Source organism: Mesorhizobium sp. L2C066B000 (assembly GCF_000502335.1).
Lineage (GTDB): Bacteria > Pseudomonadota > Alphaproteobacteria > Rhizobiales > Rhizobiaceae > Mesorhizobium.
The window spans coordinates 1-53,469 of the sequence record NZ_AYWZ01000017.1 but is presented as its reverse complement, the minus strand read 5'-3'; the positions used below and the strand labels follow the sequence as shown (position 1 = coordinate 53,469).

The 53,469-nt window shown below is 63.0% G+C and carries 70 protein-coding genes and 1 tRNA gene (1 of these 71 only partly in view); 52 read left to right on the top strand and 19 right to left on the bottom strand.

The window, feature by feature from the left end; genetic code table 11:
* The 3 genes in view from X733_RS140485 to X733_RS140495 are tightly spaced (at most 29 nt apart) and all read right to left on the bottom strand, a layout consistent with a single transcriptional unit that may run on beyond the window.
* Positions 1 to 401: the 5' portion of an ATP-dependent Clp protease proteolytic subunit gene (locus X733_RS140485; RefSeq protein WP_023819864.1), read on the bottom strand. The gene continues 208 nt to the left of window position 1, outside the view; 401 of the gene's 609 nt are visible here — the first part of the coding sequence; it begins with the start codon at positions 399 to 401; the stop codon falls past the left edge of the window.
* A gap of 29 nt (positions 402 to 430) precedes the next feature.
* The gene (locus X733_RS140490) at positions 431 to 898 is read right to left on the bottom strand and encodes an SRPBCC domain-containing protein (protein WP_023819863.1); all 468 of its coding nucleotides are present in this window, start codon (positions 896 to 898) and stop codon (positions 431 to 433) included.
* The gene (locus X733_RS140495) at positions 895 to 1,209 is read right to left on the bottom strand and encodes a metalloregulator ArsR/SmtB family transcription factor (protein ID WP_023706188.1); all 315 of its coding nucleotides are present in this window, start codon (positions 1,207 to 1,209) and stop codon (positions 895 to 897) included. Before X733_RS140495 ends, X733_RS140490 begins: the two co-directional genes overlap by 4 nt.
* A 133-nt stretch (positions 1,210 to 1,342) precedes the next feature.
* On the opposite strand from X733_RS140495, the gene X733_RS140500 reads away from it, so the two are divergent.
* From X733_RS140500 to X733_RS140515, 4 genes are all read left to right on the top strand, one after another.
* Entirely contained in the window at positions 1,343 to 1,744 is a 402-nt protein-coding gene (locus tag X733_RS140500) for a hypothetical protein (protein WP_023706189.1), read from the top strand.
* 210 nt (positions 1,745 to 1,954) lie between these two features.
* A complete protein-coding gene (gene ssb, locus X733_RS140505; RefSeq protein ID WP_023670946.1) occupies positions 1,955 to 2,488 on the top strand; it encodes a single-stranded DNA-binding protein in 534 nt (177 codons plus the stop codon).
* A 37-nt stretch (positions 2,489 to 2,525) separates the two neighbouring features.
* The gene (locus tag X733_RS140510) at positions 2,526 to 2,924 is read left to right on the top strand and encodes a DUF2306 domain-containing protein (protein WP_023819862.1); all 399 of its coding nucleotides are present in this window, start codon (positions 2,526 to 2,528) and stop codon (positions 2,922 to 2,924) included.
* Between the two features lie 23 nt (positions 2,925 to 2,947).
* Positions 2,948 to 3,373: an OsmC family protein gene (locus X733_RS140515; protein ID WP_023706191.1), complete on the top strand. Its 426-nt coding sequence runs from the start codon at positions 2,948 to 2,950 to the stop codon at positions 3,371 to 3,373.
* Positions 3,374 to 3,453: 80 nt separating this feature from the next.
* Here the strand turns inward: X733_RS140515 and X733_RS140520 are convergent, their stop codons facing one another.
* The 3 genes from X733_RS140520 to X733_RS140530 all read right to left on the bottom strand — a co-directional run bounded on the left by X733_RS140520 (position 3,454) and on the right by X733_RS140530 (position 5,138).
* Positions 3,454 to 4,083: a MarC family protein gene (locus X733_RS140520; RefSeq protein ID WP_023670949.1), complete on the bottom strand. Its 630-nt coding sequence runs from the start codon at positions 4,081 to 4,083 to the stop codon at positions 3,454 to 3,456.
* Positions 4,084 to 4,189: 106 nt separating this feature from the next.
* Positions 4,190 to 4,567, bottom strand: coding sequence for a VOC family protein (locus tag X733_RS140525; protein ID WP_023706192.1), 378 nt, complete (start codon positions 4,565 to 4,567; stop codon positions 4,190 to 4,192).
* 34 nt (positions 4,568 to 4,601) lie between these two features.
* Entirely contained in the window at positions 4,602 to 5,138 is a 537-nt protein-coding gene (locus X733_RS140530; RefSeq protein ID WP_023706193.1) for a hypothetical protein, read from the bottom strand.
* A gap of 87 nt (positions 5,139 to 5,225) precedes the next feature.
* Between X733_RS140530 and X733_RS140535 the strand changes: the two genes are divergently transcribed.
* Positions 5,226 to 6,077, top strand: coding sequence for an AraC family transcriptional regulator (locus X733_RS140535; RefSeq protein ID WP_023739981.1), 852 nt, complete (start codon positions 5,226 to 5,228; stop codon positions 6,075 to 6,077).
* 222 nt (positions 6,078 to 6,299) lie between these two features.
* Positions 6,300 to 9,089 carry a DNA gyrase subunit A gene (gene gyrA / locus X733_RS140540; protein WP_023696506.1) on the top strand — a complete coding sequence of 930 codons (2,790 nt, stop codon included), beginning with the start codon at positions 6,300 to 6,302 and terminating at the stop codon, positions 9,087 to 9,089.
* Positions 9,090 to 9,145: 56 nt separating this feature from the next.
* On the opposite strand, the gene X733_RS1000000168645 is transcribed toward gyrA, so the two are convergent.
* Positions 9,146 to 9,292 (bottom strand): hypothetical protein, encoded by a 147-nt coding sequence (locus X733_RS1000000168645; protein ID WP_023670953.1) that lies wholly within the window; start codon positions 9,290 to 9,292, stop codon positions 9,146 to 9,148.
* Positions 9,293 to 9,486: 194 nt separating this feature from the next.
* On the opposite strand from X733_RS1000000168645, the gene coaD reads away from it, so the two are divergent.
* The 7 genes from coaD to tgt all read left to right on the top strand — a co-directional run bounded on the left by coaD (position 9,487) and on the right by tgt (position 14,139).
* Positions 9,487 to 9,987 carry a pantetheine-phosphate adenylyltransferase gene (coaD, locus tag X733_RS140545; protein WP_023670954.1) on the top strand — a complete coding sequence of 167 codons (501 nt, stop codon included), beginning with the start codon at positions 9,487 to 9,489 and terminating at the stop codon, positions 9,985 to 9,987.
* A gap of 169 nt (positions 9,988 to 10,156) precedes the next feature.
* Positions 10,157 to 10,651 (top strand): peptidylprolyl isomerase, encoded by a 495-nt coding sequence (locus X733_RS140550; RefSeq protein WP_245259922.1) that lies wholly within the window; start codon positions 10,157 to 10,159, stop codon positions 10,649 to 10,651.
* A gap of 43 nt (positions 10,652 to 10,694) precedes the next feature.
* Positions 10,695 to 11,207, top strand: a complete 513-nt coding sequence (locus tag X733_RS140555) for a peptidylprolyl isomerase (RefSeq protein ID WP_023693397.1) — start codon at positions 10,695 to 10,697, stop codon at positions 11,205 to 11,207.
* A gap of 12 nt (positions 11,208 to 11,219) precedes the next feature.
* The gene (locus X733_RS140560) at positions 11,220 to 11,669 is read left to right on the top strand and encodes a DMT family transporter (RefSeq protein ID WP_023693398.1); all 450 of its coding nucleotides are present in this window, start codon (positions 11,220 to 11,222) and stop codon (positions 11,667 to 11,669) included.
* The gene (gene queA / locus X733_RS140565; protein ID WP_023700784.1) at positions 11,669 to 12,757 is read left to right on the top strand and encodes a tRNA preQ1(34) S-adenosylmethionine ribosyltransferase-isomerase QueA; all 1,089 of its coding nucleotides are present in this window, start codon (positions 11,669 to 11,671) and stop codon (positions 12,755 to 12,757) included. The genes X733_RS140560 and queA overlap by 1 nt, the downstream gene beginning before the upstream one ends.
* Complete coding sequence (locus X733_RS140570) at positions 12,747 to 13,016, top strand: hypothetical protein (RefSeq protein WP_023684641.1); 270 nt, start codon at positions 12,747 to 12,749, stop codon at positions 13,014 to 13,016. The genes queA and X733_RS140570 overlap by 11 nt, the downstream gene beginning before the upstream one ends.
* On the top strand, positions 13,009 to 14,139 hold the full coding sequence (gene tgt, locus X733_RS140575; protein WP_023706199.1) for a tRNA guanosine(34) transglycosylase Tgt: 1,131 nt from the start codon (positions 13,009 to 13,011) through the stop codon (positions 14,137 to 14,139). The genes X733_RS140570 and tgt overlap by 8 nt, the downstream gene beginning before the upstream one ends.
* Positions 14,140 to 14,145: 6 nt before the next feature.
* On the opposite strand, the gene X733_RS140580 is transcribed toward tgt, so the two are convergent.
* Positions 14,146 to 14,568, bottom strand: a complete 423-nt coding sequence (locus X733_RS140580; RefSeq protein WP_023684643.1) for a DUF4864 domain-containing protein — start codon at positions 14,566 to 14,568, stop codon at positions 14,146 to 14,148.
* 193 nt (positions 14,569 to 14,761) lie between these two features.
* Between X733_RS140580 and X733_RS140585 the strand changes: the two genes are divergently transcribed.
* From X733_RS140585 to glpK, 16 genes are all read left to right on the top strand, one after another.
* A complete protein-coding gene (locus X733_RS140585; protein WP_023700783.1) occupies positions 14,762 to 15,373 on the top strand; it encodes a DsbA family protein in 612 nt (203 codons plus the stop codon).
* A gap of 68 nt (positions 15,374 to 15,441) precedes the next feature.
* Positions 15,442 to 15,678, top strand: coding sequence for an Lrp/AsnC family transcriptional regulator (locus tag X733_RS140590; RefSeq protein ID WP_023670963.1), 237 nt, complete (start codon positions 15,442 to 15,444; stop codon positions 15,676 to 15,678).
* 273 nt (positions 15,679 to 15,951) lie between these two features.
* Positions 15,952 to 17,364, top strand: coding sequence for a circularly permuted type 2 ATP-grasp protein (locus tag X733_RS140595; protein ID WP_023819861.1), 1,413 nt, complete (start codon positions 15,952 to 15,954; stop codon positions 17,362 to 17,364).
* A gap of 131 nt (positions 17,365 to 17,495) precedes the next feature.
* Entirely contained in the window at positions 17,496 to 18,437 is a 942-nt protein-coding gene (locus X733_RS140600) for an alpha-E domain-containing protein (RefSeq protein ID WP_023693403.1), read from the top strand.
* A gap of 85 nt (positions 18,438 to 18,522) precedes the next feature.
* Positions 18,523 to 19,317 (top strand): transglutaminase family protein, encoded by a 795-nt coding sequence (locus X733_RS140605; RefSeq protein ID WP_023819860.1) that lies wholly within the window; start codon positions 18,523 to 18,525, stop codon positions 19,315 to 19,317.
* A 32-nt stretch (positions 19,318 to 19,349) separates the two neighbouring features.
* Positions 19,350 to 20,081, top strand: coding sequence for a peptidase (locus X733_RS140610; protein ID WP_023684646.1), 732 nt, complete (start codon positions 19,350 to 19,352; stop codon positions 20,079 to 20,081).
* An 89-nt stretch (positions 20,082 to 20,170) separates the two neighbouring features.
* Entirely contained in the window at positions 20,171 to 21,586 is a 1,416-nt protein-coding gene (locus tag X733_RS140615) for a pyridoxal-dependent decarboxylase (protein ID WP_023819859.1), read from the top strand.
* Between the two features lie 225 nt (positions 21,587 to 21,811).
* Complete coding sequence (locus X733_RS140620; protein WP_023819858.1) at positions 21,812 to 22,579, top strand: DeoR/GlpR family DNA-binding transcription regulator; 768 nt, start codon at positions 21,812 to 21,814, stop codon at positions 22,577 to 22,579.
* A gap of 117 nt (positions 22,580 to 22,696) precedes the next feature.
* Positions 22,697 to 24,217 (top strand): glycerol-3-phosphate dehydrogenase, encoded by a 1,521-nt coding sequence (glpD, locus tag X733_RS140625; RefSeq protein WP_023819857.1) that lies wholly within the window; start codon positions 22,697 to 22,699, stop codon positions 24,215 to 24,217.
* 38 nt (positions 24,218 to 24,255) lie between these two features.
* The gene (locus X733_RS140630; protein WP_023684650.1) at positions 24,256 to 25,335 is read left to right on the top strand and encodes an ABC transporter ATP-binding protein; all 1,080 of its coding nucleotides are present in this window, start codon (positions 24,256 to 24,258) and stop codon (positions 25,333 to 25,335) included.
* Between the two features lie 11 nt (positions 25,336 to 25,346).
* Entirely contained in the window at positions 25,347 to 26,438 is a 1,092-nt protein-coding gene (locus tag X733_RS140635) for an ABC transporter ATP-binding protein (RefSeq protein ID WP_023730147.1), read from the top strand.
* On the top strand, positions 26,439 to 27,305 hold the full coding sequence (locus X733_RS140640) for a sugar ABC transporter permease (RefSeq protein ID WP_023670975.1): 867 nt from the start codon (positions 26,439 to 26,441) through the stop codon (positions 27,303 to 27,305). It begins immediately after the preceding gene.
* 1 nt (position 27,306) lies between these two features.
* Complete coding sequence (locus X733_RS140645) at positions 27,307 to 28,221, top strand: carbohydrate ABC transporter permease (protein WP_023742485.1); 915 nt, start codon at positions 27,307 to 27,309, stop codon at positions 28,219 to 28,221.
* Between the two features lie 67 nt (positions 28,222 to 28,288).
* Positions 28,289 to 28,576, top strand: coding sequence for a DUF2160 domain-containing protein (locus X733_RS140650; protein WP_023693410.1), 288 nt, complete (start codon positions 28,289 to 28,291; stop codon positions 28,574 to 28,576).
* A gap of 77 nt (positions 28,577 to 28,653) precedes the next feature.
* A complete protein-coding gene (locus X733_RS140655) occupies positions 28,654 to 30,381 on the top strand; it encodes an ABC transporter substrate-binding protein (protein ID WP_023670978.1) in 1,728 nt (575 codons plus the stop codon).
* 89 nt (positions 30,382 to 30,470) lie between these two features.
* A complete protein-coding gene (gene glpK, locus X733_RS140660) occupies positions 30,471 to 31,964 on the top strand; it encodes a glycerol kinase GlpK (RefSeq protein ID WP_023819856.1) in 1,494 nt (497 codons plus the stop codon).
* A 90-nt stretch (positions 31,965 to 32,054) separates the two neighbouring features.
* On the opposite strand, the gene X733_RS140665 is transcribed toward glpK, so the two are convergent.
* Entirely contained in the window at positions 32,055 to 32,555 is a 501-nt protein-coding gene (locus tag X733_RS140665; protein ID WP_023819855.1) for a BA14K family protein, read from the bottom strand.
* Positions 32,556 to 32,877: 322 nt separating this feature from the next.
* On the opposite strand from X733_RS140665, the gene X733_RS140670 reads away from it, so the two are divergent.
* Positions 32,878 to 32,953: transfer RNA gene (locus X733_RS140670), tRNA-Lys, on the top strand.
* A gap of 127 nt (positions 32,954 to 33,080) precedes the next feature.
* Here X733_RS140670 and X733_RS140675 read toward each other — a convergent pair.
* Positions 33,081 to 33,287: a hypothetical protein gene (locus tag X733_RS140675; protein WP_023739971.1), complete on the bottom strand. Its 207-nt coding sequence runs from the start codon at positions 33,285 to 33,287 to the stop codon at positions 33,081 to 33,083.
* A gap of 220 nt (positions 33,288 to 33,507) precedes the next feature.
* Here X733_RS140675 and X733_RS140680 point away from each other — a divergent pair, with 220 nt between their 5' ends.
* Entirely contained in the window at positions 33,508 to 33,717 is a 210-nt protein-coding gene (locus X733_RS140680) for an Arc family DNA-binding protein (protein WP_023819854.1), read from the top strand.
* Here the strand turns inward: X733_RS140680 and X733_RS04285 are convergent.
* The 8 genes from X733_RS04285 to X733_RS140710 form a co-directional block, all read right to left on the bottom strand.
* On the bottom strand, positions 33,714 to 33,959 hold the full coding sequence (locus X733_RS04285; protein ID WP_032911455.1) for a hypothetical protein: 246 nt from the start codon (positions 33,957 to 33,959) through the stop codon (positions 33,714 to 33,716). The genes X733_RS140680 and X733_RS04285 overlap by 4 nt on opposite strands.
* Before the next feature lie 37 nt (positions 33,960 to 33,996).
* Positions 33,997 to 34,272, bottom strand: coding sequence for a hypothetical protein (locus X733_RS140685; protein ID WP_245274510.1), 276 nt, complete (start codon positions 34,270 to 34,272; stop codon positions 33,997 to 33,999).
* 69 nt (positions 34,273 to 34,341) lie between these two features.
* Positions 34,342 to 34,530 carry a hypothetical protein gene (locus X733_RS140690; protein ID WP_031193955.1) on the bottom strand — a complete coding sequence of 63 codons (189 nt, stop codon included), beginning with the start codon at positions 34,528 to 34,530 and terminating at the stop codon, positions 34,342 to 34,344.
* Positions 34,527 to 35,864 carry a hypothetical protein gene (locus tag X733_RS140695; RefSeq protein ID WP_023819850.1) on the bottom strand — a complete coding sequence of 446 codons (1,338 nt, stop codon included), beginning with the start codon at positions 35,862 to 35,864 and terminating at the stop codon, positions 34,527 to 34,529. The genes X733_RS140690 and X733_RS140695 overlap by 4 nt, the downstream gene beginning before the upstream one ends.
* Positions 35,865 to 35,914: 50 nt before the next feature.
* A complete protein-coding gene (locus X733_RS1000000171005; protein WP_245274509.1) occupies positions 35,915 to 36,121 on the bottom strand; it encodes a theronine dehydrogenase in 207 nt (68 codons plus the stop codon).
* A gap of 487 nt (positions 36,122 to 36,608) precedes the next feature.
* On the bottom strand, positions 36,609 to 36,761 hold the full coding sequence (locus X733_RS1000000169820; protein ID WP_023819848.1) for a hypothetical protein: 153 nt from the start codon (positions 36,759 to 36,761) through the stop codon (positions 36,609 to 36,611).
* A complete protein-coding gene (locus X733_RS140705) occupies positions 36,758 to 37,042 on the bottom strand; it encodes a hypothetical protein (protein ID WP_023819847.1) in 285 nt (94 codons plus the stop codon). The genes X733_RS1000000169820 and X733_RS140705 overlap by 4 nt, the downstream gene beginning before the upstream one ends.
* Positions 37,039 to 37,317 (bottom strand): hypothetical protein, encoded by a 279-nt coding sequence (locus X733_RS140710; protein ID WP_023819846.1) that lies wholly within the window; start codon positions 37,315 to 37,317, stop codon positions 37,039 to 37,041. The genes X733_RS140705 and X733_RS140710 overlap by 4 nt, the downstream gene beginning before the upstream one ends.
* A 137-nt stretch (positions 37,318 to 37,454) precedes the next feature.
* Between X733_RS140710 and X733_RS140715 the strand changes: the two genes are divergently transcribed.
* A complete protein-coding gene (locus tag X733_RS140715) occupies positions 37,455 to 37,658 on the top strand; it encodes a hypothetical protein (protein ID WP_155924273.1) in 204 nt (67 codons plus the stop codon).
* Positions 37,659 to 37,789: 131 nt separating this feature from the next.
* Here the strand turns inward: X733_RS140715 and X733_RS140720 are convergent, their stop codons facing one another.
* Complete coding sequence (locus X733_RS140720) at positions 37,790 to 38,515, bottom strand: helix-turn-helix domain-containing protein (RefSeq protein ID WP_155924272.1); 726 nt, start codon at positions 38,513 to 38,515, stop codon at positions 37,790 to 37,792.
* On the opposite strand from X733_RS140720, the gene X733_RS140725 reads away from it, so the two are divergent.
* From X733_RS140725 to X733_RS140800, 20 genes are all read left to right on the top strand, one after another.
* Positions 38,515 to 38,721: a hypothetical protein gene (locus X733_RS140725; RefSeq protein WP_023739960.1), complete on the top strand. Its 207-nt coding sequence runs from the start codon at positions 38,515 to 38,517 to the stop codon at positions 38,719 to 38,721. The genes X733_RS140720 and X733_RS140725 overlap by 1 nt on opposite strands.
* Entirely contained in the window at positions 38,714 to 38,920 is a 207-nt protein-coding gene (locus X733_RS140730) for a hypothetical protein (protein WP_023819843.1), read from the top strand. The genes X733_RS140725 and X733_RS140730 overlap by 8 nt, the downstream gene beginning before the upstream one ends.
* A complete protein-coding gene (locus tag X733_RS140735; RefSeq protein WP_023819842.1) occupies positions 38,920 to 39,300 on the top strand; it encodes a hypothetical protein in 381 nt (126 codons plus the stop codon). Before X733_RS140730 ends, X733_RS140735 begins: the two co-directional genes overlap by 1 nt.
* On the top strand, positions 39,245 to 39,760 hold the full coding sequence (locus X733_RS140740) for a hypothetical protein (RefSeq protein WP_196813773.1): 516 nt from the start codon (positions 39,245 to 39,247) through the stop codon (positions 39,758 to 39,760). The genes X733_RS140735 and X733_RS140740 overlap by 56 nt, the downstream gene beginning before the upstream one ends.
* Complete coding sequence (locus tag X733_RS140745; protein ID WP_023819841.1) at positions 39,757 to 40,029, top strand: DUF2312 domain-containing protein; 273 nt, start codon at positions 39,757 to 39,759, stop codon at positions 40,027 to 40,029. Before X733_RS140740 ends, X733_RS140745 begins: the two co-directional genes overlap by 4 nt.
* The gene (locus tag X733_RS140750) at positions 40,029 to 40,292 is read left to right on the top strand and encodes a hypothetical protein (protein WP_023819840.1); all 264 of its coding nucleotides are present in this window, start codon (positions 40,029 to 40,031) and stop codon (positions 40,290 to 40,292) included. Before X733_RS140745 ends, X733_RS140750 begins: the two co-directional genes overlap by 1 nt.
* On the top strand, positions 40,289 to 41,128 hold the full coding sequence (locus X733_RS0135610; protein ID WP_023819839.1) for a hypothetical protein: 840 nt from the start codon (positions 40,289 to 40,291) through the stop codon (positions 41,126 to 41,128). The genes X733_RS140750 and X733_RS0135610 overlap by 4 nt, the downstream gene beginning before the upstream one ends.
* A complete protein-coding gene (locus tag X733_RS1000000169815; protein WP_023819838.1) occupies positions 41,125 to 41,280 on the top strand; it encodes a hypothetical protein in 156 nt (51 codons plus the stop codon). Before X733_RS0135610 ends, X733_RS1000000169815 begins: the two co-directional genes overlap by 4 nt.
* Positions 41,281 to 41,314: 34 nt before the next feature.
* Complete coding sequence (locus tag X733_RS140755) at positions 41,315 to 41,995, top strand: DNA cytosine methyltransferase (RefSeq protein ID WP_023819837.1); 681 nt, start codon at positions 41,315 to 41,317, stop codon at positions 41,993 to 41,995.
* Complete coding sequence (locus X733_RS140760; RefSeq protein ID WP_023819836.1) at positions 41,992 to 43,158, top strand: toprim domain-containing protein; 1,167 nt, start codon at positions 41,992 to 41,994, stop codon at positions 43,156 to 43,158. Before X733_RS140755 ends, X733_RS140760 begins: the two co-directional genes overlap by 4 nt.
* Entirely contained in the window at positions 43,158 to 43,484 is a 327-nt protein-coding gene (locus X733_RS01000000166605; protein ID WP_032911456.1) for a Gp49 family protein, read from the top strand. Before X733_RS140760 ends, X733_RS01000000166605 begins: the two co-directional genes overlap by 1 nt.
* A 4-nt stretch (positions 43,485 to 43,488) precedes the next feature.
* Positions 43,489 to 44,475, top strand: a complete 987-nt coding sequence (locus X733_RS140765) for a hypothetical protein (RefSeq protein WP_023819835.1) — start codon at positions 43,489 to 43,491, stop codon at positions 44,473 to 44,475.
* 97 nt (positions 44,476 to 44,572) lie between these two features.
* Entirely contained in the window at positions 44,573 to 46,444 is a 1,872-nt protein-coding gene (locus X733_RS140770; protein WP_023748704.1) for a hypothetical protein, read from the top strand.
* Entirely contained in the window at positions 46,444 to 47,331 is an 888-nt protein-coding gene (locus X733_RS140775) for a DNA adenine methylase (RefSeq protein WP_023819834.1), read from the top strand. The genes X733_RS140770 and X733_RS140775 overlap by 1 nt, the downstream gene beginning before the upstream one ends.
* Positions 47,332 to 47,999: 668 nt before the next feature.
* Positions 48,000 to 48,695 carry a hypothetical protein gene (locus X733_RS140780; RefSeq protein WP_023819833.1) on the top strand — a complete coding sequence of 232 codons (696 nt, stop codon included), beginning with the start codon at positions 48,000 to 48,002 and terminating at the stop codon, positions 48,693 to 48,695.
* 301 nt (positions 48,696 to 48,996) lie between these two features.
* On the top strand, positions 48,997 to 50,610 hold the full coding sequence (locus X733_RS140785; RefSeq protein WP_023819832.1) for a hypothetical protein: 1,614 nt from the start codon (positions 48,997 to 48,999) through the stop codon (positions 50,608 to 50,610).
* Positions 50,607 to 51,248: a hypothetical protein gene (locus tag X733_RS140790; RefSeq protein WP_023819831.1), complete on the top strand. Its 642-nt coding sequence runs from the start codon at positions 50,607 to 50,609 to the stop codon at positions 51,246 to 51,248. Before X733_RS140785 ends, X733_RS140790 begins: the two co-directional genes overlap by 4 nt.
* Positions 51,238 to 51,363, top strand: a complete 126-nt coding sequence (locus tag X733_RS1000000171350; protein WP_023739941.1) for a hypothetical protein — start codon at positions 51,238 to 51,240, stop codon at positions 51,361 to 51,363. The genes X733_RS140790 and X733_RS1000000171350 overlap by 11 nt, the downstream gene beginning before the upstream one ends.
* Complete coding sequence (locus X733_RS140795; RefSeq protein ID WP_023819829.1) at positions 51,363 to 52,967, top strand: portal protein; 1,605 nt, start codon at positions 51,363 to 51,365, stop codon at positions 52,965 to 52,967. The genes X733_RS1000000171350 and X733_RS140795 overlap by 1 nt, the downstream gene beginning before the upstream one ends.
* Positions 52,964 to 53,335 (top strand): hypothetical protein, encoded by a 372-nt coding sequence (locus tag X733_RS140800; RefSeq protein WP_023739939.1) that lies wholly within the window; start codon positions 52,964 to 52,966, stop codon positions 53,333 to 53,335. The genes X733_RS140795 and X733_RS140800 overlap by 4 nt, the downstream gene beginning before the upstream one ends.
* Positions 53,336 to 53,469: the final 134 nt, after the last annotated feature.

The following is a 53,469-nucleotide window of genomic DNA, read 5'->3' as shown; positions in this document are numbered from 1 at the left end:
TGGAAGCCGCCCAAAGGCTGATGCAGCACGATGCTGGCATTGGGCAGCGCGATGCGCCGCCCCGGCGTTCCCGCCATCAGCAGGAAGGAGGCCATCGACGCGGCAAAGCCCATGCACACGGTCGACACCGGGCAGCTGACATATTGCATCGTGTCGTAGATGGCGAAACCGCTGGTCACCACGCCGCCCGGCGAGTTGATGTAGAGCGAGATCTCCTTGTCGGGATTGTCCGATTCCAGCGACAGGAGCTGGGCGCAGACCAGCGCCGACATGCCGTCATTGATCTCGCCATTGACGAAGATGATGCGCTCGCGCAGCAGCCGCGAGAAAATGTCGAAGGCGCGTTCGCCGCGGCTCGATTGCTCGATCACCATCGGCACCAGATTGGCAAAGCCGCTCATCTCATTGTCTCCGTTTTGATTTTTCCGGTTCAGGCGGCGCGCAGCAACAGGCGTGGCGCGTTGGCGGCGACAGGCCGCTTGGGCTTGTATGCGCGCAGCCAGAGCCGGCAGCCGGCGCCGGCCATCGCGACCGCAGGCGTCAGGACAAACCCGTCGTGGACGATGCGCAGATGCGTGCCGCCGGAAACGGTGCGGGCGAGTGTGAAGGTGACGATGCTCCCCAGCTCCTCGCGGTCGGCGTCGCCGGAACGCTCGCGCCAGGAATAGCGCAGCAGGCGCCCCGGTTCGGCATCGAGCACTTCGCACTCGATCGGCTTCTCAGGCCCGGCAAAGGCAAAGCGGCTGCCGGTTTCCGGATTGATGTCGTTCGGCATCATCCATTCCGCCAAGAGGTCCGGCACGGTCAGTGCCCGCCACACTTTTTCCGGTGCGTCCGGCAGATCGCATTCGAAGGCGAGGGCATCTTTGGCGGTCTGCGTCTGCTTTTCGTCGGTCATTGGTCCATGTCCTTCAAAACGACCTTCAGTCTTTCGATGCGCTCCGGCCAGAATGCGCGGTAGCGTTCGATCCAGCCGAGCAGCGGCTCGAGCCCTTGCGGATCGGCGCGATAGTAGGCGTTGCGGCCGGCGCGTCTTTCGCTGACTAGGCCTGCGCCGCGCAGCACGGCAAGGTGCTGCGACACCGCCGGCTGCGACACGCTCATGCCGGTGCGCAACTCCGACACGCTCATCTCGCCGGAAGTCAGCCGCTCGTAGACGGCGCGTCGCGTCGGGTCGGCCAGGGCGCGAAAAATCTCTGCTTCGATCATGGCAAAAGCATAAGTCGATACTTATCGATTTGGCAAGGGGTGTTTTGAATGCCGCGTATTGATTGGATCCTGCCGGGCCTCTAAGCCGTGGGGAACAAGATGGGCCGATCATCGCGAGGCAGGAGTAGTATTTATGAATTCCAACGTCGATCTTTCGTCCGCCGAGAACCTCAACGAGGCTCTGAGGCTCTATCGCCGCCTCGTACTCGGTATAGGAGCGATCGCCGTCATCGGTTTCGTGGCCGTGATCTTGTTGGCCAAGCTGGGTACGGCGCTATCGCCGCCACACGGGATTTACATCTTCGGCGAAGGATTGGGGACCTGGGGCCTGATCGCGGTGGTAGCGGCGCTCGTCGCTCAGGTGTGGTGGCACGGGCGCGCGATCGGGAAATTGCTGAATGACCCGGCTCTGAAATCTGAACCTGCAGTCGGGCTGATGTCGGCGCCAACCGTGATCGCACAGCGCGCCCATGGCATGGGCATGGAGTGGAGCGGCTTTTTCGGTCCGTTGCGGCCAGCTAAAAAACGGCGCTGACGACACCGCTTCTCGCCCCTGCGTGTCAGCTAAATCCACGCGCCCGCGTCGGCGATTGCTGCCATTCCTTGACAATCCGTGGTTAACAGTATAGGAACGAAAAGGGAACAAAAACCTTGTGGGAAAAGCCAGCCGCGGCAAGCCAGGATTGTGCGCGGCCTGTAAGGTGAACGACTTGAAATTTGTTTCGGATGAGCACGGAGAAGTGTCATGGCGGGTAGCGTCAACAAGGTCATTCTGGTCGGTAACCTCGGCGCGGACCCTGAAATCCGCCGCCTGAATTCCGGTGATCCGGTCGTCAACATCCGCATCGCCACGTCGGAAAGCTGGCGCGACAAGAACTCCGGCGAGCGCAAGGAAAAGACCGAATGGCACAACGTGGTCATTTTCAATGACCAGATCGCCAAGGTCGCCGAGCAGTACCTGAAGAAGGGCATGAAGGTTTACGTCGAAGGCCAGCTGCAGACACGCAAATGGCAAGACCAGACCGGCGCCGACAAGTACACGACCGAAGTCGTGCTGCAGAAATTCCGCGGCGAGCTGCAGATGCTCGATTCTCGCGGCGAGGGCGGCGGTCAGGTCGGCAACTATGCCGGCGGCGGCGGCGCGAGCCGTGGCTCGGATTTCGGCCAGTCTGGCCCCAATGAGAGCTTCAACCGCGGCGGCAATAGCGGTGGCGGCGGTTCCAAGGGCGGCGGTGGCGGCGGCTCGTCGCGCGAACTGGACGACGAAATCCCGTTCTGAGCTGACGGTAGTTAGCGATATCTGAGGAGAGGGCGCGATGTCGCTCGGACCGCTTCTATCGGCGCGCCCTCCCATTCCATGGCACGCCTTCGCGGCCCTTGCCGCGCTGGCCATTGGCGCTACGCAACTGGCGCTGCCGAAAGGCACGACGCGTCATCGTGTCGTCGGCTATACTTGGGTGGCGCTGATGCTGGTCGTCGCCATCTCCAGTTTCTGGATCCAGCAGATACGCCTCGTCGGTCCGTTCAGCCCGATCCATCTCTTGTCGATTTTAGTGTTGATCGCCGTGCCGCTGGCGGTCTGGCACGCGCATATGCATCGGGTCGCGAAACATCGCAGGGTCATGATATCGCTGTATGTTTTCGCCCTGATCGGCGCCGGCGTGTTCACGCTGCTGCCGGGGCGGATCATGCACACGGTCGTCTTCGGCCAGTGACGCTTTCTGAAAGGAAGATTGCCGTGAAAGCACGGATTAAATGGGTCGAGGAGCGCACCTTCGTCGGCGAGTCCGGCAGCGGCCACAAACTGGTGCTGGGGACCGCCCCCGGGCCGGAAGGCAAGACGCCAGGTCCGAGCCCGATGGAGCTGGTGCTGATCGGCACCGGCGGCTGCTCGGCCTATGATGTCGTCCACATCCTCGAAAAAGGCCGCGAGGCGATCGAGGACTGTGTTGTAGAACTCGACGCCGACCGGGCCGAAACCGACCCCAAAGTCTTCACCCGCATCCACATGCATTTCATCGTCACGGGCCACGCGCTGTCGCGCGACAAGGTCCAGCGCGCCATCAACCTGTCGATCGAGAAATACTGCTCGGCCTCGGCCATGCTGGCCAAGACGGCTGTCATCACCCACGATTTCGAGGTCGTCGATACGGCGGTGGAGTAGGGAGCAGGGAGCAGGGAGCAGGGAGCAGGGAGCAGGGAGCAGGGAGCAGGGAGCAGGGAGCAGGGAGCAGGGGCTGCCGTTCACCCCGCCATCAGCGCCTTGATCCCATCCGCGACGAACTGAACCGCAAGCGCGGCCAGGATGACGCCGAGCAGGCGGGTGAGGATCGAGCGGCCGGTCTGGCCGAGGATGCGGTCGATGCGCTCCGACAGCACGAACACCAGATAGGTGATGGCAAGGCAGACGAAGATGATGCCGACCAGCGCCGCTTGTGCTGCAAAACCCTGAAAAGAGCCCGACAGTAGCACAGTCGCCGAAATCGCACCGGGGCCGGCGATCAGCGGGATCGCCAGCGGGAAGGCCGCGATGTTGTGGATCATGTCCTTGGTGATGGCGACGTCGCCGATCTTCTCCTTGCGGTCCTGGCGGCGCTCAAACACCATTTCGAACGCGATGAAGAACAGCAAAAACCCGCCGGCGACGCGGAAAGCCGGCAACGTGATGCCGAACACCGACAGGATGGACGCCCCGGCCACCGCAAACAGCGCCATCACCAGGAAGCCGATGATCGAGGCGCGCACCGAAACCTGCTGACGTTCCTCGCGGTTCATGCCGCGTGTCACCGCGAGGAAGAGCGGCGCGAGACCTGGCGGGTCGATGGTCACCAGAATGGTGACGAAGGCGTTGAACAGGCTGTCGAAACTCGGCATCGCTGACCCCTCCCGCCGGGCCGGACCCCTGCGCCACGATAGTGGTAGAGCAAAGCCTGGCCGGTGGGAACCGTCTGAGATGGCGATACCGGAGACGCCGGCTATGTTAGGCGGCAGCGTTGCAATAGGCCTCCAGGCGATAGCCGTCGGGATCGACGATGAAGGCAGCGTAATAGTCCTCGCCATAGTCGGCGCGCAGGCCCGGCGCGCCATTGTCGCTGCCGCCTGCACGCAAGGCGGCGGCATGGAAGGCGACGACACTCTGCCTCGTCGGCGCGGCAAAGCAGAAATGCAGACCGGACTTCTCGTCCGATGGCACTGGCCGCTCCGCGTCGTTCACCCACAGCGCGACGGCTTGCGCACCATAACCCAGTGAGCCTGGCGACTGGCTGAGGCAGGAATAACCGAGCGGCTTTAGCGCGGCATCGTAGAAGGGCTTCGAAACGTTGGTGTCGCGGACGCCGATCGAGACATGGTCAAGCATGCTTTTGGTCACCTTTTTGCAATATGTTGCGTCATCAGTCGTGGGCGACGCGGCGCGCCAGGAACTCGACTTCGAGACGCCATGTCTTGCCATCGTCGTGCGAACGCTCGCCGAGCCAGCGGAAGCTGTCTTTCGTGATGCGCGAAAAGCTCCAGCGGACCGAGGAACCAGTGCCGTCGGCGCCGACCTGCACAATCGTGTCGCCTTCGGCGCGACCAAGCTGGCGGCTGTAGTATTGGTTGCGCGGGTCGCTCCAGAAGATGTGCCAGGCATCCGAGCCGGGATCATAGGCCCGCAGCGTTGTGCCATAGAAAGTCCATTTGCCGAGAGAAGGCGAGGGGCCGGCATCCCGCGCGGGCAGGATCCATACATCCTGGATCGCCCTGCCTTCCAGGACCCAGCCGAAATGCACCTCGCCGCGTCCGGTGAGAACCGTGCCGTCCTCGAGATGGCGCGTGGCATCGAATGTCCAGGCGCCGACGAAGCGGCCGTAGAGATCAAGCTTGTCAGCCAGACCGGGGTTGGGGCCGTCGCTGTGGAGCGCTTCGGCAAAGGAGGATGTACCGATCATACTTGCTGCCTTCGTTGTGTCAGGAGGCTGCAAGCGATAGGCCCCGGCAGGGTGTCGCGCTTGGGAAAAATTGCTATCTTTCAAGCCATGACGACGAGCGAACAAAACCTGGCATCGGGGCAGGGCTGGCATGTGTCCGACGTGCTGTGCACGGCCGGCGCCGGCGACCGCCCGTTCGAGGAGGCGCACGACACCTTCTGCGTTGCCGCTGTCACCAGCGGCACTTTCCGCTACCGCACCAGGCAAGGCGCCGCCATGCTGGCGCCGGGCGCAATCCTGCTAGGCAATGTCGGCGCCTGCTATGAATGCGGGCATGAGCATGGCGCCGGCGACCGTTGCCTGTCCTTCCACTTCGCTCCGGCCTATCTCGACCGCATCGCCAGCGACGTGCCCGGCGCGAGCAAGCTCGCCTTCGGCGTGCCGCATATGCCGCCTTTGCCGGCGCTCGCATCGCTGCTGGCCGAGGCGGAAGCGGCGCGCGAGATGGTCGACATCGACGCCTTTGAAGAGCTTGGCCTGCGAATTGCCGGTGCAGCACTGGCAGTTGCCGGCGCAGCACTGCCCGTCGCCAGCGATGCGGTGCCTGGCGTTCGACCGCCGAGCCGCCGCGACCAGAAACGGGTTGCCGAGGCGGTGCGGCAGATCGAGCTCAATGCCGACAGGCCGGTCTCGCTTTCCGAGCTTGCCTGCGCGACGGCGACCAGCCCGTATCATTTCCTGCGCACCTTCCGGCAGGTCGCCGGCATGACGCCCTATCAGTTTCTGCTGAGAACCCGGCTGCACCGCGCGGCGGTGCGGCTGCGCATGTCAGGCGATGCCATCTCGGCAATCGCCTTCGAGGCCGGTTTCAACGATTTGTCGACGTTCAACCGCCGTTTCCGGCGCGTCATGGGCGAAACGCCCGGCGACTATCGCGCCCGGCGGATGGCTACCCGCTAATGCGTCCGCCTGCCTCCTGATACGTTCTGGCTTGGAAAACTGTCCTTCGCAGGCTTTTGCCCCTGGCGGCGGCGAATGCGTTATGGCCAAATCGTCGCAATCAGAGGTATCCATTTGAATTTACCGCTGAAATCGTCATTGGAAAAGCACCACGAATATTGGAGTTTCGGCCGTGCTTCCTATATAAGCGGTCAATGATTCCTGATTAGATTGTGATCCGATTTGACCGACCAAAAACCCCCGCGCGGCGCCGACGGCGGCCCCACCGGCATCGAGCCCATCTCCATCATCGAGGAGATGCAGAGCTCCTACCTCTCTTATGCCATGAGCGTGATCGTCAGCCGTGCGCTGCCCGATGTGCGCGACGGCCTGAAGCCGGTGCACCGCCGCATTCTCTATGCGGCGCATGAGAGCGGCTATCACTGGAACCGCAAATATGTGAAGTCGGCCCGCCCGGTCGCCGACGTGATGGGTAAATACCATCCGCATGGCGACGCCTCGATCTACGACGCCTTAGTGCGCATGGCGCAGGACTGGTCGCTGCGCGTTCCGCTGATCGACGGGCAGGGTAATTTCGGCTCCATCGACGGCGATCCGCCGGCGGCGATGCGCTACACCGAATCGCGGCTGACCAAGGTCGCACATGAGCTGCTGGAGGACATCGACAAGGAAACCGTCGATTTCCAGGAGACTTATGACGCCTCCGACACCGAGCCGAAGGTGCTGCCGGCTCGCTTCCCCAACCTTCTGGTCAACGGTTCCGGCGGCATTGCCGTCGGCATGGCCACCAATATTCCGCCGCATAATCTGGCCGAGATCTGCAACGGCGCCATCGCCATCATCGACAATCCGGCGATCGATTTGCCGGCGCTGATGGAGATCATTCCGGGTCCCGATTTCCCGACCGGCGGCATCGTGCTCGGCCGTTCCGGCATCTACAGCGCCTATGCGACGGGTCGTGGCTCCATCGTCATGCGCGGCAAGGTCAATGTCGAGCAGCGCGGCAACGACCGTGAATCGATCATCATCACGGAAGTCCCGTACCAGGTGAACAAGGCCTCGATGATCGAGAAAATGGCCGAGCTGGTGCGCGACAAGCGCATCGAAGGCATTTCCGACATTCGCGACGAAAGCGACCGCCAGGGCTACCGCGTCGTCATCGAGCTGAAGCGCGACGCTGTCGCCGACGTCATTCTCAACCAGCTTTACCGCTTCACGCCGCTGCAAACCTCCTTCGGCGCCAATATGGTGGCGCTGAACGGCGGCAAGCCGGAAGTGATGAACCTGACCGACATGCTGAAGGCGTTTGTCAGCTTCCGCGAAGAGGTGATTAGCCGGCGCACGAAATTCCTGCTGCGCAAGGCGCGCGACCGCGCCCACGTGCTGGTCGGCCTCGCCATCGCCGTTGCCAACATCGACGAAGTGATCAAGCTGATCCGCACCGCGCCCGATCCGCAGACGGCGCGCGAGCAGTTGATGGAGCGGCGCTGGCCCTCCGGGGACGTGGAGTCATTGATTCTGCTTATCGACGATCCGCGCCATCGCATCAATGAGGATGGCACCTACAACCTCTCCGAGGAACAGGCGCGCGCAATCCTCGAACTGCGCCTGCAGCGCCTGACCGCGCTCGGCCGTGACGAAATCGCCGACGAGCTGAACACGATCGGCGACGAGATCAAGGATTACCTCGACATTCTGTCGTCCCGCGCCCGCATCCAGCAGATCGTCAAGGACGAGCTTGCCGCCGTGCGCGACGAGTTCGGCACGCCGCGCCGCACCGAGCTCACCGACGGCGGCGCCGACATGGAAGACGAGGACCTGATCCAGCGCGAGGACATGGTCGTCACCGTCAGCCATTCCGGCTACATCAAGCGCGTGCCGCTGTCGCTCTACCGGGCGCAACGCCGCGGCGGCAAGGGCCGCTCCGGTATGTCGACCAAGGAAGAGGATTTCGTCACCCGGCTGTTTGTGGCCAACACGCATACGCCGGTGCTGTTCTTCTCCTCGCGCGGCATCGTCTACAAGGAAAAGGTCTGGCGGCTGCCAATCGGCAATCCGCAGTCGCGCGGCAAGGCGCTGATCAACATGCTGCCGCTGGAGCAGGGCGAGCGCATCACCACCATCATGCCGCTGCCCGAGGACGAGACCAGCTGGGGCGAACTCGACGTCATGTTCGCCACCACGCGCGGCACCGTGCGCCGCAACAAGCTGTCCGAATTCGTCCAGGTCAACCGCAATGGCAAGATCGCCATGAAGCTGGAGGAGGAGGGCGACGAGATTCTCGGCGTCGAGACCTGCACAGACAATGACGATGTGCTTTTGACCGCCAGCTCCGGCCAGTGCATCCGCTTCCGCGTTGGCGATGTGCGCGTCTTCCAGAGCCGCAATTCGGTCGGCGTGCGCGGCATAAGCATGGCCGAGACCGACCGCATCATCTCCATGTCGGTGATCGAGCATGTCGATGCTTCACCGGCGGAACGCTCCGCCTACCTCAAGCGGGCAGCACTGGAGCGGCGGCTTGCCGCCGAGGTGACCGGCGAGGAAGAAGAGATTGCACTCACCAATGAGGAGATTGGCGAGGAGACCGAGCTTTCCGACAGCCGTTACGAAGAGCTCAAGGCGCATGAGCAGTATGTGCTGACGGTGACCGAATATGGCTACGGCAAGCGCTCGTCATCCTACGATTTCCGCCTGACCGGACGCGGCGGCAAAGGCATCCGCGCCACCGACGTGTCGAAGGTGGCCGAGATCGGCCAGCTGGTGGCGACTTTCCCGGTCGGCAATGACGACCAGATCATGCTGGTTTCGGATGGCGGCACGGTCATCCGGGTGCCGGTCAACGGTATCCGTTTCGCCAGCCGCGCCACCAAGGGCGTGACCATCTTCAACACCGCCGAAGGCGAGAAGGTGGTTTCGGTCGAACGGATTTCGGAGCCGCAGGCCGACGAGGATGTCGAAGAGGGTGTCATTGAGGCCGGCGCCGGAGATGCCGTACCGGACAGCACCGAATAGGTTTGAGCAACAACGCCGGCCCGATGGGCCGGCGCAAACAAGAAACTAGCAATAAATCAGGGGCGACGGTGGGGCCAGCGAGCGCCGAAACCTTCGAACCGCTTTGTGCGGACACGGACGCGCTCTGCCTCGCTATGCAATCCGAATGCGGTGGCGATCAGCATGGCGACGGTCATTGCGGTGGCGAGCATGTAGATCAGCATGTGCGTGTTCTCCTGCGCCTATCCAACGGTTAGATCGGGTTTTGGTTTCATCTTCCGAAGTGCAAACTAGCGAACGCGGCGTGAAGTCTTCGTGATCAAGGCATTCATCTGTCGTTCATGTCTGCGAAAAGGTTCACGCAGATGTTCCCAATCGCATTTGCCTTCCGCCCAATGCCCCGCTAGAAGCACCTCCCATGACCGATCGCATCGCCCTTTATGCCGGCTCCTTCGACCCGCTGACCAACGGCCATCTCGATGTCCTGAAGGCATCGCTGGCTGTCGCCGACACGGTTTATGCGGCGATCGGCACTCACCCCGGCAAGACGCCGCTGTTTTCCTTCGACGAACGGGTGAAGCTGATCGAGGCCGCGACCAAGGCCGAATTCGGCCGCGACGGCGACCGTATCAAGGTCGTCGCCTTTGACGGGCTGGTCATCGACGCGGCCCGCAAGCATGGCGCCTCGATCATGATCCGCGGCCTGCGCGACGGCACCGATCTCGATTACGAGATGCAGATGGCTGGAATGAACGAGACCATGGCGCCGGAACTGCAGACGGTTTTTCTGCCCGCCAGCCCATCGGTACGCACCATTACCGCCACACTTGTGCGCCAGATAGCCTCGATGGGCGGAGACATCCGTCCCTTCGTACCGGCCGCCGTTGCCGGTGCGCTCACCGCCAAATTCGCGAAATAGTGCATGTCGCCCCAAAGTGGATGCCGGTTTTTGGGGCAACGACATGCACCCTAACAAAGACCTTCGGAGATCCCTTATGCAGCTGAAAAAGCTCGCCTCGTTCCTCGTCGTGCTTGCCGGTCTCGTGACCGCATCCGTTTCGGCCTTCGCCGCCGAACCGGAAAACACCATGGTCATCACCTTGAAGAACGGCGACGTCACCGTCGCGCTACGCCCCGACCTGGCACCCAAGCATGTCGCCCAGATCAAGAAGCTGGTGCGCGAAGGGGCTTATAACGATGTCGCATTCCACCGCGTCATCAACGGCTTTATGGCGCAGACCGGCGACGTCAAGTTCGGCAACATGAAGAAGGGGTTCAGCCCCGAGGCCGTCGGCACCGGCGGTTCAGACCTGCCCGACCTGCCGGCGGAATTCTCGCAGAGCGAACATTTCAAGCGCGGCACGCTCGGTATGGCCCGTTCGCAGGACCCGAACTCCGCCAATTCGCAGTTCTTCATCATGTTCGCGCCGGCGCCGAACCTCGATGGCCAGTACACCATCGTCGGCAATGTCGTCAGCGGCATAGAGCTGGTGGACAAGATCAAGAAGGGCAACGAGGCGGACAATGGCACGGTCAGTGAGCCCGACCGCATGATCAAAGTACGCATCGCCGCCGACAAGTAAACCTCTAAAATCATTCTGTTTTCTGAGATAAAGGATATCCGACATGGCTGAGATCAAGGACCGCGAAAACGCGCTCATCCTGGAAACGACCAAGGGCAAGGTCGTCATCGAACTGTTCCCCGACCTGGCCCCGGGCCACGTCGCCCGGATCAAGGAACTGGCCCGCGAAGGCGCCTATGACGGCGTGGTTTTCCACCGCGTCATCGAAGGCTTCATGGCGCAGACCGGCGACGTGAAGTTCGGCAATTCGTCGAAGCCGACCTTCGCGCCTTCGCGTGCGGGCATGGGCGGCTCGGAAAAGCCGGACCTGAAGGCTGAGTTCTCCAACGCCAACCATGGCCGCGGCACCTGCTCGATGGCCCGTTCGCAGAACCCGAACTCGGCCAATTCGCAGTTCTTCATCTGCTTCGACGATGCCGCTTTCCTCAACCGCCAGTACACGGTCTGGGGCCAGGTCATCGAAGGCATGGACAATGTCGACAAGATCAAGCGCGGCGAGCCGGTGGTCGATCCCGACAAGATCGTGTCGCTGAAGGTCGCGGCCGACGTCAGGTAAGGACAAACGAAGATGATGGGCGTGGTCTGGTCGCTGCTCGGCATCCTGTCAGGCGCCTTCATCGCCGTCCAGGCGCCGATCAACTCGCAGCTGGCGCGCGGCCTGGGGCTCCCGGTCGCGGCTGCTGCGTTTTCGTTCCTGTCGGGCGCGATCGTGCTTGGTATCATCTCCATTGCCGTTGTGCGGCTGCAGGACATCTCGCTCGACTGGAAGGCGCCTGCGCCTTGGCTGTTCATCGCCGGCGGCATGCTCGGCGGTTTCTATGTCACCCTGTCGACCATTCTTACGCCGCGCATCGGTGCAGCCGCGCTGATGGCGTTCCTGGTTGCCGGCCAGCTGCTGGCCGGCATGCTGATCGATCGGGTCGGCTTCCTCGGCGTGGCGGTGCGCGAGATTTCGCTCGGCCGCATCGCCGGCGCGGTGCTGCTCTTGGCCGGAGCACTGCTCGTCCGGCTCTACTGATGCGCGTCGATCTCTTCGACTTCGACCTGCCGGAGGAGCGCATCGCGCTGCGCCCGGCCGAGCCGCGCGACAGCGCAAAAATGCTCGTGGTCAGGCCGGGCGAGGGTCTTTCGGACCGCGCGGTTGGCGACCTGCCGTCCTTGCTCAACGCCGGCGACGTGCTGGTCTTCAACGACACCAAGGTCATTCCTGCCCAGTTGAGAGGCATAAGGCGGCGCGGCGAAGCGCAGGCGCAGGTCGACGCCACGCTGCATATGCGCATGGCGCCGGACCGCTGGCTGGCCTTCATGCGGCCGGGCAAGCGCATCGCCGCCGGCGACCGCATCCATTTCGGCCATGACGGCAATTCCTGTTTCCTCGGTCAGCTCGATGCCACGGTGATCGAGAAGGGCGATGCCGGCGAGGTGCTGCTCGGTTTCGACCTGTCGGGGCCGTTTCTCGACGAGGCGCTGCATGCCGTCGGCCACATCCCGCTGCCGCCCTATATCGCCTCCAAGCGCAACGACGACGCGCGCGACCTGACGGATTACCAGACCATCTATGCCAAGGAGGAGGGCGCAGTCGCTGCCCCCACCGCAGGCCTGCATTTCACGCCGGAGCTGTTTGCGGCGCTCGACGCTAAAGCCATCGAACGCCGCTTCGTCACCTTGCATGTCGGTGCAGGCACCTTCCTGCCGGTCAAGGCGGACGATACCGCTGACCACAAGATGCATGCCGAGACCGGCTCGGTCAGCGAAGCAACAGCCGACGCTCTGAATGGCGCCAAGGCGCGGGGCGGGCGTATCATCGCTGTCGGCACGACCTCGCTGCGCCTGCTGGAGAGCGCGGCACGGCCTGATGGCTCGCTGACCGCCTGGTCCGGCCCGACCGACATCTTCATCACGCCGGGCTATCGGTTCAAGACCGCCGACCTGCTGATGACGAACTTTCATCTGCCGCGTTCGACGCTGTTCATGCTGGTTTCGGCCTTCAGCGGCCTAGATACGATGCGTGCGGCCTATGCTCATGCCATCGAGAACCGTTACAGATTCTACTCCTATGGAGACGCAAGCCTGCTTTATCGAGCGGAGATGAGCGATGGACGATGATCTGCAAGCCTTTGATCGCGAGAGCCTGATCGCTGAAGTGAAGAAATTGCGTGCCGGCATTCGCCAGCACCGAGATTCTACCGGCCATGATTTATGCTGGCATCATCCCAACCTGTGGGACCTGCTGCCGGAAAAGACCGATCCATCGATTGCCGTGCCGCCATGGCCGAAATTCATGCGCGGCTGCATCCAATACCGCCAGTCGCTCGACAGGCAGGCGCCAGGCGCGCCTGTCCATGACAAGGAATTCAATGGCTGAGACATTCACCTTCAAGATCCTCGCCACCGACGGCAAGGCGCGGCGCGGTTCCATCACCATGCCGCGCGGCGAAATCCGCACGCCGGCCTTCATGCCGGTCGGCACCGGCGGCACGGTCAAGGCCATGTATATGGACCAGGTGCGCGGCGTCGGCGCCGACATCATCCTGGGCAATACCTATCATCTGATGCTGCGCCCCGGCGCCGAGCGCGTGGCGCGGCTTGGTGGGTTGCATGAATTCGCCCGCTGGCCGCAGCCGATCCTGACCGACAGTGGCGGTTTTCAGGTCATGTCGCTGTCGAAGCTCAGAAAATTGACCGAGAAGGGCGTCACCTTTCGCTCGCACATTGACGGCGCTGCCTACGAGATGTCGCCGGAGCGCTCGATCGAGATCCAGGGCCTGCTCGATTCCGACATCCAGATGCAGCTCGACGAATGCACAGCGCTGCCGGCCGACCTCAAGCAGATCGAGCGCGCGATGGAGCTGTCGCTGCGCTGGGCCGAGCGCTGCAAGACAGCGTTCGGCGATCAGCCCGGCAAGGCGATGTTCGGCATCGTCCAGGGTGGCGACAACGCAGCTCTCAGGGTGCGTTCGGCGCAGGCGCTGAGCGCGATGGAGCTGAAGGGCTATGCGGTCGGCGGCCTGGCCGTCGGCGAACCGCAAGCGGTGATGCTGGATATGCTGGAGATCACCTGTCCGGAATTGCCTGACAACAAGCCTCGATATCTCATGGGCGTCGGCACGCCGGACGACATCGTGAAATCGGTGGCGCGCGGCATCGACATGTTCGACTGCGTGATGCCGACCCGCGCCGGCCGCCATGGCCTGGCCTATACCAGGCGCGGCAAGGTCAATCTCAGGAATGCCCGCCATGCGGACGATCCGCGGCCGCTGGACGAGGAGAGTGACTGCCCGGCGGCACGCGACTATTCACGCGCGTATCTGCATCATCTCGTGCGCTCGCAGGAGGCGCTGGGCGCGATGCTTCTGACCTGGAACAACCTGTCTTACTATCAGAAGCTGATGCAGGACGTTCGCGCCGCGATCGAGGCAAAGGCCTTCGAGGCGCGCACATCAGACATTTCAGAGGGATGGGCGAGGGGCGATATTCCGGTGCTATAAGCACATCTAGGTGCTGAGCGAATTCGCTGCGCGCAAGCTGCAGCCGGTGATTTGAAAGCTGCCGTCGGGCTGCTGTTCCAGCGTGTAGACCGCCTCATAGTCCTTGCCGTCGGGCCCAACGATCAGCACTTGCTGGATTAGCGAAGTTGGCCCCATCTGCTCGACCTTGCCGAAGGAATAGCTCTGCGGCTGGCGCACCGGCGGATAGCCGTTGGTCACCATGTTCATGAAGGTGTCGACGGTCGGAAAGATGCGCTTCACATTTGGAGCGGCGAAACTGTACGCCTTGGCGCCATCATTGGCGATGAGCGCCTTCAACTGACCATCGATGACGGCCTGGCCGGCCTTGACTTCGGCGTCGCCGGCAAGGGCTGCCGACACGAACAACGCGAACAGCAATGAAACAACTGCGAATGCGGTGCGGCGCATGGCCTGTCTCCATTGTCCCCCAACAAAACCTGTCCCGGGACGCATCATACCATACGCTTTGCGGAGCCTCACGGTTTCAGCAACCGCAATATTCGCCACGCAAGTGCCACATGATCATGCTTAAGCCTCCTTTAACGCGGGGCGCGCATCGTAGGGACGGGTGGGGACCCGTTCGCGCAACCAGGGGACGACCATGTTCAAGCAGCCGATCGACCGGCGCCTTTTGCTGAAGGGCGCGGCAAGCCTCGCAGTTTTGGCCCCCTTGCCCGCCTGGGCAAGCACTGGGCCGACCGTCACGGAAGTCGCCTTTGATCCCGCCATTCCAGCGCTCGGCAACCCCGATGGCGACGTCACCATCGCCGAATTCGTCGACTATCAGTGCCCGATCTGCAAGCTCGTCTTCGTCGAACTGAAGAAGTTGATGGAAGAGGACAGCGGCGTTCGGCTTGTGATGAAGGACTGGCCGATCTTCGGCGACGTGTCGCGCGACGCGGCGCGGGTGACGCTGCTGAGCGGCGAACACTATGGCGCGGCGGTCGATGCGCTGATGACCAACCAGCGCGGCCTTTCGGAACGCCGCACCAACGACATCCTTTCTTCCGTCGGTGTCGATGTGGCGATGGTGCGTGCCGACCTCGCCATCCGTGAACCCGATATCGACGCTGCCCTTGTCCGCACCGAAGTCCAGGCGACGGCGTTCAAGCTGCGCGGCACGCCAGCCCTGGTCATCGGCGGCAACTTGTATCGGCGCGGCATGCCGGTGTCCGAACTGAGACAAGCCGTCGCCAAGGCGCGCTCGGCCTGATGCTTGAAAGCCGGGCGGCAGTCTGCCACAAGGGCCGCTTGTGTGCTGAAGCTTGATCGGGACCGGCAATGAAGACGTTTTTCATGCAGATAAAGTGCGATCTGGGCAAGTCCTACGAGGTCGCCAGCGCGCTCGCCGATGCCGAAATCGCCTCGGAAATCTACTCGACCGCCGGCAATTACGACCTGCTTGCCAAATTCTACGTCGACGACGAGGAAGATGTTGGTCACTTCGTCAACGAGAAGGTACAGATTATTCCCGGAATCAAGGACACCTTCACGGTCGTCACTTTCCGCGCTTTCTAAAGCAATTCCAGGAAAAGTGTGAAGCGGTTTTCCGTCCGGAATTGCGTCGAAGCAAAAAGCCATGGCAGGTCGCCGTTGCCATGAAACGGTGAACTGCTATGGCCGCATCAGGCACTTGCCCGGCGACAAGGCAGAGCCTGATTAAGGTCCCGTTCCGACTGCCCGAATTTTGGGCAGTCGAAACATACTGATCGCCGATATCCTCCAAATCACCGATTGCGCTTGATTTTCTCCCGCGACGCCAGTGAAATGGCGTCACAGGGGAGTATGCGATTGGCAGCGTTCGATGAAATGCTTCCGGAAGTTTCCGGGCTGAGACAACCGTATACGGCTTACGACCGCTGGCTGAAGGAGCAGGATCCGGCCAGGCTTACCGAAAAGATGCAGGACGCCGAGCGCGTCTTCCGCAAGACCGGCATTACCTTCGCCGTCTATGGCGAGCAGGAAGCCTCCGAGCGGCTGATCCCCTTCGACATCGTGCCGCGCATCATCTCCGGCAATGAATGGCGAAGGCTGACGCAAGGCATCGAGCAGCGCGTGCAGGCGCTGAACGCTTTCCTCGACGACATTTACCACCGCCAGGAAATCCTGCGCGCCGGCCGCGTGCCGAGGGAGCTGATCGCCAGGAACGAGGCGTTCCTGCCGGAAATGATCGGAGTGCGGCCACCGGCCGGCGTCTACACCCACATTATCGGCGTCGATATCGTCCGGATCTCGGAGAACGAGTTCTACGTGCTGGAGGACAATGCGCGCACGCCGTCGGGGGTCTCCTACATGCTGGAGAACCGCGAGACGATGATGCAGCTCTTTCCCGAGCTGTTCCAGCAGATCAAGGTGCGGCCGGTGGAGAATTATCCGCAATTGCTGCGCCAGTCGCTGGCGGCAGTGCGGCCGCAAAGCACCAAGGGCGCACCGACCATTGCCGTGCTGACGCCGGGCAGCTTCAACTCCGCCTATTTCGAACATGCCTTCCTCGCCGACCAGATGGGCGTGCAACTGGTCGAAGGCCAGGATCTGCGCGTTGTAGACGGCCACGTCGCTATGCGCACGACCGAAGGCTACAAGCAGATCGACGTGCTTTACCGGCGCGTCGACGATTCCTTCCTCGATCCGCTGACCTTCCGGCCGGACTCGGCCCTTGGCGTGCCCGGCATCATGGACGTCTACCGCGCCGGCAACATCACCGTCGCCAACGCGCCGGGAACCGGCATCGCCGACGACAAGGCGATTTATTCCTACATGCCCGACATCGTCGAGTTCTACACCGGCCGCAAGGCCATCCTCGGCAACATCCCGACCTGGCGCTGCTCGGAGCCCGACAGCCTGAAATACGTGCTCGAACACATCCATGAGCTGGTCATCAAGGAAGTGCACGGCTCCGGCGGCTACGGCATGCTGGTCGGCCCGGCTGCGACCAAGAAGGAATGCCAGGATTTCGCCAAGAAGCTGCAGGCGAAGCCCTCCAACTACATCGCCCAGCCGACGCTGGCGCTGTCAACCTGCCCGATCCTGACAGAAAAAGGCCTGTCGCCGCGCCATGTCGATCTCAGGCCCTATGTTCTGGTCTCCGACCGAATCCAGATCGTGCCCGGCGGCTTGACGCGGGTGGCGCTGAAGGAGGGGTCGTTGGTCGTGAATTCCTCGCAAGGCGGCGGGACGAAGGATACGTGGGTGTTGGACGATTAGGTAGGCAGTAGGCAGTAGGCAGTAGGCAGTAGGCAGTAGAGGGACAAGAAATGCCATATTCCACAGAGATTCAAATGCTTACTAATCCCTACTCACTATTCCCTACTCACTAGCCCGAAGGGCCACTTCACATGCTTCTCGGCCGCACCGCCAACGGGCTCTACTGGATGAACCGCTATATCGAGCGGGCGGAAAACATGGCGCGTCTGGTCGATGCCGGCCTTCGCATGGCGCTGACCCGCACCCAGAGCGCGTCGGAAGAGTGGAATTCGGTGCTGCTCAGCGCCGGCTCCGACGTCACCTTCACGCAGAAATACAAGGACTATACCGCCGCCAACGTCGCCGACTTCCTGCTGCGCGACACCTCGAACCCGTCGAGCACGATGTCGGCGATCGAGACCGCTCGCAACAATGCCCGCATGGTGCGCACCGCGCTGACGCGCGAGACCTGGGAGAGCATCAACGAAGCCTGGATGGCCCTGAAGCGCATGCTGGCAAAGCCGATCGACGAGCGCGACCTGCCGAGTGTGCTCGACGCCATCAAACGCGAGACGGCGCTGATCCGCGGCTCGTTCTACGGCACGATGCTGCGCAACGAGATCTTCGACTTCTCGCAGCTCGGCACCTATGTCGAGCGGGCCGACAACACGGCACGCATCCTCGACGTGAAATACTACGTGCTGCTGCCGTCGATCTCCTGGGTCGGCTCGAGCCTCGACAACTACCAGTGGGAATCGATCCTGCGCTCGGTGTCGGCGCACCGTTCCTATCGCTGGGTCTATGAGGCCGACTACAAACCGACCAATATTGCCGACTATCTGATCCTCAATGTGCGCATGCCGCGTTCGCTGACCTTCTGTTATCGTTTTCTCGCCGAGCATCTGAAGTTCCTGGGCGACGACTATGGCGACCGTCATGCCTGCCACGCCACCGTCGACAGGACACAGGCGATGCTGCAGGCAGGGTCGATCAAGGACATATTCGACGCCGGCCTGCACGAATTCCTGGCCAGGTTCATTCAAGACAACACCAAGCTTGGCGAAGAGATCGCACAAGATTACCGGTTCAATTGAGCATGAACGCGAACCGGAGGGCCGCGCTAGCGACAAGTGGGACCCGGTTTTCGGATAAGATCATGCTTACAAACGGAAAATAGGCATGCGGCTCAAGATCACCCACCGTACCGAATACCGCTACGACGCGCCGGTGCACTATCTGTTGCAGCGGCTACGCCTGTTACCGGTCAGTGGCCCGACGCAGACCGTGCTGTCCTGGGCGCTGAAGATCGAGGGCGCGCGCGAGGAAGTCCGCTTTAACGACCATTTCGGCAACGATAACAGGCTGTTGAGCGTCGAGGGCGAGCGCGACTTCATCACCGTCGAGGCCTCCGGCGAGGTTGTCACGCGCGACACAGCGGGCGTCTCGGGTCCGCATCACGGCTTTGCGCCGCTGTGGCTGTTCAGCCAGGAGACAGCTTTGACCATCCCCGGCGGGGGCATAAGCGAGCTTGCCGCGGCGGTCGGCAAAGGTACCGACATCGAAAGGCTGCATCGGCTGATGGCGCTGATCGTCGAGCGCGTCGCCTACACGCCGGGCACCACCAGCGTGACGACCCCGGCGGAAGAGGCATTGGCGCTGAAGACCGGCGTTTGCCAGGATCACAGCCACATCTTTGTCACCGCAGCCCGCGTCATGGGTTTTCCGGCCCGCTATGTCAGTGGCTATCTGATGATGGATGCGGCCATCGAGCAGGCGGCAAGCCATGCCTGGGCCGAAGCCCATGTTCAGGGTCTCGGCTGGGTCGCCTTCGACGCCGCCAACGGCATTTCCCCCGATGAACGCTATGTCAGGGTAGCCACCGGCCGTGATTATCGCGACGCCTCGCCGGTGTCGGGAATTCGACTGGGACAGGCGGAGGAACAGCTTGCAGTCACCGTCACGGTAGAGCAGTAGTCTCCGGCAAGATTGCTGCCTGAAGAGATTCCATGACTTATTGCGTCGGCCTCAAGATCGATCGTGGGCTCGTGTTCATGTCGGACACGCGCACCAATGCAGGGATGGATTCGATCTCCACTTTCAAGAAGATGCATGTCTGGGAAGAGCCAGGCGAGCGCGTCATCGTACTGATGTCGGCCGGCAATCTGGCCACGACTCAGGCCGTGGTCAGCCTGCTCGACGAGCGCACCAAGGCGGTGGCGGAACGCCACGCGACGCTGCTCGAGACCCCATCCATGTACCAGACGGTGCGGCTGGTCGGCGACACCGTCAAGGAAGTCATCGCCAGCTCGTCGCCTGCCGGCGAAAAGGCGGATTCCTATTTCAACGCCTCCTTCATCCTCGGCGGCCAGATCAAGGGCAGCCCGCCACGGCTGTTCATGATCTATCCCGAGGGCAATTTCATCGAATCGACCGACGACACGCCGTTCTTCCAGATCGGCGAGACCAAATACGGCAAGCCGATCATCATCCGTGCCTATGAAAGGACGATGAGCCTGGCTGAAACGGTCAAGCTCTTGCTGGTATCGTTCGATTCGACGCTGAAATCGAACCTGTCCGTCGGCCTGCCTCTCGACCTGCTGTTCCTGGAGGAGGACACGTTCACGGTGGGTTTGAAAAAGCGCATCGGCCAGGACGATCGATATTATCGTGCTATTTCCGAAGGCTGGTCGAACGCGTTGAAGACGGCCTTTGCCAGCCTGCCGGATTTTCCGGGGTAGCGCGGGAACCTTCGTCGCGGTTGCCTGTCTCTATTTAACATGTTAATCAAAATTCAAACGGCTGGCTGATCGGCGCGTCGGGAGGATCCATGGACAACGAGCAATTCCGCGACTGGTCGAGGCGCGCCGCCGACTGGGGCGCTGATTACCGCGCCGGCCTTCGCGATCGGCCCGTGCGACCTGCCATAGCGCCGGGCGAGATCTTCAGGAGCATCGAAGCTTCTCCGCCGGAGGCCGCGGAATCGATGGAGACGATCTTCGCCGATTTCGAAGCCAAGATCGTGCCCGGCATGACGCATTGGCAGCATCCGCGTTTCTTTGCTTATTTCCCGGCCAATGCAGCACCCGTCTCGGTGGTTGCCGAATATCTGGTCTCTGCGATGGCCGCGCAGTGCATGCTGTGGCAGACTTCGCCGGCGGCGACAGAGCTTGAGACGCGCATCGTCGACTGGATGCGCCAGGCGCTCGGCCTGCCCGAAGGCTTTTCCGGCGTGATCCAGGACTCCGCATCATCGGCGACGCTGGCCGCCGTGTTGACCATGCGCGAGCGCACGCTCGACTGGCAGGGCAACAAGAAGGGTCTTTCCGGGCAGGGCAGGCTGCGCGTCTATTCCTCCGACCAGGTGCACACCTCGATCGACCGCGCCATCTGGGTCGCCGGCATTGGCGAGGAAAACCTCGTCCGCATTCCCGTCGCCGGCACCTACCGCGCCATGGATACCGCGGCTTTGGAAGCGGCGATTGTTGCCGACCGCGCGGCCGGCCTATTGCCGGCCGGCATCATCGCGTGCGTCGGCGGCACCAGCACCGGCGGCACCGACGACATCGCTGAAGTGGCCGCGGTGGCCAAACGCCAGGGGCTCTATCTGCATATCGACGCCGCCTGGGCCGGATCGGCGATGATCTGTCCGGAATACCGGCATTTCTGGACCGGTGTCGAGGGCGCGGACTCGATCGTCTTCAACCCGCACAAATGGCTGGGCGCGCAATTCGACTGCTCGATCCAGTTCGTCCGTCAGCCGGAGGATCTCGTGCGCACGCTGGCGATCAAGCCGGACTATCTGAAAACTCGCGGCCATGACGGCATCATCAACTACTCCGAATGGTCGGTGCCTCTCGGCCGTCGCTTCCGGGCGCTGAAGCTGTGGTTCCTGCTGCGCGCCCATGGCCTCGAGGCGCTGCGCACCATGATCCGCAATCACGTCGCCTGGAGCGAAGGCATAGCAGCGCGCCTGGCCGAGGAGGAGGATTTCGAGCTCGCCAGCCAGCCGATGCTGTCGCTGTTCTCGTTCCGGCATCGCGCCGCATCCGGCGCTGACTGCGACGAGCACAATCTGCGTCTGGTCGACGCCATCAACAATGACGGCCGTATCTACCTGACGCAGACGCGTGTCGATGGGCGGGTCGCCATCCGCTTCCAGGCAGGCCAGTTCGAGACAACCGCGGCCGATGTCGATACCGCCTTCACTGTCATCTGCGAGTGTGCAAGATCGCTGAGGGACTGACAGGGTAACAGGCCAGTCAGGTCCCAAACCGCGGTCGGTTCGGACGCAGCTTCATGCTCGCCCGGCAAACTCGCCGCTGTTGCACCCGCAACGTTGCCCGGCCAGCGCTACCCGCCTGCATCGATTTCGCCTTTGCAATTATCGACATTTCATTAGCCGGCGTCTCCCTTTTCATCGCTTTCGTTTTCAGCTACAAACAAGAAAAACGAAAACGGGAGGTTCTCAGTGTATTTGTCGCCGCGCCATGCCGAAATCATCCAGATGGCGAAGGATCATGGCCGTGTGCTGGTCGATGGCCTCGCCACGCATTTCGACGTGACGCCGCAGACCATCCGCAAGGACCTCAACGATCTCTGCGATCAGCGGTTGCTGACGCGCATTCATGGCGGGGCCTTGTTCCCGTCCGGCATCGAGAACATGGAGTATGAGGCGCGCCGCAAGATTGCCGCCGACGAGAAGGAGGCCATCGGCCGCGCGGCGGCTAGGCTGATCCCCGACAACGCATCTTTGTTCATCAATATCGGCACCACGACCGAGTCGGTCAGCAAGGCGCTGCTCGACCATGCCGGGCTGATGGTCATCACCAATAATATCAATGTTGCCAACAGGATGCGCATCTATCCTTCGATCGAGGTGGTAATCGCCGGCGGCGTCGTGCGCGGCTCCGACGGCGGCGTTGTCGGCGAGGCCGCGGTCGATTTCATCAGGCAGTTCAAGGTCGACTATGCGGTGATCGGCGCCTCGGCCATCGACCATGACGGCGCGTTGCTCGATTTCGACTTTCGCGAAGTGAAAGTGGCGCAAGCCATTATCGCCAATGCCAGGCATGTCATCCTGGTCTCCGACCAGACCAAGTTCGAACGCACCGCGCCGGTTCGCATCGGCCATCTCTCGCAAGTCAACACCTTCATCACCGACCGTTGCGACATCCCGTCGGTGCGTAAGATCTGCGAGGAAGCGGAGGTTCAATTAATCGAAACGTCGCTCGGCTAGGCTATCGATCACGGTCCCGTTACATTTCGTTTGACATTCGTTCTTATTTCGAAATAATCCCGATACGGTTTCGTAACAACTCAAAAATGCTGCAATGCGAAATCGCGGGAGGGATTTGTGGACGCAGTCCGTGACATCTTCGTCATCGGTGGCGGCATCAATGGCTGCGGCATCGCCCGCGACGCCGTTGGGCGGGGCTTTTCGGTATTTCTGGCCGAGATGAACGATCTTGCCAGCGGAACCTCCTCCGGCTCGACCAAGCTGATCCACGGCGGTCTGCGCTACCTCGAATTCTACGAGTTCCGGCTGGTGCGCGAGGCGCTGATGGAGCGCGAGGTTCTGTGGAAGAACGCGCCGCACATCATCTGGCCGATGCGCTTCGTGCTGCCCTATGCCAAGGGCCTGCGCCCGGCCTGGCTGATCCGGCTCGGCCTGTTCCTCTACGATCATATTGGTGGCCGCAAATTGCTGCCGGCGACCCGGACACTGGACATGTCCAAGGATCCGGCGGGCAAGCCGCTGAAGCCGCTGTTTCACAAGGCCTTCGAGTACTCGGACGGCTGGGTCAACGATGCCCGGCTGGTGGTGTTGAACGCGCGTGACGCCGCCGACCGCGGCGCCACCATCCGCACCCGCACGAAAGTCGTCGGGGCGCGGCGCGAAGGCGATCTATGGGCGATCCGCGTGGAAGACGTGCGGACGGGAGATGCCGACGAGGTCAAGGCCCGGCTGCTGGTCAATGCCGCCGGTCCATGGGTCGACCACGTCCTGTCGACCACCGTGGGCCAGAACGACGTGCACAATGTGCGCCTGGTGCAGGGCAGTCATATCGTCATCAAAAAGAAATTCGATGATCCGCGCGCCTACTTCTTCCAGAACAAGGACGGGCGCATCATCTTCGCCATCCCTTACGAGGAAGAATTTACGCTGATCGGCACCACCGATCGCGACTATCCCGGCGATCCGCATGACGTGAAGATCAGCGACACCGAGATCGACTATCTCTGCGCGGCGGCGAGCGAATATTTTGCTGAAGCCGTGACGCGCCCCGACATCGTCTGGACCTATTCGGCCGTGCGCCCGCTCTACGACGACGGCGCTTCGAAGGCGCAGGAAGCGACCCGCGACTATGTGTTGAAAGCCGATGGCGGCGAGGGCAAGGCGCCGATCGTCAACGCTTTCGGCGGCAAGATCACCACCTACCGCCGGTTGTCGGAATCGATGCTGGAAAAGGTCGAAGGTTTTCTCGGCAAGCGCGGCAAGCCGTGGACGGCGAACGCGCCCTTGCCGGGCGGCGATTTCCCGGCCACCGGTTTCGACGTCCAGGTGGCGAAGCTGAAGAGCGCCTTTCCTTTCCTCGACCAGCGCCTGGCGCGTCGGTTGACCAGGCTTTACGGCACGCGCGCGCAAGTGCTGCTCGGCCTCGCCAAGTCGAACGCCGATCTCGGCCGCAATTTCGGCGCCGATCTCTATGAGGCCGAGGTACGCTACCTCAGCGAAAACGAATGGGCGCTGACCGCCGAAGATGTATTGTGGCGTCGCACCAAGCGCGGTCTGCATCTCAGCCGCGAACAGGCCTCGGCGCTTGACGAATTCATGCGCGGCATCAGCCGGCGCCATGTCGCGGCAGCGGAATAGGGAAGGCGATTGATGCACAAAGCCTGGGAGGAGGCATCATGCTGGAACTGAGAAACGTGACGAAGATGGTCGGCGCGGTGGAGCATATCCGCGACGTGTCGCTGACGCTTCAGCACGGCTCGCTCAACGTTTTGCTCGGGCCGACACTGTCGGGCAAGACCAGCCTGATGCGGCTGATGGCCGGACTCGACGTGCCGACCACCGGTTCAGTCTGGTTCGACGGCCAGAATGTCACCGGCATGCCGGTGCAGCAGCGCAAGATCGCCATGGTCTATCAGCAGTTCATCAACTACCCCGCGATGACCGTCTACGAGAACATCGCCTCGCCATTGCGCGTCGCCGGCACCGACCAGGCCAAGATCGACAAGGAAGTCCGCAACGCGGCAGGGCTTTTGAAGCTCACACCCTATCTCGACCGCACGCCGCTCAGCCTGTCCGGCGGCCAGCAGCAGCGTACGGCGCTGGCTCGCGCCATCGTCAAGAATGCCAGCCTGGTGCTGCTCGACGAGCCGCTCGCCAATCTCGACTACAAATTGCGCGAGGAGCTGCGCGCCGAACTGCCCAAGATATTTGCCGCCGCCGGCACTATTTTCGTCTACGCCACGACCGAGCCGCATGAAGCCTTGCTGCTCGGCGGCAATACGGCGACGCTGTCCGAGGGGCGGATCACCCAATTCGGGCCGACCATCGACGTCTTCCGCAAGCCGATCGACCTGGTGACGGCGAAAACCTTTGCCGATCCGCCGCTCAACACCATCGTGCTGGCCAAGAAGGGCCCGGATTTCCTGCTCGAGGGCGGCGTCAAGCTGCCGGTGCCGGCCGAACTCGCCGGCATTGCCGACGCCAATTACACGATCGGCTTTCAGCCGCATCATCTGTCGCTGGAGCGGCCCAACGCTGCCGCGGTGCCGGTGCGCGCCAAGGTGACGATCACCGAGATCACCGGCTCGGAAAGCTTCATCCACCTCGATTTTGCCGATGCGCGTTGGGTCATGCTGACCCACGGCATCCGCGATTTCGAGCCGGACGCCGAGATCGAGGTGTTTATCGATCCGCGCCACATCATGGTCTTCGACAGCAACGGCAGCGCCGTCGCCGCGCCGAAGCTTGCGGCCTGAGGAGGGAAGAGATGGCGCGCATCGACGTCAACCATGTCAGGCACTCCTACCTGCCCAACCCGCAGAAGGATGCCGATTTTGCGCTGAGGGAAGTGCACCACACATTCGAGGATGGCGGCGCCTACGCGCTGCTGGGGCCTTCGGGTTGCGGCAAGACCACGCTGCTCAACATCATTTCGGGACTTCTGCACCCCTCGCACGGTGAGTTGCTGTTCAACGGCAAGGACGTCACCAATCTGTCGACGCAGGAGCGCAACATCGCGCAGGTGTTCCAGTTCCCGGTCATCTACGACACCATGACCGTTTACGACAATCTTGCCTTCCCGCTGCGCAATCGCGGCGTGCCGGAGGCCGATGTCGACCGTAAGGTGCGCGAGACGCTGGAGATGATCGACCTGGCGTCGTGGGCGAAGAAGAAGGCGAGGGGCCTGACCGCCGACCAGAAGCAGAAGATCTCGCTCGGCCGCGGCCTGGTGCGCTCGGATGTCAATGCCATCCTGTTCGACGAACCGCTGACGGTTATCGATCCGCACATGAAGTGGGTGCTGCGCTCGCAATTGAAGCAACTGCACCGCCGCTTCGGCTACACGATGGTCTATGTGACCCATGACCAGACCGAGGCGCTGACTTTCGCCGACCAGGTCGTCGTCATGTATGATGGCGGCATCGTCCAGATCGGCACGCCGGCTGAATTGTTCGAGCGCCCGCGCCACACATTCGTCGGTTACTTCATCGGCTCGCCCGGCATGAACGTCATGCCGGTGGCGATCGACGGCAAGACCGCGACCATTGGCAGCCAGCGCATCGAGCTGCCCGGCGCGCCAAAGACCGCCGCTGGGAGCTCCGGCGCCATCGAACTCGGCATCCGCCCCGAATATGTCAGGCTCGGCCGTGACGGCATGGCGGTTAAAATCAGCAAGGTCGAGGATCTCGGCCGCCACAAGGTGGTGCGCGCCAGCCTCGAAGGCCGCGAGATCGCTGCCGTCATCGGCGAGGACGAGAGCGTGCCGGCCGACCCAAAGGTTCGCTTCGATCCGGCCGGCATCAACATCTATGCCGATTCCTGGCTGGTTGAGATGGGGCGTGTCGAGATGGGGGCATAGATGGAAAAGACCTGGAACAACAAGGCCTGGTTCCTGGTGCTGCCGGTGCTGGTGCTGGTGGCGTTCTCGGCCGTCATTCCGCTGATGACGGTCGTCAACTATTCGGTGCAGGACACCTTCGGCAACAACGTCTTCTTCTGGGCAGGCACCCAGTGGTTCGAGGAACTGCTGTCGTCCAGCCGCTTCTGGGAAGCGATGGTGCGCAACCTGATCTTCTCCTTCATCATTCTGGCCATCGAAGTGCCGCTCGGCATATTCATCGCGCTCAACATGCCGAAGAAGGGCTGGGGCGTGCCGGTCTGCCTGGTGCTTATGTCGTTGCCGCTGCTCATTCCGTGGAACGTCGTCGGCACCATCTGGCAGGTCTTCGGCCGCAACGACATCGGCCTGCTCGGCTACTACGTCAACGCGCTCGGCATCGACTACAATTACGTGCAGGATCCGTTCGACGCCTGGGTCACCATCATCATCATGGACGTCTGGCACTGGACCAGCCTTGTCGTGCTGCTCTGCTATGCCGGCCTGGTTTCGATCCCGGATGCCTTCTACCAGGCGGCTAAGATCGACGGCGCCTCGCGCTGGGCGGTGTTCCGCTACATCCAGCTGCCGAAAATGCAGCGTGTGCTTTTGATCGCCGTGCTGTTGCGCTTCATGGATAGCTTCATGATCTACACCGAGCCCTTCGTCGTCACCGGCGGCGGCCCCGGCAACTCGACGACCTTCCTGTCGATCGACCTCGTCAAGACCGCGCTCGGCCAGTTCGACCTCGGTCCGGCGGCCGCCATGTCGCTGGTCTACTTCCTGATCATCCTGTTGTTGTCATGGGTGTTCTACACCGTGATGACCAACTACGACGCGGAGCGCTGAGATGGCCGGCGCCAACGAAAGAGCCGACAGAGTGAGCGAAACCACAGCTTCGGGAAAATTGGCGAGCACGCTTTCGCAGGATCAGGTCGCCCGGCTGATGCGCAAGCGCGGCGAGGAATCGCGCTGGTGGTGGATCGTGCCGACGATCTACATCATCGTGCTTCTGCTGCCGATCTACTGGCTCATCAATATGAGCTTCAAGACCAATGCCGAGATCGTCTCCTCGCTGACGCTCTATCCGCATCAGCCTACGATCGCCAACTACCTTACTATCTTCACCGATGCGTCCTGGTATTCGGGCTACATCAACTCGATCACCTATGTTGTCATGAACATGGTGATTTCCGTGGCTGCGGCGCTGCCGGCGGCCTACGCCTTTTCGCGCTACCGCTTCCTCGGCGACAAGCATCTGTTCTTCTGGCTGTTGACCAACCGCATGGCACCGCCGGCAGTGTTCGCGCTGCCGTTCTTCCAGCTCTATTCGGCCTTCGGCCTGATCGACACCCACATCGCTGTGGCGCTGGCGCACTGCCTGTTCAACGTGCCGCTGGCGGTGTGGATCCTCGAAGGCTTCATGTCGGGCGTGCCCAAAGAGATCGACGAAACAGCCTATATCGACGGCTACTCCTTCCCGCGCTTCTTCGTCAGGATATTCATGCCGCTGATCGCCAGTGGCATCGGTGTCGCCTGCTTCTTCTGCTTCATGTTCTCATGGGTCGAACTTTTGATCGCCCGCACGCTGACCACCACTGACGCCAAGCCCATCGCCGCCACCATGACCCGCACCGTTTCGGCCGCCGGCATGGATTGGGGCCTGCTCGCCGCCGCCGGCGTGCTGACGCTGATCCCCGGCGCGCTCGTCATCTGGTTTGTCCGCAACTACATCGCCAAGGGCTTCGCCCTGGGGAGGGTGTGATGAAACAAAAGCACGGGTTCATCCTCACCACCACCGCCAATGGCTTTGCCCTGGGGAGGGTGTCACCATGAATCTCGACCTCACCTGGATGGCGTGGACGTGGCCGACGGCGGCGTTCTTCGGCACCATTCTTCTGCTGCTGTGCGGCATGGCGTTTTGGGAATTTGCCTCGCCGGGCGGCAATCCGCGCGTCGGCGTCCTGCGCTTCGAGACGACGCGCGGCGACCGTCTTTTTCTGTCGCTGCTTGGCAGCGCCTTTATCCATCTCGCTTGGCTGGGTCTTGTCGGATCCAACCTGTGGTGGGCTCTCGCTCTCTCCGTGGTCTACGCCGTCGGCGTGTTCCGCTACGTATAGAGGGGGAAACTGTTGGATCGACCGCGTGCCGGCGGCCGTTCCAGATCGCACTTGAAACCTAAATGTGGAGGAAACCTATGCGACGGCAATTTTTAACATCAACAACTGCCCTTGTCCTGTTGCTCGGGGTAGGCAACGCCTACGCCGGAATGGATGAGGCCAAGGCGTTTCTGGACAAGGAAATCGGCCCGCTGTCGACGCTCGACCGCGCCGGCCAGGAAGCAGAAATGCAGTGGTTCATCGATGCCGCGAAGCCTTTCGCCGGCATGGACATCAAGGTCGTGTCCGAAACCATCGCCACCCACCAGTATGAATCGCAGGTGCTGGCGCCGGCCTTTACCGCCATCACTGGCATCAAGATCACGCATGACGTCATCCAGGAAGGCGACGTCGTCGAGAAGATCCAGACCCAGATGCAGACCGGCCAGAACCTTTATGACGGCTGGGTCAACGATTCCGACCTGATCGGCACCCACTGGCGCTACCAGCAGGTCCGCAACCTGACCGACTGGATGGCGGGCGAGGGCAAGGACGTTACCAATCCGAACCTCGACCTGAAGGATTTTATCGGCACCTCCTTCACCACCGCGCCGGACAAGAAGCTCTATCAGCTGCCCGACCAGCAGTTCGCCAACCTCTACTGGTTCCGTTACGACTGGTTCAACGACGAGAAGAACAAGGCCGACTTCAAGGCGAAATACGGCTACGACCTCGGCGTTCCCGTCAACTGGTCGGCCTATGAGGACATCGCCGAGTTCTTCACCGGCCGCGAGATCGACGGCAAGAAGGTCTATGGCCACATGGACTACGGCAAGAAGGACCCGTCGCTCGGCTGGCGGTTCACCGATGCCTGGCTGTCGATGGCCGGCAACGGCGACAAGGGCCTGCCGAACGGCCTGCCGGTCGACGAATGGGGCATCAAGGTCAACGAGAAATCACAGCCGGTCGGCTCCTGCACGGCGCGCGGCGGCGACACCAACGGCCCGGCTGCCGTCTACTCGATCCAGAAATACCTCGACTGGCTGAAGGCCTACGCTCCGGCCGAAGCCCAAGGCATGACCTTCTCCGAATCCGGCCCGGTGCCGGCACAGGGTGCGGTCGCGCAGCAGATATTCTGGTACACCGCCTTCACCGCTTCGATGGTCGACGCCGGCGCCAAGGCGGTGCTGAACGACGACGGAACGCCGAAGTGGCGCATGGCCCCGTCGCCGCATGGCGTCTACTGGAAGGACGGCATGAAGCTCGGCTATCAGGACGTGGGTTCCTGGACGCTGATGAAGTCGACGCCGACCGACCGGGCCAAGGCCGCCTGGCTCTACGCGCAGTTCGTGACCTCGAAGACGGTCGACGTGAAGAAGAGCCATGTCGGCTTGACCTTCATCCGCGAAAGCACGATCCACGACAAGAGCTTCACCGAACGTGCGCCGAAGCTCGGTGGTCTGATCGAGTTCTACCGCTCGCCGGCCCGCGTTCAGTGGTCGCCGACCGGCACCAACGTGCCCGATTATCCGAAGCTGGCACAGCTCTGGTGGCAGGCGATCGGCGATGCCTCGTCCGGCGCCAAGACGGCGCAGGAAGCCATGGACTCGCTCTGCGCCGAGCAGGAAAAAGTCATGACCCGCATCGAGAAGTCGGGCGTCCAGGGCGATATCGGCCCGAAGATGGCCGAAGAGCATGACCTCGCCTACTGGAACGCCGACGCGGTCAAGAACGGCAATCTCGCGCCTCAGCTGAAGATCGAGAACGAGAAGGAAAAGCCGATCACCATCAACTACGACGAACTGGTGAAGAGCTGGCAGAAGTAATCTTGGCGTACGCGCCAGGATCATAGTGAACGGGGAGGCGGCATCTTGCCGTCTCCCCTGTTTGTATAGGCGAGCTACCGGGAGGACTAATGACCGGATACATCCTTGCAATCGACCAGGGTACGACATCGACCAGGGCGATCCTGTTCGACGGCGCGATGAAGGTCGCCGGCAGCAAGCAGCAGGAATTCACGCAGCATTATCCTGCCTCCGGCTGGGTCGAGCATGATCCGGAAGAGATCTGGGCAAGCGTCGTCGCGACGGTCAAAGGCGCGCTGAAGGCCGCCGGCCGCGAGGCCTCGGATGTGGCGGCGATCGGCATCACCAACCAGCGCGAAACCGTCGTCATCTGGGACAAGGCGACCGGCAAGCCGATCCACAATGCCATCGTCTGGCAGGACCGCCGCACCGCGCCGCTGTGCCAGAAGCTGAAAAAACACGGCCTGGAGAAAAAGTTCACCAAAAAGACCGGCCTGCTGCTCGATCCCTATTTCTCCGGCACCAAGATCGCCTGGATGCTGGACAAGGTAAACGGTGCGAGAAAGCGCGCCGAAAAGGGCGAACTGCTCGCCGGCACTATCGACAGTTTTTTGATCTGGCGGCTGACCGGCGGCAAGGTGCATGCGACGGATGCCACCAACGCCTCGCGCACGCTGGTCTATAACATCGAGAAAAATGTCTGGGACGACGAGCTGCTCTCCATCCTGCGCATCCCGGTGGCGATGCTGCCTGAGGTCAAGGATTGCGCCGACGACTACGGCGTGACGGAAAAAAGCCTGTTTGGCGCCGAAATCAAAATCCTTGGCGTGGCCGGCGATCAGCACGCAGCGACCATCGGCCAGGCCTGTTTCGAGCCAGGCATGATGAAATCGACCTATGGCACCGGCTGCTTTGCGCTGCTCAACACCGGCGCCGATCTGGTGCGCTCGAAGAACCGGCTGTTGACCACCATCGCCTATCGGCTGAACGGCAAGACTACCTATGCCTTGGAAGGCTCGATCTTCATCGCGGGTGCCGCCGTGCAATGGCTGCGCGACGGCATCAAGGTGATCGGCAAGGCCGAGCATAGCGGCGTTTTGGCGGCAACCGCCGACCCCACGCAGAACGTCTATCTGGTGCCGGCTTTCGTCGGTCTCGGCGCGCCGCATTGGGACGCCGAGGCGCGTGGCGCGATCTTCGGGCTGACCCGCAACTCTGGCCCGGCGGAGTTCGCCCGCGCGGCGCTGGAATCCGTCGCCTACCAGACGCGCGATCTCCTCGACGCCATGCGCAAGGACTGGAAGGGGGCGTCGGCCAAAACCGTGCTTCGCGTCGACGGCGGCATGGTGGCCTCCGACTGGACCATGCAGCGGCTGGCCGATATCCTCGATGCGCCGGTCGATCGCCCGACCATTCTGGAGACGACGGCGCTGGGTGCGGCGTGGCTTGCCGGCTCGAAAGCAGGCGTGTGGCCGAAGGCGAAGGATTTTGCCAAGAGCTGGGCGCTCGAGCGCCGCTTCAAGCCGGACATGGATGCCGACACCCGCTCGGCAAAACTGGCGGGTTGGCGCGACGCGGTGCGCCGGACATTGAGCGCGTCCTGATTTCGCACTTAAGACCAAGTCCGCGAAAAGACGAAGCCCGCGCCCATTGCCGGCGCAGGCTCCGTCCTACCCTAACTTCGCCCTAACACATCAATAGGGCGAATTACACTGCCGCCGAGGGCCGTAGTTGGGCTGGAATGTGTTGTCCGAGGCGCGGTAGGAGCGATAGCGGTCGTAGCACCACTGCACATGCGCATCGCCGCCGTAGACGCGGTTGTTCTTGCTGTTGACGATCGCACCGGTGATCAAGGCGCCGGTGGCGAAGGCAGCCAGCGGGAACCAGTAGTCGCCGTGACGGCGATAGCCGCGGTGATATTCGCGATAGCCGCGATGGCCATTCCAATAGCTGCCGCCATCATTGTTGCGCGAGAACTGGCGGCCTACGCGGAAATCGCGATTGCCGGAATTGCGGTTGCCGTGGCGCATCCACCGCCAGTTGTCATGACGAGAATCGCCCACATTCACGATGTCGGACGAAGTTGCTGATGACTGGGGCACGAACATCTGGGCGGCATTGGCCGGCATAGCGGCGGCCGCGGCAAACGAAATTGACAGGGTGGTCGCCAGTAGACCCGTTGCGATCTTGTTCATGATCTTCTCCTTGAAGGGTGGTTGACGTCCCTTGTGAGACGAAAACGGCCCGCTCGTGCGATGGTTCCCACCAAAACAGTAAGTTGCTGATTTGTAATGTTTCTCGAATTCGGCGCGTGAGAAAAGGCGCGTCTCGCGCGCCAACAGATCGAAGCGGCGACCACGTTGCGGGAGCGGCTCACCGGGCTGGTGACGACGCAATTTGCGGCGCGTCTGGCGATGGCTGAAACCCCGGTCGAAGGGCCATCTTTTTCCGGTTGACCGGTCGCGGCACTCTCCCTATGTTCCGCGCAATTTCGAGGGCGGCCTTTAGAGCCCGCGGGAGCGCGTAGCTCAGCCGGTAGAGCAACTGACTTTTAATCAGTAGGTCATGGGTTCGAGCCCCATCGCGCTCACCAAAGTTTCACGTGTAACATCAATATCTTACCGGTTTTGCGTCTGGAACAGATGCGGAACCGTGCGACTTTTTGCGACCCGTGCGACTTCGAAAAGTCGCACGGGCGTTCTGCGCCTGTTCCGCCGATTCTAGGCGGCCATGCGTAGCAGTCGTGACACGTCGCGGTGAGCGGCCGCGATCTTGTCATGGGCAATATAGCAAAGGCTGGTCGCGGAATGCCGCATCAGCTCGTGCTGGTGGTCATCAACGTTCTCGGAAATGAAGATCAACGCGGTTAGCAAACTGTCGATCTCGGCTAGCTCCTGGTCTATGCGGTTCAGCGGGTCTTCCTCCATTATGGCGTTTTCTCCTGTGCAATTATCCCAGCCGTCTTAGGGGCGGCCTGACCTAAAACACGTCCGCACGATGGCGGGGTCAATCAGCCAGCCAGCTTTAGGAAATATCGTCGCGCGACGGTGTGGATTGCGGGGACAGGAATCCCCCAGTTAATGGTATGTTTATACCATCGCGCGGGACGATTTCAGAGCCTTAAGCTTTCGGCCATAAGAGCGGGCAATGCCCGATCAGACCGAACCGCCGAGTTTCCATGTCCGCTTGTCCGCCACGCTGCGCAAACGGCTGAAGGTTGCCGCCGCCGAGAATGGCCGCAGCCTCAATCAGGAGCTGGTCACCAGGCTGGAACAGTCGTTCGAACTGAGCGACAGCGAGCGCGCCACGCTGCAGGCGCTGCTGGCCAAGGCCCAGTCGGTTCTGGACCTCAGCTAGGCGCGCCGGCCGAAGATGATGAAGCGGTTGTGGTCGCCATTGCCGCAACTGGTGCAGCGCAGCCGGCGATCGACAAACCGGAGATCCTCGGCCGGTCCCCAGCGGCGCTCGATCATCGAGCGGTTGACCGGGCCTTTGTGCGCGCAAGCAAGGCAGGCGCCGCCCAGGATGTATTCCGGCGGAATGTCGCGGAACTGGATGGCGTAATAGGATTTGCCGGGCACGACAGCGAACAGGACCATGTTCCTATTCTGTTCCGTTGCCTCGAGTCGTCAAGCCTTAGTCCGGAATATCCCGTGGCGGCGCCTGATCGCGGTGTGGCGCCGGCTCCCAGCCGGTGACGGCCTCGATGCCGATCGTCACGCGCGCTGGCAGGTCGACGGTGATCTTGCGATCGTCCTCGTCGATGCGCAGCACGGTGCCGGTCAGGTCCAGCTTGCCGCCGGGCTTGACCTTCTTCGGCGGCCGCACCGAGTGCGGAAAGCCATAGTAGGGGATGCTGACGCTGGCACGGCCGTCATCGAGCAGCTTGAGAACGGTGACGGTGACCGTCACTTCATCGCCTACCGCAATGTCTGCAATATCCCACGCCATCCCTTGAGAATGGCGCGGGCGCAGCCGGCGTCAAGATGGGAGTGAGGCCGCCCGGTCAAATCTGCGCACAGCTTCGATAGCTGCTGCAGCTTCGTCGAAAAGTTGTTCCTTGGCGTGCTTGCCCATGGTGATGCGATGTTCATAGGGCGGCCCGCCATTCTGCTCATCGGCTTGCGCGATCGCCCTTGCAACCATTTCTAAGAGGCTGTCGTGGCTCATAGCCCGAACTCCGTTTCGCCGCCGGCCTCGTACCAGCTGACCATCTTCTTGATTGCCGCGTCGGCCATTTCGGGATGCACCGCCAGATAGTGCTTCAAGACCCGCGTGGCGCTCGACAGGCTGTGGCCGGTGATGGCGCAGATTTCGGGAATGGTGCAGCCGGCCAGCGCCAGCCAGGTCACCGCCGTGTCACGCAGATCGGGCTCCTGAAAGTCGGCCAGCGTCGGGCACGGCTTGATGATCCAGTCGACGCCATTGTCGGCGCGGACGCCGGCAACCGCGATGTCGCGCACCTTGGCGAAAACATGGCTGTAGTGCTGGCCTTCGAACGGTTGCCAGCGGCAGACGCCATAGCGCCTGTCGACATGCTCGTTGAGGATGACGCGCTTGAACCGGCGCTCGATCGCCGTCCGCTCGTCGGCCTCCGCGCCGAGCAGCGCTTCGGCCTTGGCGGCGCGGCGGCGCTCGACCGAGGCGGCAAGCCGGCGCTCAAGCTCCGGCGATTCCATCACCCACACGATGGCGCCGGTCTTGGACTGGCGGAAATGCCGGCGGCCTTTCTGCAGGCCGACGTCGACCAGGTCGAGCCGATCGCGCTGGCGCTGGCCGGTCCAGACGCCCAGCATGGTCATGTCGCCGCTCTCCGGCACGCCGATGTGGTCGGCGACCGCGACCAGCGTTTCAATCTCGGTGCGGGTGCCGAATCGGATGCGCGGCGGCGGCGTCGCCATCTGCAGATCCTGCGCCGGGTTGACGCCAAGGTTTTCGCGGAAGGTGAACTTGCCGCGCCGCTTGCCCCAGCCCAGCGCGATCGACAGCACGGCGATGGCTCCGCGTGCAGTGGAGATCCCGCGCGCGGCCACAAGCGCCTCATAGAGCCCGAACAGCACCGGCTGCGACAGCGCGTCGACCGGCGAGGCGTAGAGCGAGGGGTCATAGTCCTCGATCACGCGCGCCTTCTGCCGATAGTCCTTGATGGTTTTCGGCGCATATATGTTGCGCGCCGCGATCTGGCGCTGGCGCTCGGCCTGGTCGGCCGGCATCTGGAATTTCAGCGAGGCAAACCAGTCTTCGAACAGCTGGCCGACGCTGTAGAGTTTTCCGCGCGCCGGCGTCGGCGCTGCCTTGGCAGGAGCCGCCGCCTTGGCTTCCTTCACCAGCTGCTTGCAGAAGGCGTCCGACCAGTCGATGGCCTCGCCGCGGCTGAACCAGGCGCCGTCCTCGTGGCGCAAATCCTTGCCGGCATGGCCGGCGTCGCGCAGCTGGCGGCCAGGCTGGAAGCGCGGGCGGCCGTCGCGCCATGAGACGTGCTTGATTGAGGCTGGCTTGCGCATCGGTGTGGCTCCCGTTTCGCGCGCGAGGGTGAATCGCGCGGGGTGAAATGTCAAAGGCGAGGATCGGCTCCAGCAAAGTAGTCAGGCCGCCGCGCCAGTTCATCCTGCTCGAACATGTCGGCAAAAAGCGGCACTTTCTTTTCGAGCCGCTTGCGCATGTTGCGCCGGCGGGCCTTCGCTTTAGCCTCGGGGCTCCATCGGCGGATCGGTTGCTGTGTGACCAATTCCCAGCCGATGCTGTAGCCGCCGCCTGCCACCCAAAGTTCCAAGACTTCCGGTGGGCACGGTGTGCCGCGCGGCACTAGCATAGCCCTCAAGACGCGAGGCCCGGGGCACGGCTTGGAATGGTTGCGCCATGCCAGCGACCAGCGTGCCATGTCAGTCGTCACTGTTCTCTCCGGTAAAAAAAGCCGAGGTGCCATTCGCGGCAACCCCGGCCAGCTGCGCCTACGCCAGAAACGGAACGCGGCGATGAAGTGCCCGGCAGGTACGCGAGCGACGGCTCATCCTGTCGGGTGGGCGAAGGCGCGAGGTCAAAGCGCGATCGACCAGAAAGTTGCCCGGCAGAATGAGAGGGGGACTGTCTCATTCTGCCGGGCTGACCAGCCGCCAACGCGGGGGCGGCAAACGGCTGGTCAATCTGCTTGTGGTTGCAGCGCCCTGCGGGCGGCGACCATGATGGCGGCGGCGAACAGCCCGCCGCAGGTGAAGCCGGCGAGAAAGCCGATGACGGTTGCGCCGATTTCAGCGGTCATGGTGCCTCCTTTGGGGATGATGCTCGTAGCGAACCTCGAAGCCGCTGCGCACCGGCTGCGGCCGCCAGTAGGCCAGCGAGACGGCGCAGCCAAGCAGGAAGGCGATCGAGCCGCCGGCGCCGAGCATGAGCAGGAACGTCATGCTGCCTTCCTCTTTCTGGCGTCCGCCACCGAAAGCGTGTTCAAACCGACACCGGTGACTTCCAGGCGGGTCTTGCCGAAATAATCGCGGTGCATGATCAGCTTCATGGCCGCCAGCGTGGTAGCCATATCGAGGGTGAGGCGCGGCGAACCGGGGCCGCGCCAGCCGTTCTTGCAGCGGATCATCCTGTTGTCGCGGACGGTGCGAAGGGCGGCGAGCTGCGCCGTGGTCAGTTCGCGCGGGTCGACCTGTGAGGCCGACGCGATCAGGGCAATGGTCATGGTGTTGCTCCGTAGCGTTCCAGAAGGGCCTTGGCGGCGGCGCTGATGGCGTCGACCTGCCCTTCGTTCTGGTTGGCGGGCAGAAGCGCGGGCAGCTGCCCGGCCGAACGCAGCCACACTTCGACAGCCCGACGCGGCCAGACATCGCCGGTGGGAATTTTGCGCGGGAAACCTTCACGCTGGTGAAGCTTCAGCCAGTTGCGCTTCAGCCAAGGGGCGGGCCGCCCGATCGCCTGGGCGACCTCGTCTAAACCAGCTGTTTCATCGGAGAGCATGTGCAAAGCCCGCGTGTTGAGTCGCGGTATGTATCCCGCATTAATGCGGTATCGTCAATCATGTGCCGTAGAATTGTACGTCAAGCGCCGCAGCAGTCGTGCTGGCAAGCGCGGCGAGTCCGGCGGACAATGCGGCAATGCGAGACGTGTTGGACGTGCTTCTGGGGTTTGTCGCCTGGTGGGTGCCGGTTGTCTATTTCGCCGGCGCCGGCGTCATCACGTACAAGGTTGCCGGCAACAATGAGCGCACGCGCAACTGGATGGTCGGTCTGTTCATCGCCGTGTTTGTTCTGGCGGTGCTGTGGCTGACCGGATGGCACGGCTCGCTGGACGAGCCGTGATAATGTGCGCGCATCCTGTCAAGTGCTGAGCGCGCGCCGGTGCGCGCACCCTGTCAAGTGCTGCTTGGGAAAAGGTGCGCGCACCCTGTCAAGTGCCGGCGCGCCAAAAGGTGCGCGCACTTTGTCAAGTGCTACTGACGGGGGCGCACCAGGCCGTCGACCACGCCGCGAATGACCACGTCCTGATCGTCCACCGGTACCGGCCTGCTTGTCGTGCCGGAATTGGTCAAGAGGTAGGGCGGCTCATAGACCCGAAACACCGTTTCGGCCTTGCCCAGCTGCCATTGGTAGAGCTGCGCGCAGACGATGTCTTTGGGGCGCGGCTGCAGGTTCAAATCCACAATCAGGATATCGCCGGGCAAGATCCCGCTCATTTCCAGAAGGCGCGAACGCATCACCCAGGGGTCGCGGCCGTTGCGGCCACGGCATAGCTCGCGCACGGCTCGATCGAGGTTTGAGCCGATCGCGTCGGTCGCCTTGTCATAGACGAAGGGCACGGCCTCCGGCTCGCCGAAGCCGCCGCCACTGCGCGGCGGGAATTCCAGCGGCTGCAGGCCGGCGATCTCGGCAATCTTCGCCATCGTCCGGCCGGACAGGATGTGAGGCCATTCCGGATCGTTCAAAGGCTTCTGGATTGTCGACGGCGCCATTTTCGCGCGCGTCGCCAATTCGTTGGCGGACACGCCCAGATGCGCCATGACGGCGCGGACCCATGCCAGCTGCTGATCCTTGGGAGAAACCATGGGCCGCAGGCTAAGGGCAGAAGATGCGGCACTCCTATACACAGCTACACCTTGACGTGCCGCATAATTGCGGGACAGTTCCGCACTTAAAGCACATGGGTGATTCGCGATCAATGTTGAGCTTCGAAGAAATCGACAAGCGCCGCGCGGCGGCAGGACTGACCCGCCGGGCCGTCTATGAGCGGGCGAAGGTGGACGGCGAGACGTGGCGCCGCACGGCGCGCGGCGAAACGCAGTTGAACGTCAAGACGCTGACCAGGCTGGAAACGGCACTGGCCGAGCTGGTGGCGCAAAAGCAGAGGGAACAAGCCAATGCATGATGTGACAGACGGCACCGCGACGGCCGCGCTGCAGGCCCACCGCCGGCGCGCTGCCGAACAGCTGGTGCGCGACCAGGTGGCGCTGGAAACCTTCCGCGATCTGCCGGCACCGTCGCTCAAGCAGAAGCTGGCGGCCGCGCATTACGAGCTGTCGTCCAGCGTCTCGCCGGTCGCCATAATGTGGGCGCAGCGTCCCTGATGCGCGCCATGGCGGTCATGGTCGACGTGCGCGACCTCGGCACTGCCGGGGTCTCGGCGCGTCGCGTGGTCGGCCTGATGGAAGACAACGCCACGATCGGCGTCTGCTCGATCCGCGACGGCGACAAGATCGCCACCACCGAACTTGAATTCAATCTCGGCGAGGCCGCGCATCTGGCCGAGCTGATCCTTTCGGGCGACCAGCGGGCGAAAACCACGCCGGGGCTCGCCCGCATTCTTTCCGCCTCCGTCGCCATGTTGTTTCGCGTCTCTCACGCGGCCGGGGCTCTGCAGCAACTCACCGGGGACATAGATGAGCGACGCGATGACTTTTCAGACGATCGAGACAAAGCGGCGGACGATGAAGATCCCGCTGACTAGCCTCTGTGCCCATGCCGGCGTGTCCAAGCGCACCTATGACTATGCGCGCTCCACCGGCCGGGAACCGCATCCCGCGACGCTGGCCAAGCTCAACACCGCCTTGAACCGCTTCCGCCTGTCCTTCGGCTCGGAGGCCGGCTCGCTCGGCCCGCACGCCGCCTTCAAGATGTGCCTGATCTATGCCGCCTTCCTCACCAAGGCCGACGCCAAGAAGGTGCTGGCGAGTGACCCGGCGCGCAAGGCGACCAGCGACCCGGCATGGCTGAAAGCAGCCGAGGTGCGGCGGATCGCCTTCTGGATCGCCAACCAGCTGCTGGGCTTTCGCAGCGCCGATGTCGGCCGCGCCGCCGGCGTCACGCGGGCAGCGGTGAGCGACGCCATCAAGACACTCGAAATCGAGCGCGACGACGACAAGCAGCTCGACCGGATTTTGCGGGAAATTGAGGAGGTGTTTTCGTGAAAGCGCGCAGCCAGGATGACGTCACCGAAACCAGCCAGACGGTCGCCGCCGGGCAGCTGCGCGCCTTCATCGAGCGTTTGGAGCGCGTCGGCGCCGAGCGTGACGATCTCGGCCGCGACCTCGCCGATATCTACGCCGAGGCCAAGGGCACCGGCTTCGACACCAAGGCCATGCGCGCGATCGTGCGGCTGCGGAAGAAAGACCAGGCCGAACGGCAAGAGGAAGAAACCATCCTCGATCTCTACAAAGCCGCGCTGGGGATGGTGTGATGCGCACCAAGTTCATGGACGCCAGCAGGCAGCACGAAGATCTCCGCAACGGCTTCATCGCGGCGATCCGCGAAATCGCGCCGGACATGCCGGCCGATGAGATTTTGGCCGTGGTCTGTGTGTTCGTCGGCCAGCTCGTCGCGCTGCAGGATCAACGCCGCTTCTCCCGCGACGACATCATGGAGCTGGTCGCCTCCAACATCGAGGCCGGCAACAAGGTCGTGATCGATGATCTGTTGAAAGCGAAAGGCGGGAATGCGTGAACGCGCGCACCAACAGCACCGCCGTCATGCAGCGGCGCCATGAGCCGGCTGACAGTCTGGATTTCTTCCCGACGCCGCCCTGGGGCACGCGCGCCTTTTGCACGCACGTGCTGCCGCGCTTCGAGACGCCGGATGCGAGCACCGGCCTGGTGCCGTTGACGGCGGCCGATCCGTGCTGCGGGCAGGGCCATATGGCGCTCGTGCTGCGCGAATATTTCCCGCTGGTGACGGCGACCGACATTTTCGATTACGGCTTCGGAGGGGTGACCGATTTCCTGCATCCCGACCATGCGCAAGCGCCGCGCGACTGGTTCTTTTTCAACCCGCCGTTCAATCTGGGGCTGGAATTCATCCTGCACGGGCTTGAACTGGCGACGCGCGGTGTCGCGGTGCTGGTGCGCACGGCGTTTCTCGAAGGCGAGGGGCGTTATGACAAGCTTTTCGACCGGCGGCCGCCAAACCTGATTGCGCAATATTCCGAGCGCATGCCGATGCATCGCGGCCGCTGGGTGATCGAAGGCAAGAGCGCCACCGCCTATTGCTGGCTGGTCTGGCACAAATTCAGCCCGCGCGCGGCCGATCCCGCCTTCATGTGGATCCCGAAATCGCGCCGCACGCTGACCCGCAAGGATGATTGGGAGCGTTTCGGCGGCTGCACCGACCTGCCGAAAGACCATGCGGTGATGAAGGCGATTGAAGACCTCGCCACGGCGAAGGTCTACCGCGAACCGGTGCTGACCATCGCCCAGGTGCGGGCCGAGAAAGCGGCGCTTGAAGGCCGGCCGGTGCCGGCGTCGCTCGGCGATATCGCCCGCGAGCTGGGGCGGCTGCTGTGATCGACAAGCCAAGCGTTTTCCAGTTGTTTGCGGAATTCGATGAAGCCGCCCAGTGCTGGGGCTATCAAGCGGACCAAGGCACCGGCGATCGGCTGCAGGAGGCGCGGCTCGATTACGAGCGGGGACTAAGTCCGCGCTGCTGCAGCGACTAATGGACATTCGCAACCTCGATTCGGAGGCGGTGCTGTGAAGGCGCTTGACCTGTTCTGCTGCGCGGGGGGGGCATCCGATGGGCTTGTTGCTGCCGGCTTCGAAGTAACCGGCGTCGATATCAAGCGCCGTCCGAACTATCCCCACAAGTTCATTGAGGCCGATGCTGTGACACTCGACATCGACCTTTTCGAATTCGATTTCATCTGGGCTTCGCCGCCCTGCCAACGCTACAGCGTGGCGACAAAATCGCAGAAAGACTATCGGCCGGAAGATTATCCCGATCTGGTCGACCCGATCCGGCAGAAGCTCAAGGGCCATCCCTTCACCTGCATCGAAAACGTGATTGGTGCGCCGCTGCGGCGCGACCTGGTGCTGACCGGGCCTTCGGTCGGGCTGACCCGCATCGAGCGCAAGCGTGTGTTCGAATTGTCGTTCCTGTGCCTCAATCCCGGCGCGCCGGCGCTGCCGCGTCTGATGTGGACGAGCGGCGAGGCGATCACCATCACCACGTCGCTCTCGTGCAAGAGCCATTTCTACCCACGCAAGAAGGTCGGCAAACCCGGCCGCGTGCCGGCCTGGGAAGCCTGCGAGGCCATGGGAATCACACGGCCGATGACGGCGCACGAAGTCGGCGAGGCCATTCCGCCGGCCTATAGCGAGTTCATCGCGCGCGAGGCCATCCGGCAGGGCTGCGGCCAGCGGGAGGCGGCATGACCGGCGATCTCGACATCATCAAATCCGGCCTGATCGACCGCATCGAGCAAGTCTGCGAACGCCTGCTGCCGGACGGCAAGCCCGAAGGCGGCCTGTGGGTGGCGTGGAACCCGATCGAGCATGATCAGAAGCCCGGCCGCCTGCCGGCGCTGAAGGTGCGCATCCGCAACGGCGATATCGGCGCGTGGAGCTGCTGGCGATCGGGCGCCAAGGGCGACGTGCTGAAACTGGTCGCCTATGTCGAGCGCACCGACATCAAGGGCGCGCTGGCCTGGGGCCGCGATTTTCTCGGCATCCGTTCGATGTCGCCGGCCGAGCGGCAGAACCTTCGCAAGGCCGAAGTGGTGCGCAGACAAGAACGCGACCACAAGGCAGAGCGCGCCAGGCTGTTCAAGCTGCAGAGCGCCGACCAGCTGTTTTTCGCCAAGCCGAGCGACAAAGAGACCGGCCCGGCCTGGTGCCCGCAAGGCACGTTTGCCTATGGCGAGGGCACGGCGGCCGAGCTGCACGCCAAGGCGTACTTTCGCGGCCGTGGCGTCGACCTCGACGCTATTCCCAACCTCAACCGCTATTCCTTCCGGTTCTCGCCGGCGACGGAATGGTGGAAGGGCGCGCGCTATGAGAATTCGGACGGCCGGCGCTGGAAGGCCGAGCGCGGGCCGCTGTTTCCGGCGATGCATTCGGCGATGCGCAACCGAATGGGCATCGTGACCGCCTGCCACATCACCTTTTTCGACCCGGTGAAGCCGATCAAGGCGCCGGTGACGCCGGCGAAGCTGATGTGGGGCGAGGCGCTGGGCGCCGTCATCGAAATTTCCATGGGGCCGAACGCCGTGCCGTTCTGGATGGCCGACCGCGACGGCCTGGTGCCCGATCCGGTCGTTGTCGGCGAGGGCATCGAGACGGCGGCGAGCTTTTCGCAGCCGGTGCCGGAAGCGCGCGTGTGGGCCGGCGGCTCGCTCGCCGGCGTCGGCTCGGCGCCGATCAACCTCACCTGCATCGAGTGGGCGCTGTTTGCGCGCGACAACAACGCCGGCAACGCCCAGGCGCAAAAGCAGTTCGATCAAGCACTCGCCGGGCTCGAACGCCACGGCAAGATAGTCGTCGTGGAAGCCAGCCATGTCGGCGATGATTTCAACGATCTGGCGCAAGGAGAAGAATGATGTCCACCGGAAGCCTAGAAGCCGGCGACGCGGCCGCTGCCGCCGTTGCCAAGACCGACAAGCGGGTGACGCTCGCCGGCATGGAAGCCAAGGTCGAAACCGCGCAATTCTTCAACCCGACATGCGCGCCGCAGCTGACCATCTGCGTCATGACGCTGACCAACGGCTTTACGCTGGTCGGCAAGTCGGCGCCGGCCGACCCGGCCAACTTCAACCAGGCGCTGGGCGAGAAGTTCGCCCGCGAGGATTGCATTCGCCAGATGTGGCCGCTCGAAGGCTACCTGCTCCGCGAAGAGCTGTCGCAGCGCGTCGAAGTGGGGGTTTAGGACCATGGCACGCAGGAAAGGAAGCAAGAATGTCAAAGCGCCGATCGCCCCAAAAGCCAAAGCAGCGCCGGCCGAGATTGCCAATGACGTTGTTGGCGTGGATGCCAGTCAGCAACAGCCGCCGGTGGCCCCGCTCGACACTGCTGGCACAACACAAGGGGACAAGGCCGGTGCGGGCACGACCGAAACCACTGACCCAGTTCATGGGTTGCGCGGGCCGGCGATCGGCGCCGATAGCGGGACGGGTGAAAATGTGGCGGCAGAAGTGCCGGCGGAGGCGGTGAACGCGGCACTGCCTCGCTATCGGTGCCACAAGGTCGTGCAGGCTCTCAAGCTGACCGACATCACGCGAAACCTCGACACCGGGCAGGTGACGCTGACGCCGGAAGACAAGAGCTATCAGCCATTCGATGCGCCTCCGGGCTGGTATGAGCGTTTCCACGGAAGCGATAACGACACAGGCTATTTCGTCCAATACGAGGACGGCTTTTCGTCGTGGTCGCCGACCGAGCCTTTCGAGGACGGCTACAGCCTGATGCCGGCTCCTGCCGGCGCCGACAGCTTGAATGAAGAAGACTACGAACGGACGTGGAAGTTCGATGTCGCGGGGCTAGCGCGGGCGATCGCCGGCGGCGCGCGGCTGTTTGCCGATGGCGGCATGGTCACCGAATATCAGGATGTGTTCGACCTCGAAGAAGCCGCCATCATGGCCGAGTTCGTGCGCGACAATCCCGACGCGCCGCTGGAAGCCATGTTCATCCACCTTGGCTTGAAGAAGCGCACCCCGCGCACCGAACCGAACCGCGCCGACCTGTTCGTGCTGTCGCTGTTCCATGCGGCGTGCAAGGCGGCGTTCAAGTTCGAAGCCGACCAGGCGGCCGAGGCAGAGGCCGCCAAGGTCAAGCCGGAACCGTCCGGCCGCTGGCCCGGCGAGCGCGCCATGCAACCATCCGATCCGGTTTTCGCGCCGACCGGCTTTTCCCCTCGCTAGGTACGGTCCTCCCAAGACACCTAGCGCTTTGCCCGCCGGCGACACCCAACGAACGCCGGCGGGCTTTTTCTCTCCCAGCATGGAATGACAGGCAACGATGGCGAAGGCGCAGACACAGACCGGTTCCAAGGCAATCCGTGCCGCCTTTGCCGATGCCAAGCGGGCGAAGGACGAGGCCGACGCGCTGTCGGCGATCGATCCCGACCCGAATTTGCCGCGCGACGGCATCAACCCCGGCATGTGGGAAGGCGCGCCGTTCGACAGCATGCCGCCGGACTGCCCGGTCAAAGTCGTCGGCCGCGATTCGGACGGCCTGGTCTATTGCATTTCCGCCACCGGCCACATGCGCCGCGTCGAGCGCTGGGACATGCCGGCGCTGTCCGACCTGTTCGCGCCAAAGCTCAACAGCCTGATGTGGGCATGGCCCGGCTGGGGCAAGAAGGACGTCTGGGACGCCGAGCAGGAGAAAATGGTCTCGAAAAAGATCGTCAACCGCGTCGAGCGCGACAAATGCATGATGGCGATCATCAATGAGGCTTCGCGCAAGCCGGATTTCGACCCGAACACGCAACACCGGGGCCGTGGCGGCTGGGTCGACAACCACGGCCGCTTCGTCTGGCATTCCGGCGGCTGGCTGTGGCTGGTCGACGGCAAGAAGCTGGAACAGGCGCGCCCGGCCCAGCATGACGGGTTTTTGTACACCAAGCAGGCAACGACGATCGAGCCGTGGGCCGAGCCCGTCACCCAGGAGGAAAGCCCGGCGCGGCGCATCCTCGAAGATCTCCGCACATGGAACTGGCAGCGGCCATACCTCGACCCGGTGCTGGTGCTGGGCTGGATCGCCACGGCGCTGATGGGCGGCGCCTTGCGGGCGCGGCCGATCATCTTTGCCACCGGCGGCGCCGGCGTGGGAAAAAGCCGGCTGCAGGAGGTTGTCAGCTCGGCACTGGCCGGCGCCGTGACGCAATCGGTCAACACCACGGCCGCCGGCGTCTACCAGAAATCGAAAACCGACAGCCTGCCGTTCATGATCGATGAGCTGGAAAGCAAGCCCGGCTCGACCAGGTCGGAAAGCATCATCGAGCTGGCGCGCGTCGCCTACACCGGCGGCGATATCAGCCGCGGCGGCCAGGATCACCAGGCGACTACGTTCACGGCGCGCAATTCGTTCTTTTTCTCGGCCATCATCCCGCCGCCCATGGGCGCGCAGGACAAGACGCGCATGGCGATGCTGAACCTTTCGCAGCTCGACCGGCCGGGCAAGAGCGGCCGCGACCTGGTGCTGAAGCCGGAGACGGACGGCCGCATGATCCTGCGGCAGATCATGGACGGCTGGAAAGAGTTCAACGATGTGCTGATGCCGGACCTTGCGACCATACTGGGCGAGCGCGGCTTGTCGGCGCGGGCGATCGACACGTTCGGCACGCTGCTGGCGGCCGCGCGGCTGCTGGTCGGCGATACCGTGCTCGAGGAAATCGGCCTGCCGATGACGGATGCCGCGCATTTGGGCGAGCTGATCGCCGAGGCGACGGCGGCCGACCGCACCGAAAACCTCGACCACTGGCACAAATGCATCGACACGCTGTTTCAGAGCCAGATCGACGCCTGGCGCGACGGCGTCAAGCCGACGATCGGCGGCGTGTGCGAAAAGCTGCGCATCGGCCCGGCGCAAGGCGGCTGGGACGAACGCGGCACGCGCGAACGGCTGGAGCTGGTGAGCCTTGGCTGTTTCGAGCGCGGCAAGGTGCCGAACGCCGGCGCGCTGCTGGCGGTGCCGGCCAACGCGCCGCAGCTGCACAGGATCTTCGCCGATACCGATTTCCACAAGGGCGGCTGGTACACGGCGCTGAAACAGGCGCCCAAGGGCATCGTGCTGCCGGCGCGCAAGGTCAAGATCAACGGCAGCACCACGCATTGCCTGCTGATCGACCTCGATGCGTTTGAGAAGCATGTTGGAGCGGGGTTGTGATGGAGGCTGCACCACGCCGCCCGGTTCTGCGCTGGCATGGCGGCAAATGGAAGCTGGCGCCGTGGATACTGCAGCACATGCCCAAGCATCGGGTCTATGTCGAGCCGTTCGGGGGCGCGGCCAGCATCCTGATCCGCAAGCCGCGCGCCTATGCCGAAGTCTACAATGATCTCGATGACGAGGTTGTCAGCCTGTTTCAGGTGCTGCGCGACGCCGGCACGGCACAGAAGCTCCTCGAGGCGCTACGTTTGACGCCGTTTGCGCGTGTCGAATTTCGCGCTGCCTATGAGCAATGCGCCGACCCGATAGAGCGCGGCCGGCGGCTCATCATCCGGTCGTTCATGGGCTTCGGTTCGAACGCCCATGCTAGCGAGCAAAAGGGCCACCGCTCGACGGGATTTCGCGCTACGTCGAACAGGAGCGGCACCACGCCGGCGATGGATTGGGCGGGCTATCCCGACTGCCTGCCGGCGATCATCGATCGGCTGAAAGCTGTCGTCATCGAATGCAGGCCTGCGCGCGAAGTGATGGCGCAGCACGATTCGCCGGCGACGCTGCACTATGTCGACCCGCCATACCTGCCGGAAACGCGGGCACGCGGCAATCGCTACGATCTGGCCTGGCGCATGTACCGTCACGAGCTGTCGCGCGACGATCACGCCGAGCTGCTCACCTTCCTTTGCGAGCTTGACGGGATGGTGATGCTGTCGGGCTATCCCGACCCGCTCTATGAGGCCGCGCTGGGCGGCTGGCGGCGTGTCGAGTGCAAGGCCTATGCCGATGGCGCGCGCGAGCGTGTTGAAGTTATGTGGCTCAATCCGGCTTGCGCGGATGCGCTTGATGATGCCGCCGGCGGGCATGGCACGCCATTGTTCGCCATCCGCTAGCCTTCTGGCGCGCGACCAGCGCGCCTTGCAGCGGGCCGCCCTTGCCCTTCCAGGTGATGAGCGCACCAAGCGCCTTCCCATCCATTGCCGTGCCCTGGTGCGCGGCGCTGCTGCCATGCGTCACCTCGAAACAACTTGCAGCCCGGCAGGGCTGCGCCGCATTCCCTATACCCGCCGCCACAGGATGAATTGAATCGCGTTTTCAGGCGGTTTCCGAGCCTACCCGCGCCCGTTTCGCCGGGCCAAATCGTGCCATTTTGTCACCATTTCCCGCGCCCCATTTGACGCGCCTTGCCCCCGCCCGACCAGTGATCAAGCGAGTTCCGCCGCGCCAAACCATGGCTTGCAATTGACGATAGGCGATTTCGGCGAGGTTGATTGAGCCGCTGAGGGGATCGGGAGCGGTTACCGGGTTACCAGCGGGTTACCGCATTGGTAACCAGAAAAACCCAAGGAAATCAACAACATGACTGTTTCGGTTACCGGTTCCTCGGCTAATGCAACCTCGCATCGCACGCGCGCGCGCATGCGCTGTATGAGGTAACCACGTAACCGGTAACCGCAGGGGTATATCCATTTGAATTATCTATCGAAAAGCCGGTTCCCGAACGGTTACCCAAGGTCTCGATCGGGAACCGGATTAAAATATTGCCCTTGGAGCCGCCTCGATGCCGAATGAGCTCGACCAGGGGCATCGCGACGCCCACACACCGCCGGCGCCGACCGCCGAGGACGCATGGAACGGGCTGACCGGCGCAGATCCCGCCGCCCTTCTGGCAGGCTTGCCAGACATCGACGCGTCGGACCTCTTGGCGATGGCGGCGGAACCCGCTCTGACGCAGCGACGGGCGCGGGGGAGGCCTGAAGGCGCGCTGAACCGCAAGAACAGCGACATGATCAAGTATCTCGCCAGCAAGGGCCATCGCGACCCATGGGAGACGCTGTCGCTGATCCAGTCGGCCGACACGATGCGCCTGGCCATGTTCCTGCGCGTGCCGATGCAGGAGGGCGGCAAGGTCAAGCGCGATGCCGACGACAACGTGCTGTACAACCCGCCGAACCCGGAGTTCGTGGCGGCGCTGCAGGAGCGGGCGGCGACCACGCTGATGAAGTATCACCACTCGGCCAAGCCGCAGCAGCTCGACCTGGTGCTGCCCGACAAGCGGCCATTGATGGTGTTCGGCAATGTCGAGAGCGTGCAGATCGTGGCGGATGGCGACGGATACATGAGCGCCGGGCTCATGCCCGATCGAGCGGAAAAAGCCAATGAAATCAATGGCGATGCCGTGCGACATCCTGCCGACCAGTCGCACGAGAACGCTAACCCGTTGAATACCAACGACAAAGCCGGGTTGAACGACTGATTGCAAATCAGTTGCGCGATTGAAAACAGGAATCGCGAGGGCAGTTCTCGTGCACGTGCGCGCGAGGCCGGCGCCGCCTGGTGTGCCGCCTCGACCCCGCCCCCCATGCCTCGACCAGGCCGAACCGGCCGGCCCGAATTTCGAAAGTCGCAGGGGCCCCCCACCGCCCACGGGCGTTGCGTCGCACACACGCGACCTATTCCGCAGGCTCGCAATGGACTCGCTGGCGGCGGAAATAAATTTGCAGCCTTGAATCGGGACGCGGGCACGCGGGCCGGGCGCAAATCGAGGGCCGAGGGTCATGGGTACAGGGTCGGATTACACGCCCGATTTCGACATCAAGCGGTTCAAGCCGGCGGGTCCAGTCTGCGAAGCCTTCATCAACAGCAACGGTCCTTTCGACTTCATCAGAGGGCCATGGGGCAGCGGCAAAACGGTCAGCGCCGTGTTCAAGATCGCCAACAAGGCGGGCACGCTGTTTCCGGTCTGCAAGGATGGCAAGATCAACGTCCGGTGCGCGGCCGTGCGCGAAACCTACCGGGAGCTGGCCAAGACCGCGCTGCCGACCTGGCTGCGCTTCTTCCCGAAATTCGGGCCGTACACCGCGAAGGAAAAGGATGCCTACTCCGGCGGGCAGGATAGGCCGGTAAACCACATCCTCGAATGGGATGTGCTGCGCAAATGGCCGGACGGCTGGAAAGAAACGACCGTCCGGCTGGAAATGCAGTTCGGCGCGATCGGCTCGGAAAATCTCGAAAGCTTCTTCAAGGGCTACGAAATTTCCTTTGGCTGGCTCAACGAATGCGACACGATGCATGAGGACGTGCCGGGCCTGCTGTTCGGCCGAACCGGCCGTTTCCCGCCGCGCGACACGATCATGGAATGGGAGGGCGAACGGCTCGGCTATGAGGTCGACCCCGACACCGGCAACAAGGTGATCAAGATCCCGCGCATGGTGTTCGGCGACTTCAACCCGCCGGATGAGGTCAACTGGACGTACAAGCGCGAGATCGAGGAACCGGAGAAGTGGCCGGGCTACAACTTTTTCGCCCAGCCGTCCGGCCTTGCCGCCAATGCCGAGAACCGCGACCGCAAGACCAGGGCGGATTACGAAGCCGAGGAACGCGGCTTCGGCGGGCCGAAGGCGGCCGACAGTATCCGCAACGTGCACGGCAAGTATGCGCCCAAGAAGGTCGGCACGATCATCTACGACACGTTCGATCTTATGGTTCACCGCTCCAACGAATTGCTCAAGCCTATTCCCGGCCTGCCGATATCGCTTGGCTTCGACGGCGGCGGCCGTCCGGCGCTGGCGCTGGGCCAGTTCCTGCCGGATGGGCGGTTGCGGGCGCTGCGGGAAATCGTCTCTGATCCTGCCGTGGTGACCGGCGCGACGCGATTTTCCACCCACTGCGTCGAGCTGCTGTTGAGCGACGATTTCAGGGGGTTCCCGATCGTCGGCGCATGGGGCGATCCGTCCGACTTCGAAGGCGCTGACAGCATCCAGGGCGAGCTGGCGTTCATGATGACGGTCAGCCAGGCGATCGGCGTCATGATCATGCCGACCGAGACCAACGACATTCATTCGCGAACCGATGCCCTGCGCTGGTATTTCGGCATGGACGACGCCAACACGCCGCGGTCGATCTGGGACCCGCGCTGCAAGACCTCGATCCGGGGTTTTGTGTCGCAGTATCACCTGACGAAGCAGGCCAGCGAAGGCAAGACGAACCTGCTGGAAATCGACAAGAACGAATATTCCCACTCGATCAATGCTTGGGAATATTTGGCCTATGGTCGGCGTGGCCGGGCGGCGGTGATCAAGCAGGGCGCGCAAGCCGGCCGGCCGGCAAACGTGGTGCCGATCAAGTCTGTCACCGTCAAATCGGATTTCAACGTCTTCGACAACAGATGAGCGATTTTCCCTACGTCTACCACTGGAACCGCATGGGCAGGAAAGGCCAGCGCTGCCGCGTCACCGCGCGCGGCGGCATGAACAGCGCCGCCGTGGAGTTCGAAGACGGCTTCACGGCGGTTACCAGCCGGAACGCCTTGCGCAAGGCGCCGTCGCCGCAATGGCGCCTAGTGTCGCCGGCGCCGCGTGTTGCGGTGCTGGACCTCGCGGGCGCAGGTGCACGTGTGAGGCGGCTTGTGCTGGCGCAGGCCCGCAACACGGCAGCGGTGCAGACGGTCGCCATCTATTGCGGCGACGACTGCATGGCCGTGGTCTATTTCGGCCGGCATGGCTGGCGCCGCACCGAAATGGCCCTGTCGATCGCGCCCGCTGCGCGCCAGCACATGAGGCGGCTGGTCCGCATGGCGCAATTGACGCTTTTTGCCATGGCCGAAACTCACCTCATCGTCGCCCGCATCCGGTCAAACAACCACGCCGGCCAACGCATGGCGATGCTGGTTGGCTTCCATGCGCACGGCAATTTCGAGCCCGGCGTGTGGATTTTGAGGAAGGGCAGACATGAATGCGATCCTGAATCCCGGCGCCGATGCCAAGAAAGCGGCGGCCGAACAGAAGGCCCAGCAGGCGGTGGCGAATGACCGCCAGCTGGCCGAGCTGCGCAATGCCGACGCCACCAGCGGCGCGACCAGGCGCAACCCGCGCGGCCGCCGGCTGTTCGTGACGGACCCGGCCTCCAAGGCCGATTTGAGCTAATGGCCGACATCGTGGACGGCACGCCGGTCGCCCAGCAGCGCGCCCGCTCCAAGCAGGTATGGACGAACCGAAGCGGTTGGGATTCGCTGTACAGCGAAGCCTATGACTATGTGCTGCCGAACCGGCGGCCGGGCGGCACGGGCAAGACCAAAGCCCCCACGCAGATGATTTTCGACATGACCGGGCCGAATTCGGCCATGCATTGCGCCGGCGAAATCCAGCGCCAGATTTTCCCGGCGTCGACGCCGTTCAACCTCGAAACCGGCCCGCTGGTCGCCTCGCATCTGTCGGCGAAGGAAAAGACCGACTTCGACAAGAAGCTGCAGGGCGTCGCCAGCTTCGTCTATCCGTTCATGAAAACCGGCGATTTCGACACGTCGATGCATGAATTCTGCACCGATCTGACGGTCGGCACCGGCGTTGTGTTGCCGTTGCGCGGCCCGTCGATCAACGAACCGCTGCGCTTCGTCTGCATCCCGCAAGACGAAGTGGCGATCGGGCAGGACGCATGGGGGCGTGTGAACTACGCCTCTTGGAAACGCACTAATCTTGGCCGCGAGGCGGTGGTTGAGGCATGGCCGAAAGGCGAATTCACCGCCGAGTTCAAACGGCTGGCCAAGGAAAAGCCGTACGACGAAATCGTGCTGTTTCAGGATTTCTACCGGTTGCCCGATGGCCGCTGGCGCTTTTGCGTTTACCTCGAGACGGACGGCGGCTTTATCGCCCAGGAGACGACGCGCACCCAGCCGATCGCCGTTGCGCGCTTCTACCGCTGGCCGGGCGAGGCCTATGGGCGCGGCCCGGTGCTGTTTGCGCTGCCGACCATCAAGACCGTGAACAAAGCGCAGGAGCTGGTTCTCAAGGCCGCCGCAATCCAGCTGCTCGGCATTTGGGGTTTCCGGGCCGGCGGCACGTTCAACCCCGACACGGTGCGGCTCGGCCCTGGCGAATTCTGGCCGATGCAGTCAACCGGCGGCCTGCTTGGCCCCGATGTGCAGCGGATCGACACTGCGAGCGGGCGCATCGATGTCGGCAAAATGATCATCGGCGACGGCCAGCGCCAGATCCGCGACGCGCTGCTGGATACGCGGATTTTCGATGATGGCGGCACGCCGGCGTCGGCTTCGGAAATGGCGCTGACGGCGCAGCAGAATTCACGGGTGCATATCGGCGCCTATGGCCGTTTGAACGTCGAGGCGCTGGGGACGATCGTGCCGCGCTCGATGGAAATCCTTAACGATTGGCAGCTGCTGCCGAACCTGATGAGCTTCAACCAGCTGCTGGTGTCGATGTACATCAACTCGCCGATGGCGGCGGCGCTGAAGGCCGACCAACTGGCGGCGTCGGTAAACTACTACAACCTTGTGGCCCAGACGGTCGGGCAGGCGCGCGTCAACGAGAAGATCAACATCGATCGTTATCTGGACCGCAGCCGGCAAGGCCTGCTGGTGCCGGTCGACATCGTCACCACGGCGGACGAAGAGAAGGCCGCCATCGAGGCGAACGCCAAGCAACAGGCGGCGGCCATCGCGGCCGAAGCGGCCGTGAAGGCCGCGCCCAACCTGGTCGCCGCAGCGACACAACCGGAAGTGCAGGCAGCATGAGCGACGGGCCTTTCAACTTTTCCCGCCAGATGATGGCGGTGGACGATTTGCTTGGCAAAACGCCGACATGGGAAGGTCTCAGCCAGGCATTCTTCCCGGCCAAGACCGCCGACAATTTCGACCCCGGCGACGACATGAAGCTGGTGATGTTCCACTTCAACAACACTGCTGAAGGCCGCCGGATCATCGAATGGTTTGCCGACCTCACGGTGCGGGCGCCGTTCCCGCATGTCGGCTCGATGAAGGAAAGCGCGGCCCTTGCGGCCGCCAAGCACGAGGCACGAACAGCCGTCGGCTACGCGATGCTGCGAGCGATCGCCGAGGGTGAAGAACTCTGGAAAGCAGCGACAAGGAGCCAAGACCCATGAAACACCTGCTTGAGAAGTATTTGCACCCATTCTGCAGCGCAGATGATGGCGGCGCTGGCGGCAGTGGCGGCGGCGCGGCCGCTGCAGCGGCCGGTGGTGGAGATCCCGCCGGCGGTGCCGGTGGAGCGGCGGCG

What these genes read in the sequence shown, in the direction of transcription:
- X733_RS140490 (WP_023819863.1), bottom strand. Translation starts at nt 898, where the DNA reads ATGACCGACGAAAAGCAGACGCAGACCGCCAAAGATGCCCTCGCCTTC.
- X733_RS140495 (WP_023706188.1), bottom strand. Translation starts at nt 1,209, where the DNA reads ATGATCGAAGCAGAGATTTTTCGCGCCCTGGCCGACCCGACGCGACGC.
- X733_RS140500 (WP_023706189.1), top strand. Translation starts at nt 1,343, where the DNA reads ATGAATTCCAACGTCGATCTTTCGTCCGCCGAGAACCTCAACGAGGCT.
- ssb (WP_023670946.1), top strand. Translation starts at nt 1,955, where the DNA reads ATGGCGGGTAGCGTCAACAAGGTCATTCTGGTCGGTAACCTCGGCGCG.
- X733_RS140510 (WP_023819862.1), top strand. Translation starts at nt 2,526, where the DNA reads ATGTCGCTCGGACCGCTTCTATCGGCGCGCCCTCCCATTCCATGGCAC.
- X733_RS140520 (WP_023670949.1), bottom strand. Translation starts at nt 4,083, where the DNA reads ATGCCGAGTTTCGACAGCCTGTTCAACGCCTTCGTCACCATTCTGGTG.
- X733_RS140525 (WP_023706192.1), bottom strand. Translation starts at nt 4,567, where the DNA reads ATGCTTGACCATGTCTCGATCGGCGTCCGCGACACCAACGTTTCGAAG.
- X733_RS140530 (WP_023706193.1), bottom strand. Translation starts at nt 5,138, where the DNA reads ATGATCGGTACATCCTCCTTTGCCGAAGCGCTCCACAGCGACGGCCCC.
- X733_RS140535 (WP_023739981.1), top strand. Translation starts at nt 5,226, where the DNA reads ATGACGACGAGCGAACAAAACCTGGCATCGGGGCAGGGCTGGCATGTG.
- X733_RS1000000168645 (WP_023670953.1), bottom strand. Translation starts at nt 9,292, where the DNA reads ATGCTGATCTACATGCTCGCCACCGCAATGACCGTCGCCATGCTGATC.
- coaD (WP_023670954.1), top strand. Translation starts at nt 9,487, where the DNA reads ATGACCGATCGCATCGCCCTTTATGCCGGCTCCTTCGACCCGCTGACC.
- X733_RS140550 (WP_245259922.1), top strand. Translation starts at nt 10,157, where the DNA reads ATGGTCATCACCTTGAAGAACGGCGACGTCACCGTCGCGCTACGCCCC.
- X733_RS140555 (WP_023693397.1), top strand. Translation starts at nt 10,695, where the DNA reads ATGGCTGAGATCAAGGACCGCGAAAACGCGCTCATCCTGGAAACGACC.
- X733_RS140560 (WP_023693398.1), top strand. Translation starts at nt 11,220, where the DNA reads ATGATGGGCGTGGTCTGGTCGCTGCTCGGCATCCTGTCAGGCGCCTTC.
- queA (WP_023700784.1), top strand. Translation starts at nt 11,669, where the DNA reads ATGCGCGTCGATCTCTTCGACTTCGACCTGCCGGAGGAGCGCATCGCG.
- X733_RS140570 (WP_023684641.1), top strand. Translation starts at nt 12,747, where the DNA reads ATGGACGATGATCTGCAAGCCTTTGATCGCGAGAGCCTGATCGCTGAA.
- tgt (WP_023706199.1), top strand. Translation starts at nt 13,009, where the DNA reads ATGGCTGAGACATTCACCTTCAAGATCCTCGCCACCGACGGCAAGGCG.
- X733_RS140580 (WP_023684643.1), bottom strand. Translation starts at nt 14,568, where the DNA reads ATGCGCCGCACCGCATTCGCAGTTGTTTCATTGCTGTTCGCGTTGTTC.
- X733_RS140585 (WP_023700783.1), top strand. Translation starts at nt 14,762, where the DNA reads ATGTTCAAGCAGCCGATCGACCGGCGCCTTTTGCTGAAGGGCGCGGCA.
- X733_RS140590 (WP_023670963.1), top strand. Translation starts at nt 15,442, where the DNA reads ATGAAGACGTTTTTCATGCAGATAAAGTGCGATCTGGGCAAGTCCTAC.
- X733_RS140600 (WP_023693403.1), top strand. Translation starts at nt 17,496, where the DNA reads ATGCTTCTCGGCCGCACCGCCAACGGGCTCTACTGGATGAACCGCTAT.
- X733_RS140605 (WP_023819860.1), top strand. Translation starts at nt 18,523, where the DNA reads ATGCGGCTCAAGATCACCCACCGTACCGAATACCGCTACGACGCGCCG.
- X733_RS140610 (WP_023684646.1), top strand. Translation starts at nt 19,350, where the DNA reads ATGACTTATTGCGTCGGCCTCAAGATCGATCGTGGGCTCGTGTTCATG.
- X733_RS140615 (WP_023819859.1), top strand. Translation starts at nt 20,171, where the DNA reads ATGGACAACGAGCAATTCCGCGACTGGTCGAGGCGCGCCGCCGACTGG.
- X733_RS140630 (WP_023684650.1), top strand. Translation starts at nt 24,256, where the DNA reads ATGCTGGAACTGAGAAACGTGACGAAGATGGTCGGCGCGGTGGAGCAT.
- X733_RS140635 (WP_023730147.1), top strand. Translation starts at nt 25,347, where the DNA reads ATGGCGCGCATCGACGTCAACCATGTCAGGCACTCCTACCTGCCCAAC.
- X733_RS140640 (WP_023670975.1), top strand. Translation starts at nt 26,439, where the DNA reads ATGGAAAAGACCTGGAACAACAAGGCCTGGTTCCTGGTGCTGCCGGTG.
- X733_RS140645 (WP_023742485.1), top strand. Translation starts at nt 27,307, where the DNA reads ATGGCCGGCGCCAACGAAAGAGCCGACAGAGTGAGCGAAACCACAGCT.
- X733_RS140650 (WP_023693410.1), top strand. Translation starts at nt 28,289, where the DNA reads ATGAATCTCGACCTCACCTGGATGGCGTGGACGTGGCCGACGGCGGCG.
- X733_RS140655 (WP_023670978.1), top strand. Translation starts at nt 28,654, where the DNA reads ATGCGACGGCAATTTTTAACATCAACAACTGCCCTTGTCCTGTTGCTC.
- glpK (WP_023819856.1), top strand. Translation starts at nt 30,471, where the DNA reads ATGACCGGATACATCCTTGCAATCGACCAGGGTACGACATCGACCAGG.
- X733_RS140665 (WP_023819855.1), bottom strand. Translation starts at nt 32,555, where the DNA reads ATGAACAAGATCGCAACGGGTCTACTGGCGACCACCCTGTCAATTTCG.
- X733_RS140675 (WP_023739971.1), bottom strand. Translation starts at nt 33,287, where the DNA reads ATGGAGGAAGACCCGCTGAACCGCATAGACCAGGAGCTAGCCGAGATC.
- X733_RS140680 (WP_023819854.1), top strand. Translation starts at nt 33,508, where the DNA reads ATGCCCGATCAGACCGAACCGCCGAGTTTCCATGTCCGCTTGTCCGCC.
- X733_RS04285 (WP_032911455.1), bottom strand. Translation starts at nt 33,959, where the DNA reads ATGGTCCTGTTCGCTGTCGTGCCCGGCAAATCCTATTACGCCATCCAG.
- X733_RS140690 (WP_031193955.1), bottom strand. Translation starts at nt 34,530, where the DNA reads ATGAGCCACGACAGCCTCTTAGAAATGGTTGCAAGGGCGATCGCGCAA.
- X733_RS140695 (WP_023819850.1), bottom strand. Translation starts at nt 35,864, where the DNA reads ATGCGCAAGCCAGCCTCAATCAAGCACGTCTCATGGCGCGACGGCCGC.
- X733_RS1000000169820 (WP_023819848.1), bottom strand. Translation starts at nt 36,761, where the DNA reads ATGACGTTCCTGCTCATGCTCGGCGCCGGCGGCTCGATCGCCTTCCTG.
- X733_RS140705 (WP_023819847.1), bottom strand. Translation starts at nt 37,042, where the DNA reads ATGACCATTGCCCTGATCGCGTCGGCCTCACAGGTCGACCCGCGCGAA.
- X733_RS140710 (WP_023819846.1), bottom strand. Translation starts at nt 37,317, where the DNA reads ATGCTCTCCGATGAAACAGCTGGTTTAGACGAGGTCGCCCAGGCGATC.
- X733_RS140715 (WP_155924273.1), top strand. Translation starts at nt 37,455, where the DNA reads ATGCGAGACGTGTTGGACGTGCTTCTGGGGTTTGTCGCCTGGTGGGTG.
- X733_RS140725 (WP_023739960.1), top strand. Translation starts at nt 38,515, where the DNA reads ATGTTGAGCTTCGAAGAAATCGACAAGCGCCGCGCGGCGGCAGGACTG.
- X733_RS140730 (WP_023819843.1), top strand. Translation starts at nt 38,714, where the DNA reads ATGCATGATGTGACAGACGGCACCGCGACGGCCGCGCTGCAGGCCCAC.
- X733_RS140735 (WP_023819842.1), top strand. Translation starts at nt 38,920, where the DNA reads ATGCGCGCCATGGCGGTCATGGTCGACGTGCGCGACCTCGGCACTGCC.
- X733_RS140740 (WP_196813773.1), top strand. Translation starts at nt 39,245, where the DNA reads ATGACTTTTCAGACGATCGAGACAAAGCGGCGGACGATGAAGATCCCG.
- X733_RS140750 (WP_023819840.1), top strand. Translation starts at nt 40,029, where the DNA reads ATGCGCACCAAGTTCATGGACGCCAGCAGGCAGCACGAAGATCTCCGC.
- X733_RS140760 (WP_023819836.1), top strand. Translation starts at nt 41,992, where the DNA reads ATGACCGGCGATCTCGACATCATCAAATCCGGCCTGATCGACCGCATC.
- X733_RS01000000166605 (WP_032911456.1), top strand. Translation starts at nt 43,158, where the DNA reads ATGTCCACCGGAAGCCTAGAAGCCGGCGACGCGGCCGCTGCCGCCGTT.
- X733_RS140765 (WP_023819835.1), top strand. Translation starts at nt 43,489, where the DNA reads ATGGCACGCAGGAAAGGAAGCAAGAATGTCAAAGCGCCGATCGCCCCA.
- X733_RS140770 (WP_023748704.1), top strand. Translation starts at nt 44,573, where the DNA reads ATGGCGAAGGCGCAGACACAGACCGGTTCCAAGGCAATCCGTGCCGCC.
- X733_RS140775 (WP_023819834.1), top strand. Translation starts at nt 46,444, where the DNA reads ATGGAGGCTGCACCACGCCGCCCGGTTCTGCGCTGGCATGGCGGCAAA.
- X733_RS140780 (WP_023819833.1), top strand. Translation starts at nt 48,000, where the DNA reads ATGCCGAATGAGCTCGACCAGGGGCATCGCGACGCCCACACACCGCCG.
- X733_RS140785 (WP_023819832.1), top strand. Translation starts at nt 48,997, where the DNA reads ATGGGTACAGGGTCGGATTACACGCCCGATTTCGACATCAAGCGGTTC.
- X733_RS140790 (WP_023819831.1), top strand. Translation starts at nt 50,607, where the DNA reads ATGAGCGATTTTCCCTACGTCTACCACTGGAACCGCATGGGCAGGAAA.
- X733_RS140795 (WP_023819829.1), top strand. Translation starts at nt 51,363, where the DNA reads ATGGCCGACATCGTGGACGGCACGCCGGTCGCCCAGCAGCGCGCCCGC.
- X733_RS140800 (WP_023739939.1), top strand. Translation starts at nt 52,964, where the DNA reads ATGAGCGACGGGCCTTTCAACTTTTCCCGCCAGATGATGGCGGTGGAC.